The organism is Thaumasiovibrio clandestinus (assembly GCF_047250365.1).
Taxonomy (GTDB): Bacteria; Pseudomonadota; Gammaproteobacteria; order Enterobacterales; family Vibrionaceae; genus Thaumasiovibrio.
In genome coordinates, this window is sequence record NZ_JBLBVL010000016.1 from 1 (window position 1) to 56401 (window position 56401).

Annotated in this window: 61 protein-coding genes (1 of these 61 cut by a window edge); 46 read left to right on the forward strand and 15 right to left on the reverse strand. The window is 47.2% G+C overall.

Annotation, left to right across the window (positions count from 1 at the left end; genetic code table 11):
* The 13 genes from ACKLNH_RS16490 to ACKLNH_RS16550 form a co-directional block, all read left to right on the forward strand.
* A partial coding sequence (locus tag ACKLNH_RS16490) for a hypothetical protein (RefSeq protein WP_413113354.1) occupies positions 1 to 2773 on the forward strand: 2773 nt, incomplete at its 5' end.
* Positions 2774 to 2776: 3 nt separating this feature from the next.
* Entirely contained in the window at positions 2777 to 6202 is a 3426-nt protein-coding gene (locus ACKLNH_RS16495) for a LamG-like jellyroll fold domain-containing protein (RefSeq protein WP_413113355.1), read from the forward strand.
* 145 nt (positions 6203 to 6347) lie between these two features.
* Positions 6348 to 7145: a hypothetical protein gene (locus tag ACKLNH_RS16500; protein ID WP_413113356.1), complete on the forward strand. Its 798-nt coding sequence runs from the start codon at positions 6348 to 6350 to the stop codon at positions 7143 to 7145.
* Positions 7135 to 8781 (forward strand): hypothetical protein, encoded by a 1647-nt coding sequence (locus ACKLNH_RS16505; RefSeq protein ID WP_413113357.1) that lies wholly within the window; start codon positions 7135 to 7137, stop codon positions 8779 to 8781. Before ACKLNH_RS16500 ends, ACKLNH_RS16505 begins: the two co-directional genes overlap by 11 nt.
* A 145-nt stretch (positions 8782 to 8926) precedes the next feature.
* Positions 8927 to 9217 carry a membrane lipoprotein lipid attachment site-containing protein gene (locus ACKLNH_RS16510; RefSeq protein ID WP_413113358.1) on the forward strand — a complete coding sequence of 97 codons (291 nt, stop codon included), beginning with the start codon at positions 8927 to 8929 and terminating at the stop codon, positions 9215 to 9217.
* Between the two features lie 69 nt (positions 9218 to 9286).
* Positions 9287 to 9607, forward strand: a complete 321-nt coding sequence (locus tag ACKLNH_RS16515; RefSeq protein WP_413113359.1) for a hypothetical protein — start codon at positions 9287 to 9289, stop codon at positions 9605 to 9607.
* The gene (locus ACKLNH_RS16520; protein WP_413113360.1) at positions 9604 to 10038 is read left to right on the forward strand and encodes a hypothetical protein; all 435 of its coding nucleotides are present in this window, start codon (positions 9604 to 9606) and stop codon (positions 10036 to 10038) included. Before ACKLNH_RS16515 ends, ACKLNH_RS16520 begins: the two co-directional genes overlap by 4 nt.
* Positions 10031 to 10651, forward strand: coding sequence for a defense against restriction DarA-related protein (locus ACKLNH_RS16525; protein ID WP_413113361.1), 621 nt, complete (start codon positions 10031 to 10033; stop codon positions 10649 to 10651). Before ACKLNH_RS16520 ends, ACKLNH_RS16525 begins: the two co-directional genes overlap by 8 nt.
* A complete protein-coding gene (locus tag ACKLNH_RS16530; protein ID WP_413113362.1) occupies positions 10651 to 14364 on the forward strand; it encodes a defense against restriction DarA-related protein in 3714 nt (1237 codons plus the stop codon). Before ACKLNH_RS16525 ends, ACKLNH_RS16530 begins: the two co-directional genes overlap by 1 nt.
* A complete protein-coding gene (locus tag ACKLNH_RS16535) occupies positions 14364 to 15551 on the forward strand; it encodes a hypothetical protein (RefSeq protein WP_413113363.1) in 1188 nt (395 codons plus the stop codon). The genes ACKLNH_RS16530 and ACKLNH_RS16535 overlap by 1 nt, the downstream gene beginning before the upstream one ends.
* A 55-nt stretch (positions 15552 to 15606) precedes the next feature.
* Entirely contained in the window at positions 15607 to 17709 is a 2103-nt protein-coding gene (locus ACKLNH_RS16540; RefSeq protein WP_413113364.1) for a hypothetical protein, read from the forward strand.
* The gene (locus tag ACKLNH_RS16545; RefSeq protein WP_413113365.1) at positions 17706 to 18017 is read left to right on the forward strand and encodes a hypothetical protein; all 312 of its coding nucleotides are present in this window, start codon (positions 17706 to 17708) and stop codon (positions 18015 to 18017) included. The genes ACKLNH_RS16540 and ACKLNH_RS16545 overlap by 4 nt, the downstream gene beginning before the upstream one ends.
* Before the next feature lie 848 nt (positions 18018 to 18865).
* On the forward strand, positions 18866 to 19888 hold the full coding sequence (locus tag ACKLNH_RS16550) for a RepB family plasmid replication initiator protein (RefSeq protein WP_413113366.1): 1023 nt from the start codon (positions 18866 to 18868) through the stop codon (positions 19886 to 19888).
* Between the two features lie 40 nt (positions 19889 to 19928).
* On the opposite strand, the gene ACKLNH_RS16555 is transcribed toward ACKLNH_RS16550, so the two are convergent.
* Together ACKLNH_RS16555 and ACKLNH_RS16560 are read right to left on the reverse strand one after the other, a co-directional pair.
* On the reverse strand, positions 19929 to 20339 hold the full coding sequence (locus ACKLNH_RS16555) for a hypothetical protein (protein ID WP_413113367.1): 411 nt from the start codon (positions 20337 to 20339) through the stop codon (positions 19929 to 19931).
* A gap of 12 nt (positions 20340 to 20351) precedes the next feature.
* Positions 20352 to 26699, reverse strand: a complete 6348-nt coding sequence (locus ACKLNH_RS16560) for an SNF2-related protein (RefSeq protein ID WP_413113368.1) — start codon at positions 26697 to 26699, stop codon at positions 20352 to 20354.
* A 724-nt stretch (positions 26700 to 27423) separates the two neighbouring features.
* Between ACKLNH_RS16560 and ACKLNH_RS16565 the strand changes: the two genes are divergently transcribed.
* Positions 27424 to 29136 (forward strand): hypothetical protein, encoded by a 1713-nt coding sequence (locus ACKLNH_RS16565; RefSeq protein WP_413113369.1) that lies wholly within the window; start codon positions 27424 to 27426, stop codon positions 29134 to 29136.
* Positions 29129 to 30121, forward strand: coding sequence for a hypothetical protein (locus tag ACKLNH_RS16570; protein WP_413113370.1), 993 nt, complete (start codon positions 29129 to 29131; stop codon positions 30119 to 30121). The genes ACKLNH_RS16565 and ACKLNH_RS16570 overlap by 8 nt, the downstream gene beginning before the upstream one ends.
* 37 nt (positions 30122 to 30158) lie before the next feature.
* Here ACKLNH_RS16570 and ACKLNH_RS16575 read toward each other — a convergent pair whose 3' ends face one another.
* Positions 30159 to 30521, reverse strand: coding sequence for a hypothetical protein (locus tag ACKLNH_RS16575; protein ID WP_413113371.1), 363 nt, complete (start codon positions 30519 to 30521; stop codon positions 30159 to 30161).
* Between the two features lie 559 nt (positions 30522 to 31080).
* Between ACKLNH_RS16575 and ACKLNH_RS16580 the strand changes: the two genes are divergently transcribed.
* Together ACKLNH_RS16580 and ACKLNH_RS16585 are read left to right on the forward strand one after the other, a co-directional pair.
* The gene (locus ACKLNH_RS16580; RefSeq protein ID WP_413113372.1) at positions 31081 to 32205 is read left to right on the forward strand and encodes a hypothetical protein; all 1125 of its coding nucleotides are present in this window, start codon (positions 31081 to 31083) and stop codon (positions 32203 to 32205) included.
* Entirely contained in the window at positions 32165 to 32698 is a 534-nt protein-coding gene (locus tag ACKLNH_RS16585) for a PDDEXK family nuclease (RefSeq protein ID WP_413113373.1), read from the forward strand. The genes ACKLNH_RS16580 and ACKLNH_RS16585 overlap by 41 nt, the downstream gene beginning before the upstream one ends.
* A gap of 267 nt (positions 32699 to 32965) precedes the next feature.
* Here ACKLNH_RS16585 and ACKLNH_RS16590 read toward each other — a convergent pair whose 3' ends face one another.
* On the reverse strand, positions 32966 to 33235 hold the full coding sequence (locus ACKLNH_RS16590; RefSeq protein WP_413113374.1) for a hypothetical protein: 270 nt from the start codon (positions 33233 to 33235) through the stop codon (positions 32966 to 32968).
* 158 nt (positions 33236 to 33393) lie between these two features.
* Here ACKLNH_RS16590 and ACKLNH_RS16595 point away from each other — a divergent pair, with 158 nt between their 5' ends.
* The 21 genes from ACKLNH_RS16595 (at position 33394) to ACKLNH_RS16695 (ending at position 43714) form a co-directional block, all read left to right on the forward strand.
* Positions 33394 to 33828, forward strand: coding sequence for a DnaJ-like cysteine-rich domain-containing protein (locus tag ACKLNH_RS16595; protein WP_413113375.1), 435 nt, complete (start codon positions 33394 to 33396; stop codon positions 33826 to 33828).
* Between the two features lie 9 nt (positions 33829 to 33837).
* Positions 33838 to 34107: a hypothetical protein gene (locus ACKLNH_RS16600; protein ID WP_413113376.1), complete on the forward strand. Its 270-nt coding sequence runs from the start codon at positions 33838 to 33840 to the stop codon at positions 34105 to 34107.
* A gap of 18 nt (positions 34108 to 34125) precedes the next feature.
* The gene (locus ACKLNH_RS16605; RefSeq protein WP_413113377.1) at positions 34126 to 35646 is read left to right on the forward strand and encodes a coiled-coil domain-containing protein; all 1521 of its coding nucleotides are present in this window, start codon (positions 34126 to 34128) and stop codon (positions 35644 to 35646) included.
* Positions 35646 to 36353, forward strand: a complete 708-nt coding sequence (locus ACKLNH_RS16610; RefSeq protein WP_413113378.1) for a VRR-NUC domain-containing protein — start codon at positions 35646 to 35648, stop codon at positions 36351 to 36353. The genes ACKLNH_RS16605 and ACKLNH_RS16610 overlap by 1 nt, the downstream gene beginning before the upstream one ends.
* Before the next feature lie 43 nt (positions 36354 to 36396).
* Positions 36397 to 37662 carry a hypothetical protein gene (locus ACKLNH_RS16615; RefSeq protein WP_413113379.1) on the forward strand — a complete coding sequence of 422 codons (1266 nt, stop codon included), beginning with the start codon at positions 36397 to 36399 and terminating at the stop codon, positions 37660 to 37662.
* Between the two features lie 93 nt (positions 37663 to 37755).
* Entirely contained in the window at positions 37756 to 38070 is a 315-nt protein-coding gene (locus ACKLNH_RS16620; protein ID WP_413113380.1) for an HU family DNA-binding protein, read from the forward strand.
* Entirely contained in the window at positions 38067 to 38300 is a 234-nt protein-coding gene (locus tag ACKLNH_RS16625; protein WP_413113381.1) for an HU family DNA-binding protein, read from the forward strand. Before ACKLNH_RS16620 ends, ACKLNH_RS16625 begins: the two co-directional genes overlap by 4 nt.
* 332 nt (positions 38301 to 38632) lie before the next feature.
* Positions 38633 to 38941 (forward strand): hypothetical protein, encoded by a 309-nt coding sequence (locus ACKLNH_RS16630; protein ID WP_413113382.1) that lies wholly within the window; start codon positions 38633 to 38635, stop codon positions 38939 to 38941.
* Between the two features lie 35 nt (positions 38942 to 38976).
* Positions 38977 to 39183 (forward strand): hypothetical protein, encoded by a 207-nt coding sequence (locus ACKLNH_RS16635; RefSeq protein WP_413113383.1) that lies wholly within the window; start codon positions 38977 to 38979, stop codon positions 39181 to 39183.
* A complete protein-coding gene (locus ACKLNH_RS16640) occupies positions 39164 to 39394 on the forward strand; it encodes a hypothetical protein (protein ID WP_413113384.1) in 231 nt (76 codons plus the stop codon). The genes ACKLNH_RS16635 and ACKLNH_RS16640 overlap by 20 nt, the downstream gene beginning before the upstream one ends.
* Positions 39391 to 39660, forward strand: a complete 270-nt coding sequence (locus ACKLNH_RS16645) for a hypothetical protein (protein WP_413113385.1) — start codon at positions 39391 to 39393, stop codon at positions 39658 to 39660. The genes ACKLNH_RS16640 and ACKLNH_RS16645 overlap by 4 nt, the downstream gene beginning before the upstream one ends.
* On the forward strand, positions 39657 to 39941 hold the full coding sequence (locus tag ACKLNH_RS16650; protein ID WP_413113386.1) for a hypothetical protein: 285 nt from the start codon (positions 39657 to 39659) through the stop codon (positions 39939 to 39941). The genes ACKLNH_RS16645 and ACKLNH_RS16650 overlap by 4 nt, the downstream gene beginning before the upstream one ends.
* Position 39942: 1 nt before the next feature.
* Positions 39943 to 40161 carry a hypothetical protein gene (locus tag ACKLNH_RS16655; protein ID WP_413113387.1) on the forward strand — a complete coding sequence of 73 codons (219 nt, stop codon included), beginning with the start codon at positions 39943 to 39945 and terminating at the stop codon, positions 40159 to 40161.
* Between the two features lie 5 nt (positions 40162 to 40166).
* Entirely contained in the window at positions 40167 to 41072 is a 906-nt protein-coding gene (rdgC, locus tag ACKLNH_RS16660; RefSeq protein ID WP_413113388.1) for a recombination-associated protein RdgC, read from the forward strand.
* Positions 41062 to 41346 carry a hypothetical protein gene (locus ACKLNH_RS16665; RefSeq protein ID WP_413113389.1) on the forward strand — a complete coding sequence of 95 codons (285 nt, stop codon included), beginning with the start codon at positions 41062 to 41064 and terminating at the stop codon, positions 41344 to 41346. Before rdgC ends, ACKLNH_RS16665 begins: the two co-directional genes overlap by 11 nt.
* A gap of 86 nt (positions 41347 to 41432) precedes the next feature.
* Positions 41433 to 41744, forward strand: a complete 312-nt coding sequence (locus ACKLNH_RS16670) for a hypothetical protein (RefSeq protein ID WP_413113390.1) — start codon at positions 41433 to 41435, stop codon at positions 41742 to 41744.
* A 19-nt stretch (positions 41745 to 41763) separates the two neighbouring features.
* Positions 41764 to 42417, forward strand: coding sequence for a YkgJ family cysteine cluster protein (locus ACKLNH_RS16675; protein ID WP_413113391.1), 654 nt, complete (start codon positions 41764 to 41766; stop codon positions 42415 to 42417).
* Entirely contained in the window at positions 42417 to 42587 is a 171-nt protein-coding gene (locus tag ACKLNH_RS16680; RefSeq protein ID WP_413113392.1) for a hypothetical protein, read from the forward strand. Before ACKLNH_RS16675 ends, ACKLNH_RS16680 begins: the two co-directional genes overlap by 1 nt.
* Positions 42577 to 42855, forward strand: a complete 279-nt coding sequence (locus ACKLNH_RS16685) for a hypothetical protein (protein WP_413113393.1) — start codon at positions 42577 to 42579, stop codon at positions 42853 to 42855. The genes ACKLNH_RS16680 and ACKLNH_RS16685 overlap by 11 nt, the downstream gene beginning before the upstream one ends.
* On the forward strand, positions 42852 to 43301 hold the full coding sequence (locus ACKLNH_RS16690; protein WP_413113394.1) for a hypothetical protein: 450 nt from the start codon (positions 42852 to 42854) through the stop codon (positions 43299 to 43301). Before ACKLNH_RS16685 ends, ACKLNH_RS16690 begins: the two co-directional genes overlap by 4 nt.
* Complete coding sequence (locus ACKLNH_RS16695; protein ID WP_413113395.1) at positions 43298 to 43714, forward strand: hypothetical protein; 417 nt, start codon at positions 43298 to 43300, stop codon at positions 43712 to 43714. The genes ACKLNH_RS16690 and ACKLNH_RS16695 overlap by 4 nt, the downstream gene beginning before the upstream one ends.
* Here ACKLNH_RS16695 and ACKLNH_RS16700 read toward each other — a convergent pair.
* Entirely contained in the window at positions 43704 to 44456 is a 753-nt protein-coding gene (locus ACKLNH_RS16700; RefSeq protein WP_413113396.1) for a 3'-5' exonuclease, read from the reverse strand. The two genes, ACKLNH_RS16695 and ACKLNH_RS16700, sit on opposite strands and share 11 nt — an antisense overlap.
* Entirely contained in the window at positions 44453 to 44653 is a 201-nt protein-coding gene (locus ACKLNH_RS16705) for a DUF4236 domain-containing protein (protein ID WP_413113397.1), read from the reverse strand. The genes ACKLNH_RS16700 and ACKLNH_RS16705 overlap by 4 nt, the downstream gene beginning before the upstream one ends.
* A 278-nt stretch (positions 44654 to 44931) precedes the next feature.
* On the opposite strand from ACKLNH_RS16705, the gene ACKLNH_RS16710 reads away from it, so the two are divergent.
* The 4 genes from ACKLNH_RS16710 to ACKLNH_RS16725 all read left to right on the forward strand — a co-directional run bounded on the left by ACKLNH_RS16710 (position 44932) and on the right by ACKLNH_RS16725 (position 46784).
* Positions 44932 to 45336 (forward strand): hypothetical protein, encoded by a 405-nt coding sequence (locus ACKLNH_RS16710; protein ID WP_413113398.1) that lies wholly within the window; start codon positions 44932 to 44934, stop codon positions 45334 to 45336.
* A 61-nt stretch (positions 45337 to 45397) separates the two neighbouring features.
* Positions 45398 to 46003 (forward strand): hypothetical protein, encoded by a 606-nt coding sequence (locus ACKLNH_RS16715; RefSeq protein ID WP_413113399.1) that lies wholly within the window; start codon positions 45398 to 45400, stop codon positions 46001 to 46003.
* A gap of 89 nt (positions 46004 to 46092) precedes the next feature.
* On the forward strand, positions 46093 to 46338 hold the full coding sequence (locus ACKLNH_RS16720; protein ID WP_413113400.1) for a hypothetical protein: 246 nt from the start codon (positions 46093 to 46095) through the stop codon (positions 46336 to 46338).
* On the forward strand, positions 46335 to 46784 hold the full coding sequence (locus ACKLNH_RS16725) for a hypothetical protein (RefSeq protein WP_413113401.1): 450 nt from the start codon (positions 46335 to 46337) through the stop codon (positions 46782 to 46784). Before ACKLNH_RS16720 ends, ACKLNH_RS16725 begins: the two co-directional genes overlap by 4 nt.
* Before the next feature lie 14 nt (positions 46785 to 46798).
* Here the strand turns inward: ACKLNH_RS16725 and ACKLNH_RS16730 are convergent, their stop codons facing one another.
* Positions 46799 to 47314 (reverse strand): hypothetical protein, encoded by a 516-nt coding sequence (locus ACKLNH_RS16730; protein WP_413113402.1) that lies wholly within the window; start codon positions 47312 to 47314, stop codon positions 46799 to 46801.
* Positions 47315 to 47739: 425 nt separating this feature from the next.
* Between ACKLNH_RS16730 and ACKLNH_RS16735 the strand changes: the two genes are divergently transcribed.
* A complete protein-coding gene (locus tag ACKLNH_RS16735) occupies positions 47740 to 48363 on the forward strand; it encodes a hypothetical protein (RefSeq protein ID WP_413113403.1) in 624 nt (207 codons plus the stop codon).
* A gap of 12 nt (positions 48364 to 48375) precedes the next feature.
* Here the strand turns inward: ACKLNH_RS16735 and ACKLNH_RS16740 are convergent, their stop codons facing one another.
* The 8 genes from ACKLNH_RS16740 to parM form a co-directional block, all read right to left on the reverse strand.
* Positions 48376 to 49665, reverse strand: coding sequence for a methyl-accepting chemotaxis protein (locus ACKLNH_RS16740; RefSeq protein WP_413113404.1), 1290 nt, complete (start codon positions 49663 to 49665; stop codon positions 48376 to 48378).
* Between the two features lies 1 nt (position 49666).
* Positions 49667 to 50131: a winged helix-turn-helix domain-containing protein gene (locus ACKLNH_RS16745; protein ID WP_413113405.1), complete on the reverse strand. Its 465-nt coding sequence runs from the start codon at positions 50129 to 50131 to the stop codon at positions 49667 to 49669.
* A 50-nt stretch (positions 50132 to 50181) separates the two neighbouring features.
* Positions 50182 to 50775 carry a DNA methyltransferase gene (locus ACKLNH_RS16750; protein WP_413113406.1) on the reverse strand — a complete coding sequence of 198 codons (594 nt, stop codon included), beginning with the start codon at positions 50773 to 50775 and terminating at the stop codon, positions 50182 to 50184.
* The gene (locus ACKLNH_RS16755; protein ID WP_413113407.1) at positions 50772 to 51284 is read right to left on the reverse strand and encodes a hypothetical protein; all 513 of its coding nucleotides are present in this window, start codon (positions 51282 to 51284) and stop codon (positions 50772 to 50774) included. Before ACKLNH_RS16755 ends, ACKLNH_RS16750 begins: the two co-directional genes overlap by 4 nt.
* 52 nt (positions 51285 to 51336) lie before the next feature.
* Complete coding sequence (locus ACKLNH_RS16760; RefSeq protein WP_413113408.1) at positions 51337 to 51675, reverse strand: hypothetical protein; 339 nt, start codon at positions 51673 to 51675, stop codon at positions 51337 to 51339.
* 3 nt (positions 51676 to 51678) lie between these two features.
* The gene (locus ACKLNH_RS16765) at positions 51679 to 52089 is read right to left on the reverse strand and encodes a hypothetical protein (RefSeq protein ID WP_413113409.1); all 411 of its coding nucleotides are present in this window, start codon (positions 52087 to 52089) and stop codon (positions 51679 to 51681) included.
* A 65-nt stretch (positions 52090 to 52154) separates the two neighbouring features.
* A complete protein-coding gene (locus ACKLNH_RS16770) occupies positions 52155 to 52646 on the reverse strand; it encodes a hypothetical protein (RefSeq protein WP_413113410.1) in 492 nt (163 codons plus the stop codon).
* 3 nt (positions 52647 to 52649) lie between these two features.
* A complete protein-coding gene (parM, locus tag ACKLNH_RS16775) occupies positions 52650 to 53813 on the reverse strand; it encodes a plasmid segregation protein ParM domain-containing protein (protein ID WP_413113411.1) in 1164 nt (387 codons plus the stop codon).
* A 301-nt stretch (positions 53814 to 54114) separates the two neighbouring features.
* Here parM and ACKLNH_RS16780 point away from each other — a divergent pair, with 301 nt between their 5' ends.
* The 3 genes in view from ACKLNH_RS16780 to ACKLNH_RS16790 are tightly spaced (at most 3 nt apart) and all read left to right on the forward strand, a layout consistent with a single transcriptional unit that may run on beyond the window.
* The gene (locus ACKLNH_RS16780) at positions 54115 to 55566 is read left to right on the forward strand and encodes a hypothetical protein (RefSeq protein ID WP_413113412.1); all 1452 of its coding nucleotides are present in this window, start codon (positions 54115 to 54117) and stop codon (positions 55564 to 55566) included.
* Positions 55553 to 55819 (forward strand): hypothetical protein, encoded by a 267-nt coding sequence (locus ACKLNH_RS16785; protein WP_413113413.1) that lies wholly within the window; start codon positions 55553 to 55555, stop codon positions 55817 to 55819. The genes ACKLNH_RS16780 and ACKLNH_RS16785 overlap by 14 nt, the downstream gene beginning before the upstream one ends.
* A gap of 3 nt (positions 55820 to 55822) precedes the next feature.
* Positions 55823 to 56401 carry the 5' end (the start) of a terminase gene (locus ACKLNH_RS16790; RefSeq protein WP_413113414.1) on the forward strand. The gene runs 933 nt beyond the window's last position, so 579 of the gene's 1512 nt are visible here — the first part of the coding sequence; the start codon lies at positions 55823 to 55825; its stop codon lies beyond the right edge, outside the window.

Here is a 56401-nt window from a genome sequence, read left to right on the forward strand (position 1 = left end):
TAAAAGCACCATTTCGGGCGAGCTTATTGTTGCCAACGACAAGGGCGCGACACTGGGCAAAGTGGGGGCAACTCCGCTAACCCTTACTCGTAACTCGCCAATTAATATCAATATCGCATTTGAACAGCAAGGCGGCACAACGCTGTACTTTGGGCGAACAACCCAAGACTTTGCCTTTGGTAGAGATGCCGCCCTGAGTTCCGAGGCAAACCGTTACGCCACTATTTCAGCGGCAGGTTTGTTTACTCATGCTGCCCAGTCAACGCTTTCGAATGCACTAACCCGCTATGACCATGTTAAAGCGCTAACTGACGCCCTAGAGTCCAAAAAGGTTAATCGTGCGGGCGATACAATGACGGGCACGTTGCAATTTAAAGCGTCATCGTCCAATTGCATTGAGGTGGACACGTCGGGCATATCCGGTGGATGGGCCCGAGGGATAGCCTTTACTGCTGACGGCGGTCAACGAATTGCTGGCATGATGGGCTACGGTCGCGATGGTGATCACATAGAAAGGATCTCGCTTGGTTTTGGTGAAAGCCCGTGGAACAATCCTGCGCTTGAAGTCAGAAAGAACGCCATACTAACCAATATTGCACAGTCTGCCTCTGCTAATGCTCTAACGAGAAAGGACTACGTTGATAAGCTCGTTACCGACAATAGCGATGCGCTATCGCTACTTCATCATCACGTCGCCAGTACGGCTGGGTCATTTGATGACGCAGTGAACCGAGTAGCGGGTAAGCTGCATCAAGTCATGGCTTCTGATAGCGGTTCAACCAGTGGCGCAACCCACGGCATTTATATTCCGCACGGGGCGAATGCTAGCTATGGTTCACAAGTGGTCTTCCGTAATGGTTATGGTGGGTTCCGCTCATTAGAAAATAACGCATGGTCTAGCTGGCGCTCATTCATGACGCTAGAAGGTGCGCAGGTGGTCGCTGGCGGGAAAACATTTAGTGTCAATCCAATCAGTACCGCCAACCAATCCACTGCCACTAATGCATTAACACGAAAGGATTACGTTGATACGCAGATCCAGGTATCAATGACCTACACTGACGGCCTAATTAGCGATCTAATCGGTGGGGCGGATGGTGCATACGACACGCTAAAGAAGCTGCAGGAGGCGCTAGAAGATGCAGATAGCGAAATCGCCGCGATTACCAACGAATTAGCAACAAAAGTCGATAAGTCTGGCGATGTGATGACGGGCGCGCTTGAGGTTCGCTCAGCGGGTGGCGCTGCAAAACTGAAATTGAACCGGACTGATAACACAAGTAATGTCAGCATGGCGTTTCAGGGAGTGAGCAATACCACCTATTTCGGCATGGGTTCGGATGGACACCTGTATCATGGCGCAAGCGCTGATCTTAACTCGTTAGGCAGCAAAATCTACTCCACCAGCTTCAAACCAACTAATGCTGATGTTGGGCTAAGCAATGTCATTAACGTCAAGCAAGCGGCTGAATCGCTCACCCTGACGGCGGGTGATGGTCTAACTGGTGGCGGTACATTGGCGGCTAACCGTACATTCGCGGTTGATAGCACAGTTGCTCGCCTAACTGCCGCGCAGACACTAACGAACAAGACAGTGAGCGATCAATTGGTCATCGCCAGAGGTAGCGCGAATACGCAAGGTTTAGCCTTTGGCGGGAAAGGTATTGCTAATGTGTCAGCGCTGATTAGCCTTGGCGGTTATGCAGGTCACGCCACATTTTATGCAGCGTCAGACAAGGCGGATGCTGCTAGTGGTTGGGCTTTCAGATCGTTGACGGGTGGCGCTGGCGGTCATACTCAGTTGTCGATTACCCATAGCGGTAACGTTAGTGCGCGAGGTCAAGTGTCGGCGGGGCAACCAGCGCCAACGGCAGCTAATCACTTAACCCGCAAAGACTACGTTGATGGGCTTGTTACGTCTGTTGGCTCTGATGTTTCAGCTCTTACCACTCGCGTCACAACTAACGAAACAGCAATCACGGCGCTTGATGCCGCTACCGTTAAATTGACTGGTAATCAAAATATCGGCGGTGTGAAGACGCTAACGAATCGCTTAGTCATAAGATCCAGTGAGAGAGTCGGTATTTCACACGCTAGTCAAATCGACAGTGGTGGAACTGCTAATTTCCAGTGGGGAAATGACGCCGACAATGCAGCCAAAGAATACACCTTGCGCTTTGGTGGTAGTGGCTCTCATGCAACCCCTGATTTCGTCATTAGAAGTTCTGGTGATGGTTTGCGCATGCGTCTTAATAATTCGGGCTTGGCAACGTTCGGCAGTCAGGTGAGAACCAATGCGGCAGCACCTAGCGTAGCTAATGACCTTACTCGCAAAGACTACGTTGATGCGCAGATAGCCAGTGCTAGCAAGTTCGAAGACAACGGCTCGTTCATACGTGCCAAGTCCGGCAAGTGGGTACAGGCTGCGAGTACGTCAACAGGCTTCCTTCCGGCAAGTAATGGCAATAGCACGATCGGCAACGCATCATGGCGCTTTAAGGGCATTTACGGCGTTCTGGGCGACTTCTCCGACAAAGTGACAGCGCCAACCCTCGAAGCAACTGAGGTAGTTACTGCGCCTGTAGTTGAGGCGGCGACGGTGACAGCTACCGACGGGGTTGAAATTGGCAATGCCGAGGCAGGTATTCGCTACAGCGAAGAACGTCGCTCACTGCAATTCGTGTTCCCACAGCGCATACTTGCCGCAACACGCCCCCATCCAGTTACCCCGCCAAGCGTGGACACGCCGACCGCACCAGAAGAGGAGATTTAATAGATGAGTTTGATTGCGTGGTATCCGTTACACAAAGACACGAAAGATTGGTCAGGCAACAACAATCATCTTTCCTTTCTAGGCGGCAGTGCCAGCGTGACTCATGATGCCTCTACCCCGCTGGGGCGGGGGTATCGCCGCTCTGTACCCAAGAGTGCAGGATGGCTCCGCGCTGCTAACAAAATTCACATGCCTGCATCGAACGGCATGACGATAGCTTGTTGGGCGAAGGTCAACGAAACGGTCGGGCAGACCGCTAACGGGCTTGTAACCAATCATAATAATCGCACTAATTCGGGCATGGGGATCACGGTGCGCCATGCAAGCAATGATGACTACCGCATTTGCTGTAATACAGGCACTGGCGATAGTCGTACCTTCCATACTTATTTCGGTAAAACGAACATAAAAGGAAGTTGGCATCACCTGATTTTGCGTCAAAAAGGCACGACGTTCGAGCTGCTGGTGGATGGCAAAGTAGAGTTTAGGCATGACGATTACGCACAGTTAAATCTCCCAGATCATCTCGACCTGTTCCACTGGTCAACGGACTATAACAGTTCAGTCTATGATCCCGCCGTCGAGCTGTCAGATGTGCGCGTTTATGATCATTGGATTTCAGATAAAGAGGTCAAGGACATATCGAAGGCGCTACAGGCGCATTACGATTTTAAAGGGCTTAAACCCAAGTTTGAAAACCGCATTCACAATAGCGGCTTTACAGGCGCGGTGCTGCGTACCCCTGAGAACTCTACAATTGGCTGGGACTGGGATTTACACCCGAATACCTACGCGGTGCCGGGCTGGTTGAGCGGGTTTAATGGTGGGGCCGATCTCGACAGAAATCGCCGTCACGCTCATCACACACTGTTTCAAAACGAGATCTGCGTTTGGGGGAATAATCTAGATGGTGGCTGGCAAGGCATGTCACACAATGTTTTTAGCAACTCAGACATTGATTGCGGTGAAGATCCGTACTACACCGAAGATCCCGACGTGCGCCGCAAAGGTCGCCGTTTTGTGCTGTCTGTTGATGTGTACGGCGAGGACATTGGCGAGGGCATCCCGCATTGGCGAGTCGGGCTGTATCGGCCATTAAAAGGCACAGAACTTAGATCCTTTGCTAAGACCGTTGATATTCAGCCGACAAAATCTAAACAGTGGCAGCGTTTGACTGTTGAGTTTGAGATTGATGATCGATGGGACTGGTCGCGGGAATCGGTAGCCACGCTTTATTTTTATTCTCATTACGGCGCGAAGGGCGACAAATACTTTAAAAATGCACAGTTCGAGTTTGGTACGCACGTCGCCAACCCTTACGCCGAAAATGATGAGACAGGGCGATTCACAACAACGGAAGTGATGACATTGCACGACGTGTCAGGATTGGGGCATGACGCCGATCTCGTCACCGTCGAGCGCGATTACACGGACTATCGCTACGGTCATCCCGTGATACGTGAGGCGTTCGATTCACATGTTGTTAATAGCTCAAAAAAGGAATATTCCCCTTGCCCGTCAGGCGCTACCGCACTTGTGATCCCGCACTCAGGCAACAGGGGGCGGTATTCGGAAAACAACTACTGGGATAGAGGCAGCTCATTTAGCTGGCGTTGTCCTGAGTACACGCCACCAGCCGAGAATTTTACTTGGTGCGCATGGATGAACAGGGACTCGCAGATATCACTTGATTCAAAATGGGTCTCTTGCGGTGCGCATTGGGGGGTTATTAATGGCGGATTCTCGCTGGGTACTGGGTGGGATCACAGTCAGGCGGGAGGGACGCTCTACGGTGGGGTCGGTGGTACGCAAATCGCCTCAAACGCCCTCGTAGGGTTGACCGTTGATGACGAATGGCAGCACCTCGCTGTGACTTATCGCGGCGCGACGGGTGAAACGTTGTTCTATGTTAACGGCGTTCTAAAATACACTCATCAAGGCGAGCCGCGTGCTATTGGTGCTGGTAATGGCATATTAAAAATATTGGATTGCGCTAGGGTGGCAGACAATACCACTGCAACGTTCTTAGGCGCGGTAGCAGATATGCGTATTTATGGCACCGTGTTAAGCAAAGATGACATCATTGACATCATGAACGTCAAAGCCGAAGTAACAGAGCAGGGCGAGTTCTTTGCAAAGGATCTCATTGAAGGCTGGGACGACAAAGGCGAGCTGGTCATTGATGTTGTGTCCGTGTCCAATGGCGCAAGTGCAGGGACGTATATCAACGATATAAAGCAGGGTCGTATTAATTCATCTCGGGGGCTTAACTTCTGCATCTTTGATACCGGAATGAATTTGCGTGGCTACGGAAACTTAGATACCTACTCAGGCACAACATCGCAGTATTACGAATGGGGTGGCGAGGTTATTGTAAATCATCCCGATCAAGTCGATGGCGCTAACGGCGCGGCTAATTACATCAAAGATGCAATTGATCGCATGGAAGACGGCTGGCTACTGACTATCGCAATGTGTGACGCTAGCACTGGAATGAACGCAAGCCTGTTTGACGACTATCTTAAACCGATGTTTGGGTGTGAATCAGATCCTCGTGCCGTGGAAACGCGAGGCACATGGTTGCTAGCAGGGTTAAAGAACGGTCGTAAAATGATGGAGTATTCCGAAGGTCGTCGTCGCAATGATGATGGTGCAATAGTGTATTACAGGGCAGAGCTGGCATTTACAGGTGATTTTCATGCGCAGTCCGTGTCTGAGTCTGGGGCGCTTAATGCTGGTAGCTTTAGTGAAGTGGGTAACACTAACGGACTGATTGCGTTTTTTGATCACCAGCGTAGCGACGATTCCCTCGCGTTTAGTGATGCTACATGGAGCAAAGACAGCAACTATGAGCGAAACAGTGAAGGGCTGATTTCTGGTCACGTTATTACGGCCGATGCCGATTTAATGGCTCAATGCGTCGATAACATGACAATGGTGATAGCGTTCACACCGAAAGTCAGCATGGAGGGCGAACCTCGCACGGGTCTTTGTTGTGTGGGTGATTACACGCACGGCCTAAGTCTCAATTTCGGCGTTAACTCGCACACCAACTTCATGCAAGCGTATTACAGATGCACCGACAGTGCCAATAATTACGTATCAGCGTCTTTCCCGATCCCGCCGCTGGGCGAGATGTGTCACATGGTAGTGGTAAAGTCGGGTGAAAACATTAAGTTCTATCTCAATGGGGCCCTAGTGCGTAACGCCAATGATGCAATCGGGTGGATTGCTGGTGGCGCTGGGTTTGCGTCGGGCAGAACATACGCTGGCGAGCTTCGCGATAATCTATTTTCCGTTCAAAAGTTCAAAGTGTTTAACCGCGCCCTGACTGAAAGTGAGATATTTCAGGAGCAGTCATGGATAGAGGGCGTAGCGGAATTTGCAGAAGTAGGCATTTGTCATGCTAGTGAATTTTCAGAACTGTGATTTGTCATCGCCTGTATTCAGGAGCCCCGTCATTCATGTCGGGGAGCATGTCAAGGAATGCTTTATGCCAATAGCTTTTCAGAAGTATAATTAAGTAATTAGCCCTCCCGCACTCTCTCTATCCCCTAAACAAAGAGAGAGTAAAATGGCTGATTTAAGCAGTACAAAAATCTATGGTCGGCTAGATGTTAGCGGGCCGATATCAAGCGCTTTTGAAGCGGAAAACGAAGAGCACACAGTAAATAAGAAACTTTTAGACCTTCAAATCGCAACCCGAGTACCAACAAGCCGAACGATTAACGGCAAGGCCTTAACCGCTAACGTCACATTGGCTGCTGCTGATGTTGGCGCGGCGACTAGCGCCCACAACCACGACACGGTTTACTCAAAAGTGGACCATACGCACGCTTACGTGCCAACAAGCCGAACGATTAACGGCAAGCCCTTAAGTGCTAACGTCACATTGGCTGCTGCTGATGTTGGCGCGGCGACTAGCGCCCACAACCACGATACGGTTTACTCAAAAGTGGACCATACGCACGCTTACGTGCCAACAAGCCGAACGATTAACGGCAAGCCCTTAAGTGCTAACGTCACATTGGCTGCTGCTGATGTTGGCGCGGCTGCAACCTCACACGCTCACTCACAGTACGCGCCGATTAATGGCGACACTATCTACAACGGGAATAAGACATTCGATAACCACGTCAATTTTGGCGAAGACGTTAATGTTAGTTATGAGCTTCGCGCAGGTGGTGATATTACCGCGTTTCACGGCAGAACCGCTGCGCGCAATAAAGTTCAGGCTTACACCAAAAAGAAGGGGCGTGAACGCAACGGAAAGGCTGTGACTTCTTACGATGCTATATCCGCACTGATTGACGTTATCGAAGAACAAAATAAACGACTCGATATTTTGGAGGCTGCTTTACGTGACAAGTAAGCTAGAAAGCCTCAAAGAGATAATGCGCCAAGTCGAAAAGCCTAACAATTTTGACATTCCCGACTCTGGCGAAATAGCTATGTCGGACATAGCTGACGCGCTAGGTCATAGCGGCTCTTTATCAATGGGTGAAGCCGCTGATGCCTTTGGCATGGATAGCGGTCGTGTGTCCATGAGTGATTTTCATGGTGCTTCATTGCGCGACTATAGAATGGTCGTAGGTAAAGAGAGTGGCGGGGAGCTTTACGGCTTCAAGATTGGCGAGTTTGGAAGTATTACTCCCCCTGATTGGGGTGATATAGCCCATGAGCGGATCACGGGTTCGTTTGTCGTTACCTACGGTGACGTAGTATTCAGTGCGACAGAAAGGTTTATGTGGCGTGGCTACTGGAAACTGGCTATTGAGGTAGAAGGTTATAACAATAAGGGTGAGCATCACTACGCTCGCATAAGAATGGATTGGTGGTCAGGCATGATGATTTACGCGCTCAATCCTGACGATGTTGGCGCGGCGCATGATTTGTTTGATTTCATTAAAGACGCCGAAGGCTGCACCCTTTTCTTTGATGTAGTTCCAGTTTTCACACAAAACGTAATTGCAACTGGCACAATCCTGGGGTCTGGTGGCGATGACCGCGTCGAGATTATCAACATTAGAGATGTTACTGGTAATGAATTCTATAACATCCACGACGTGGATAATGACTACAACCAATGGCAGATCGAACACTCAGGCCACATGTTTGGGCATGTGGGGCGCGTGTCGCCGCATATATTTGCAAGTATTGACTTCATGTCTCACCCGCATGACGGAAGGTTTATGGCTGATATATCTAACGTTTACTATCACAAAGAGTTTCCACCCGAGCGGGCAGTTCACAGGGTAGATAACGTACATATTTACTTTCACTCCGAGCCAGCAGGGCCGAGTGGGCCTCCGAGTTGGTCTAGGGGGGTATCTGATTCAGAGATGACCCACGACGAGGTTATGGAGATCATCAGTGGTTTGCAGTCCATTTATGGCGCAGATATGTTTGTCTCAGGCGGCGCAGCGCGAACATTAAGAGAGGGTGGCTCGCTGGCTGGTCTGCAAGACCTCGATATGTATGTTCATGATACGATTGATAACATAAAGCGGCTCGTTGAAAATCGCGGCGGTAAATATATTCGTAGCGGATATGCTGGCGTATCGGATGGCTATTGCAGGTCGAAATTCAATATCAATGGTCTAACTATTGATATTGTTTCACCGTATGTCTTAGGGCTTTACACGATAGATATTGCGCCTTTGTATTCGTCTAACCTCCAAGCCTTGAAGTACCTGACGATATACTGGCAAGATGGTGAGTTTTCTCAATCGCTCGACGAGTACATGGCAGCGAAAGAGGCATTAACGCCAAATACGCCCAAGCCGTTGCCTTCTGGGTTTCCGAGAGCAGATCGAAAGGGTTATGAGTTTTACCTAAAGCGAAAGAACCTCGATTTAGGGTGGCTAGATTGCGGGTTATTTGATGAAGTTCGGCCTCGACACTTTATCATTATAGATGCGCCTGAAATGCCCGCCGCGCATAAATTCAAGCACCACTATGTATTGAAGTCGCAGGTGGAACAGTCAAGGTACCTTCACCTGGTTTAGCCATACATTTAAACTCTTTGTGCTACCGCCTTGCTCTGTTCTAGTCGCAAGGCGGTATTTTGTTGATAGCTAAACAAGATTCAAACCGCTAATATATTGCAACCCCCTCGCACTCTTTCTATAACCAACTTAGAGAGAGTTAAAAATGAAAAAGTCCATTGCTACTATCCTGGCGGCCCTAGTGCTATCAGGTTGTCAGTCCGTACCTGATGATATGAAAGATCGACAAAAAGACGAGCGTCAAAAGCTACGTACTTTTCATGTTGTCGAGCGAAAAGTTCACCATTCCGAAAAGGCCGCGATTGCTGCTGGTGGCGTAACCGCTGCGGCTGCTGCAAACCTTGCCGCTCAAAAAATTGATCTCTATAAGGCGAAACAAGACCTTAACTTTGGTGACACTCCCGACGCATCAGGCGACTACGACGAATTATTTTAATCGTATTCGAAGGCGGGCCAGGCTATGCCAGGTCCGCCGTGCATCTAAATGTCAGCAAAGGAGTCTTACATGACTTTAGATTTTGAGTTGACCATCTTGTTAGCGCTTCTATCCATCATTTCGGGGTTAGGTTCTTATTTCCAGGGAATTAGAGATAAGCGCATTAACAAAGGGATCATTGGCTTTCTTGCTGAAATATCACTATCGATGTGCGTCGGCGTGACCGTCGGCATGATTGGCCATGCATTCGATGCCAATCCCGCATTTACGTGCGCCGGTGTGATGATTCTATCGAATAACAGCCAGGAGACTATGCACACAGCTAAACAAAGCCTGTTTGCATTAGTTGGTCAGCGTTTAGGTTTAAATAACAGGAGTAACAACAAATGATGATGGCCGAACAGATGCCGTACATTGTTTCTAGCGTCGGCGTGCTAGTTCTTGCGCTTGCGGACCGCTTCATTTTGCGCCGTGGTGCAGTCAAGCTAATCAAGGCCGAGCGATCCACTGGCATTAAGGGATATCGCCGTTTTGCGTTGAGCTTTCAAAAGACCAAGCGAACATGTCTTAGTGAAATGAATTATGTCTTGCGTGATAAGCAGGACCCATCAACCGTAATCGCCGGTAAGCCTCGATCGTTAGAGTCTGCAGAGACAGGAATAGTAGTAAGAGAATACCTACTATTCAGTGACAAGCTACCAATGGCTAAAGGGCCGTGGGTGCTTGATGTCAGAGTCGAAACCACAGGAAGCCGCATTAATCCATTCTATAAGATTTTTCCTCTTATCAGTGTAATCAGAGAGGACATTCAAATTGACTAATCGATCTAACTCAAAGAGCCAATACGCCACGGTTGATTTTGATAACGTCACACCTCGCGGCCTATCAAAGCTTACGTCCGCATTGGGGCGAACAGGTCATAAGGTGGCTGATGTCGAAGCATCAAACCGCCGTATTCGTCGTGACAGTCTTTTCGTTAAAAGGGCCATCTTAACTATCGACGGTGGCCAGCGTGCAGAGCTAGTCATTGGCGATCAAGGTGACATCTTCCAAGTCCGCATTAACGGTAAAGCGCATCCCATCCCGGAATCAAAGAACGTTTCAACGTTTGCTCGCAACCTTGGTAAAGCTTTAGACCGAACATTACCGGCTTTCGAGAAAAGCCAGGCTCGCAAGATGAAGAAGCCTAAAGCCACTGCGAGAACCCGACCGGCCTCACGTACATTGAAGGCCAGGGCGCAAGAGGCACAGGACCGGCTAGGTACGTTACGCGACGGCCGCGATCAACTAGCCGCTCAACTGGCAAAGAGTGAAGCCGCATTGACAGAAGTCACTACCGAGTTGAATCAGAAAACAGTGAGGAAAAATGAAATTAACCTCGATAACAAGGAACTGAAACAACAGATTACTAACGCCTTGGAGGCTCAAAAATAATGAAGTTTTCACCTTATGAGCTAATCACGGTCAGTAATGTTATTGATCATGTAGCGGCTGTAAGTAACGATACTTACAGCGACCTTATGCAAGGTCCTGATGCTGATTTGATGTTAGAAGCCGCGACGCTAGAAGCCATTGAATCAACCTATTTCTATGGCTTAGATGTTGCCGAAGACGTTATGACAGAGGCTATTACAACAAGCCGTATGCGCATCGGTCGCACCATGAAAGCATTTATTCGCGTGCTTAACCGTCACCTTCAATCTAACGGCTTAACCGCTGGCCACAATGCCGAAGAAGACGACGAAGAAAGCGGGCAATTAGCTGGTGGCGCTATTGTGTCGCGTCCTCGCAAGTCCGGCGCTATTGCTATCATGACGGCAAAAATACCGCTATCTGATGGCCAGGCTATTTCTGTTATTTTCCATGCACCAAACGGGGATCCATCTCGTATCACTAACGATGACACCTTGTTTGCTTTCCGCTTCCTGCTTAATAGTCGTGATGTCACGCATACCGTAGCACCAAACGGCGGTAGTGATATCTCGCTGCAGCAATCAACACTTGTACTATCGAATATCGCGGCCCGCAATTCACAGAAATTCCAGGATCGACAAGCTGAAAATAAGTCACTTGAAAATGATATCGAGTCAGCGACTAACGAAGCCGATTCGATAGAAAGCGAAATGGCCACACTGGATAGTAAACTGACCTCTGTCAACGAAGAGACAGAGCAAGCCCGCGTTAACCTGGACGCCACGCATAAACGTATTGAGTCACTAGAAGAGACTAATAAAAAATTACGTGATGAGCTTGAAAAGCTGATGGCCGTGAAGCCTCAACAAAATGTTGCGGCTGATATCGCTAGTGCAGAGGCCACGGTTGAAGGTGTCGAGCTTGAGCAGCAATCTTCACTCCCTAGCAATGTACGTAATGCACTGCTTAAAGAAGTGTGGGAAAAGACGCATAGCGATTTCAAGACAACGAATCGTAAGACTGGCCGCATGATTATGACGTTGCACAATGGCGGCAGTACGCTAGTCCCTTTAGATAATCTAACGGATAAAGAAATAGGCGATAAGCTAGGTCGAAAGCCCGATGAGATGGCAGCGATTACCGAAAACTCAGTAATGGCCAAGAAAAAGCTTGTGACACTCACTAATAAGATGAAAAAAGCACGTAAAGCGATGAAGCGTGAATTGCTCGTTGAAACGTATGAGCACGTCTTGTTAGAGCTACCGAAGTATGTCACCGCGACTGAACAAGAACAGAAGGCTATAGAGGGTTACATCAAGGAAGGTAAACGCTTATTCGATCTAAATAAAATACCTGACTTCTTAGATTATCACGACCTCATTTCGGGTATGCCCGTTATTGATTATAACAACCATGCCGCGACACCGACCGCCGCCAAAGATCCAGAGCAAGAGCTACCAGGCGGCGAGAACTCGCCAGAATCAGGCGCTCAAAAGCCGGAAGATGTCTTGAATGCGATCTATGAAAATCTTAGTCGCGGTCAAATCTCGCTAAAAGATGCAAAGCAACACTTAAGCATTGCATATAGCAACATGCCAAAACGCCAGCAACACGCATTGCATAAGCCTTATCAAGCTGTCTCGAAACTCAAGCGTAAAGCCAGTTTCCTAGCAGAATTGCGCATGATGATTGATTTCAATAAGCACTATGACGACACAGCACCACGCGTAAAAGCGGGCGCATGGTCCATTGACTTCAATATCGAGACTTACGATGTTGTGGATGAAATAGGCATGTTTGGCCGCACGCTTCACCAAATCGGTATGGCCCATCCTGAAAAGCTGATTGATCACATTGAAAATCATCATGTGTGGGACGCACTAGAACGCGCCGAAGGCCTGAAAGCGGCTAAAGCACGCTATGCGCCAGGTACGCAAGTTGATGACGAGCAATCAGAGCCGACGGCCGAAGTAGATCCAGACCGCGCAGCACTGGAATTGAAGCTACAGAATGCCCGAGATATGCATGGACCAAATGCCGTTGAAAACCTCTATGGGTTACGAGCACGACCGCCGGGTATTGGCGCCATTCCTGGCGGCCAAACGCTAACACTAACGCATGATGAGGCGATGCTTCACACTGGCGGTAAGTTTGAGGTCTCAAGCGTTCGTCATGGGCTGGTGGCCTATAAAGATGCTTTACCAGAAAGTGAAGTAAGCGGTTATGAACTGGTTGATCTCACTGCGAAAGCCGACACATCTCTAAGTAAAGAAGATCTTGATTACCTTTCATTGCAGTACGCCGACTATATCGCCGCCGAGATTGCTAGCGAGTTTGATAGTGCCGCTATTCCTGCAGAAAAGATTGAAGAACTTACGAAGAAATTTCCACGCGGTATTGATAAGTATTGGCGCATGATGCCCGCTTTTGAGGACCAAAAAGAAGATCCTAAAGCCTTCAAAGAGCTAGAACTTGCCAAGAAAAACCTAAGCAAAGAAGTTTTCGCTAAGAAACTCAATTTCTATAGTGCTGGCCCTGCTACCGATGCGGTACCACAACCAAGCAAAAGAGAGTTGTCAGCAATACGTACCAAATTGAAGTCAATTGATACCGCTGATGAAAATTTGTCAGAGCATACGGATGAAATTGATTCAGATGAGTACCGATATGATCACTATGACGACTACGGAAATGTGCTTTACAAGAGTGAGCGCCGCGTTGCTGCAGATCAGCGAAAAGAAACCAAGTTAAGAGACAAATATCAGGCCGCCATTAAAGGCCTGGAAGAGAAGTTTTCGCAGTGGGTTAGCAATGGTTACTCAGAACAGGCCTGGAATGAGCTAATGGGAGATAGAATTCATGGCGGCTTATCTTATGAAGAGCTAAAAGATGGCTATGACGCCGAGGCCGAAAGGCAAGAAAGCCAAGCTAGAGCAGAGCAGGAAAGAATAGCTAGACAGGCAGAGCGAGATAAAGAGCAAGCTTCACTAGAAGCGGTTGCTGCATCATTAGTGCCTGAAAATGAGCCGGTATATAACATTGCAAAAGAGGTTGTTTCTTTATTGGATCAACTGGACCAGCTAGCTAACACCGGTGACTATGATATTTCGACTCATAACGCAGTCATGGCACTGATGAGCGAGATTGCAAGCAAAGACGATGCTTTGGCCGAGGCCATGACAGAACTCGTTGATCGAACGGGGTCCATGAAAGTAGTGCGTCAGCTTCGCAGTCAAAGCGGCTATAGAAAAGTTCGACTAACCGAGATCGACGAGCAATTCAAAGAGGCCACATTCATTAGTGAAATGCCTACAGAAACAGCTTCACAACTTTCCGCGTTCAAGCAAGCCGGGGTTTATATCAAGCCAATTATCAGTAAACAAAAAGTAAACCTACCGAATGGTGAAACAGAAACGATTAGCGCTAGTGACGTAAAAGACTTTGAGATGGAAGTTTCAGATCTTTACGACGATTTGGAAAATGAATTAGGCCTAACACTCGCAGCTAATGAGCCAGAACCGGCAGTTAATGAACCGGATCCGGCAGTTAATGCGGTATCAGAGCTAAACAGTTTACTTTCTAGCGATGGTATTGACTCAGGCACTTTCATGGATCGATTTGAAGCCGCACTAGATGCAATCGAGGCTGCAGGGCTAGCAGATGAGCACAGCCAGCTTATTGAACAGGTGTCAGACAAAGTAACAGAGATACTGGACCAGGAGGAAGCCGCGTAATGTCACTATCAGTTAGAGAAAAGCTAGCTGTCCAACGTGAATTGCGTAACACAAAGGCGGCCGTTGATTCGGCCGCTTCTGTGCGCGAAAAGTTGGCACTGCAGCGAAAGCGAAAGGAGCTATGGGCGAAGCTGAAAGTTGATTCCCCTAAAGTAGAAACAAAGGGGCCTATTACGCTTACGTACCCGCCAGGAACCAATAACAACACAATATTGAAGCCAGGCGATAACTACGACTTAGGGAATGGCTATAGGCTCACAGTCAATGGTGATTCTTACGGGCATCCTGATATATACAGCGCTAGCGTTTTTCAGGGCGATGAAAACGCCAAGGCCACAATGACAAACACGGTTGCCTTTAACACCAATAACGTTAGTTTCAAGCGCAACAAGCCAACCGAGGACATTAGGCCAATCACGATGGGTCAAATGCTCAATCAAACGAATCAGCACGGCCATAGATTCAATATTGTTAATGCGCCAGAGCCAGAGCCAGAACAGGTTAACGCAGGACCGAAAACGCATAGGTACTCTTCATCTATCGCTGATTCTGTTAAGCCTGGTGACGACATCCTTAACGCCAAAATGTCAGCATGGACCAAGAAGCACAAGGCCCAAGCAGCACTAGACGCGGCCAACTTGCAAGGCCAAGCCGTTGTTGTTGGTAACGACGTTCAAGGCTGGCGAATTGATGTAGTTAAACAACTCGACGCGGGCCGTGTACTTAACGTCATTGAATATGAATCGTCAGAAGACGGCCTAACCGTTTATCGCCACGGCGTTAAGTTGGCTGATTCAGAGCAAATTTACGATTTATTGCCAATCGCTAAGATGTATGACGATAGCGCGAAGGTGAAAGGTGATTACGTTGAAATGGGGTCCTATAGCATTAATGAGATGGCTAGGGAGAAAGGATTCAAACTAGACACGTCCGCATTACCGCTCGACGGCCGCGCTTCGTTTGATGATGGTATTGAAGTATCAACTCAATTGCCAACGCCCGAACCGGTATCACCGGCACCACGCAACGCGAAGTTTGATCGATACCTGGCGGGTGAGTTTAACGGCCAGAACGTCGAAGACTTCAAAGCTACGGTAAGAGAGGTTTACGCCGATGGCATGTCAATCGATCAAGTTAGTACCGGTGTTTTGTCCTGGTTTGAGGTAGAAGGCCGACTAGTAAGTTAATCACGTATTTATGAATAACCATCTCGCACTCCCCCCCTACTAAAGTGAGAAGGTTATGCGACAAGAAGAATTAAAAACAGACTTGAATAAAGCGCGAACCATTGATGACTTTATTCAAATCATCGATAGGTATTCAGCGCCACCAACTGCAGCAGGAAGCAAGAGCGAGTTAGGCCGTACTTCCTACGTAGTCACAGCAAAAGGCGATCAGGTTGAAACCGGCTTTACCGTCGTTGAAGCTAGCGAGTTGATCCCGTCGCACACATTGGATGGTCAAATAAATCCGGCATTCCCTCAAGAACTGCAACCAAGGGACCGCACCAATCGACAATCATCGATTGAGCAGATCCACAACATTGCAAACAATCTGGATCCGGTCCGTTTAGCCGATTCTGGCTTATCAAGCCACGGCGCACCAATAATCGGCAGTGATCGCGTTGTTGAGTCCGGCAATGGCCGTACAATTGCGATCATTAAAGGTTACGCGGAAGGGAAGGGCGAAGCATACAAACAATACCTAGTCGATAACGCGGCTCTGTACGCCTTAGAGCCATCTAAAGTTGAATCCATGCGCTCGCCTGTACTTGTGCGCGTAAGGACCTCAGAGGTCGATAGAGAGAAGTTTGCGCGGGATTCCAACCTAAGCGATCTAAACGAGATGACATCGAGTGAAAAAGCTTGGGTAGATTCAGAGCTGATCTCTACTAACATGATGGATTTGTTCAATCCTGGCGATTCTGGCAACTTGCTATCAAAGGATAATCAGTCATTTATTCACTCGTTCATGACCGAAATAGGTAGAAGCGCGTCGGCTGGACTAATGACCGCCGACGGAAGGCCAACAAAGCAACTGATAGATAGAATGCAAAACGCTATCTTTGCCAAAGCGTATAAGAATGACGATTTAGTTCGATTGGTAAGTGAAGAGGCCGATCCAGAAATACGTAATGTATTGACCGCTCTAAATGGTGCCGCCAGTTCGTTTGTGCAAATGCAGCACGCATCAGGTGAAGTACATAAGCAAGTAACAGATCAGATTGTCGATGTGTTAAACGTACCCAAGATACCGGCAGATGAGATCGCTAAGTACGAAAAAGCACTGAATGCGGCAGGTCGCAATAAGAAGGCAATAAAACAATTTGCTATCGAACTAGGCATAGGCGCGATAACTAAGGATATAGGGCAGCACAACCTAACGGACAATCGCGTTTTGAAGGAAGCCGCGATTTATTACAATCCCGACAGGCCAAACGTGCCAATTGTGGTGACAAAAGCAGACATAGCTAACCTTGGTCTTCATAGGCTTGATGCCATCAAGGCCAGTGTTATAGCCAGGATCGATGCGATTCTTCCAGCCATGAGATTTACTGATGACCAAATAGCTACGTATCACAAGGCAGAAAAAAACAGCGACGTGATTCATTGGGAGTCTGCAAAGGTTAAGCTAGATATTGATGGCAAGCGCTATCAAGTGGAATTGAAATTGAAGTTTGGGAATTGGTACGGCAAGAGAAACTTGGCACTTAAACCCTATATGATGGACACGCCAGAGCAAGAGGATATGATCAATGAAAGGATGAGTGACCACGGAAGGATCGCTGATCTGCTAAATGCAGGTAGCGTCGCCCAGCTTAGTGGTGGACAATCACCCCTCATTGATGATTCAAGAGTAACGCCAGGCAGTGAAAATGTCAATGCTTACTCAATTGATTCTATTGAGGTTAACGAGATCCCATCGTTAAGCGCTAAAGAGCCGGGATTGGCTGATGAGGCACTAGATTCACTAATCAAGGCAACCGAGCTTGTACGCCAGGCAAAAGATAGCGGCCAAAGCATTGAAGAACTAGTGAATCAAAGTGACTTATTCGGTGAAAACAACGTATCAGCAAACGCGCTAGCAATGTTTATTAGTGCTAACAATCGAAGTGCTAAACGTCTAACCTCTGCTTTCAAAGCAATGGCCGATGCAATCAATAACGAGCTGATAAACCAGGCAAGCAGCCAGGGCGGCGGCTTATTCGGTGATGAATTACCGCCTGTTACGCTGGTGGATGTCTTAGGCCAGGTGTCACAACAATTAGAGATTGATTTCGGTGAGTACACGCTGCAGCAATCAATGTTTGAGTCAGTACAGCAATTAAGAGAGTTTTATCAATGATCAATGACAACTCACAGCGAGAAACCGCAACGGCCTTATGCCAGATTAGCCACTACGATTACAAAAAGGGTGGTGGTATGTTTCATGTTGTCGATGATGGCCCGCACAAAGGCGACTTAGTGGTATTTACCGGGATGTTGTTTGCCGGGAAAATGGACCTTAGCGAGATCCGCAGCGGCGACCAATACCTTATTGAGTTCGACTCGCCAAAATTGAAAGGCCATAAGGCGCTAAACATAGTGCCAGCGGTCAAGCCTGGCGAACCGGGCATTAAGAGCCGCATTAACTCTTTCTTCCAAACGAAATAGCACTACGGCAAGTAGGCCAGGTTTATCAATTTAACTGGCCTAGTTTGCGTCAAATCGTCACGCTGGCCACCTGCAAACCTGACCTGTTTGCCATAGTTAGTATCAAATCGTCACGCTGGCCACCTGCAAACCTGACCTATTTGCCATAGTTAGTATCAAATCGTCACGCTGGCCACCTGCAAACCTGACCTATTTACCATAGTTAGTATCAAATCGTCACGCTGGCCACCTGCAAACCTGACCTATTTGCCATAGTTTGTATCAAATCGTCACGCTGGCCACCTGCAAACCTGACCTATTTGCCATAGTTAGTATCAAATCGTCACGCTGGCCACCTGCAAACCTGACCTGTTTGCCATAGTTAGTATCAAATCGTCACGCTGGCCACCTGCAAACCTGACCTGTTTGCCATAGTTTGTATCAAATCGTCACGCTGGCCACCTGCAAACCTGATTTATTCACAGGCCGATCAGCATCTTTAGTCAATTTGTCACGGCCTTTTAGTCAATTTGTCACGACCTCCGATTTTCTTTAGTCAATTTGTCACGGCCCTTTAGTCAATTTGTCACGATGTTTTAGTCAAACCGTCACGGTTGATGCTCTGCAGCCCACAACTGGCGCGGCTTTCGCTAGCCCAATAAGATCTTTAATAAGAAGAGATCTTTAATAAGAGAAAAAGAAAATAATTATTGGGAATAAGCATGTGCAAATGTGGATAACTTGCTACGCAGTTCACCACAGCGCACATAAGATCGGCCTCCGGCCGCAATTTACAAAACCTTTATTGTTTTATATGACATAGTGCTGATAGTATCGTGACAAATAAAACATCCTGTCACGACCTTTAAATGAAAAAGCCAACCAAGAAAAACCCGCTAGTAAAACAGGCTAATGCACTAACCACGGCCGCGTACACTTTGAGCCGTGTAGAGAAGCGATTGGTTTATATGGGGCTAATGAAAATTGTTGAAGGATCAATAAAATCTAATGAGCTAGGTCAGTACCCAGTTGAGATAAAGCACTCTGAATACACAGCGATCTTTGAGGACAGGGCCAATAATGCTAGTCGTGACATAAACAAAGCATCTAAAGATCTTAACCGTCGTGAGGTTTGCTTTTACTTGCCTGATGAGGATGGCGAGGACGGCGAAAAGGCGGAAGATGGTATTTCCTGGACCACAAAGAGAAGCCACCGGCCGCGCCGTGGCACCACAACGATGTTTTTCAACAAAGAGCTAGTCGATATCATTACCGCCGTGGATGATAACTACACTCGGTTCCTTTTAACCGATGCAGGAAACCTAACGAACCCGCACTTCATGCGATTGTTTGAGTCACTATCGCAGTGGTCAAAAAAGAAAACCATTACATTTAGGATCGATTGGATGCTTGAACGTTACGAGCTACCCAAGTCTTATTCTAGAATGTCAGACTTTCGCCGCCGGTTCCTTCATCCAGCAGTAGAAGAGATCAACAAGAAGACTTATCTCGATGTGAAAGCAGAAGAGATTAAGGATCCCTCGACCAAAAAACCTAGCATGATTAAGTTCACTTATAATCAATCTGAATTACCTCTGTTGTCTGATGAGGCCAAAATAAACACGCTGCATGACGATTCGCCAGAACTCGAAGGGTTTGAGGTCGATATATTCCCGGAAACTGAATTTGATATTGAGCGTGCTAGAGAGGTTTATACTGAATTGTTGAGCGGCCTCGCGCTTGATGTTGACGACCTATTATCTTTTAAGGGATTCATACCTCAATTAATGAATGAAGGTTATGAGATCGGTGACGAGTTCTACAAAGTGTTTAAAAGTGCGCTCGATCACGCTCGAAATCCAGGTATTGCGCTCGACATATTTCCAGATTAGTTAAAAAGGCCCTTTCGGGCCTTTGTTTTATCAGTCTTCGCTATTGGCTATTGATTAATAGCTCCATTTCTTCGTCAATCAGCGTGTAATCAACGAGATCACCATCATCTAGTGTAATGCTATGGCTGGACGAGTAAGGGGCCTTAAAAGCCGTTTCACGAGCATATAGGATAGCTGCGACGATAGTGTGTCGTGGATTGGCATAGCCAAACTGCGCCGCACCGGCCAATTCTACGGTATCACCAAATTGATCATGACCTTGCTCAATGAGAATTCGTTTGATTGGCCACCAATAGCCACCATACGCACGGTACATTTTAGGATTCATAGCAAGGACCTTTATGATCCCTTGCAAAGCAGCGTGCGCAAAGTGCGCCTGTTCTGCCGGTGGTACTTCTAGTTGGATCGCTTGATCTAGTTCTTCGGTCGAAGGTTTTATTACATTTTGCATTATCGTTATCCTTTAATTAATCACTGAAAGCACGGCCTCGATGTCCTGACTTGCTTCGATAAACCACCATCCGCCGGGGAATTCGTCAGATGCGTCATTCCCAAACTTTGCTTTAAATGGCTTAAGTTCTTTTCTAGCCTGGTGCAACTTGCCGCCGATACCGTCAGGATCGTGAATGCCTATCATGGTGCCGACTTCTCTCAGTTCGCCTTCACGCTTCACTTTACCGGTCTTGGTTAGCCAGCGGCCAATCGTGACGGGTGCCGTATTTTTGCGGATCACAATGCCGTTATCGTTAGCATGTTCGGTTAGGTCTGATTGGGTAGGGGTACTTGCTTGATCATCTTCAACTTTGACGGCTAAAGCCTCTAATCGCTGGCGCTCTGCTTCTTGCTCGGCTTGTTCGGCCTCTACTCGTAAGCGCTCCGCTTCTGCTTCTGCTGCCATCGCTGCTTCTGCTTCGGCTTTTACTGCAGCAAGCTCTGCTTTGTGCTCTTCAATCCATCGTTTCTTATATGGTTTGATAGCACTTGCAAGCGCGGCATCGATAGCAGATCGGTTGTCGTATTGAAGCTTGAGCTCTTTCATGTGCGGACGTGCTAACGATTTAAACTCATACTCATAATGGAAGCCGCGAGGCCCCAAAATCGTTGATAGCGAATCACGGTCCTTTTGCTTTTGGTCAAGCAACACTTGCTTAGATTCAGCATCATTGAGTACATGGTGAATGGCTTTTGCTACGGCATCATCAATTGCCGTTTGTGGTGCCTGGTCGCCCATACTTTCTAAAACATCGTCATAATTTGGACCAAAGAATTCTATATACAAGTCAGTCGGGCCAGTGAAGTAATTCCCGGCCTCCTTACGACGTTCAGCAATGGCCCAAGTAGCTATACGCTCTTTCAGTGCCTTGTCGTCAGGATCAGGATACACAAGCGTTTCAGCGTCGCTAGAGTATTTCACGACAAAAGAACCGTCTTCGTCGTGGTGAAGGCAAGAGCCGATGCCATGCGTTAGTTGCACGCTTGGCCATCGCTCCTTAGTCATCACGCCGTCACGAATCGCTTGAATCAGTCGCTTGTAGTCCGAGCGCTTATCGTTCCATGTCATGAACTCAACATCACTACTACTTATCGCCGTTTTCTTTGGTTTGTAGTCAATGTGTCTTGTTGTGGTAGTGCCGACTTCTGGCGAACGGTACGAGCTAGAATTGTAAAGCACTTCAACCGTGACCGTATTGTTATGATCATGGGTGTCAGTGATACGGCCGATCACGGTCCAGGTATCGCGGTAATTACGGTTGCCTGACGACTCTTTCCATTCGATTTGTTCACCGACTGAATAGTAAGTGCTGCCGTCTTTGCTCATTACCATTTCTGCGCCACGCTCTAGAATATCCGCCGGTGCGTTACCGTCCGCAATTGCGTTCTTAGTGGCACTGATATAGCCAAGCATTTTACCCGCTAGCTTAATGTCCTTATTCAATGATGAAATGGCGCTACGATGTGAGGCTATGATCTCTTTATTTGCACCGGCTTCTTGAGCGGCCTCTAGCTTGTCAGTCTGATCGTTTAGCTTCTCTGTTAGCTCATCAATGTTGTTATTGCGTCGAGATTGACGAAGGAAGTTAGCAACATCGATACGCGCACGCTTGCGGTTAGCTGCTTCAACCTTTTCTTTTGCTTTGCGTAGATTCTCTTCTCTGATTTGAGCGCGACTTTCTGGATCCTTAGCAATCATCATGTCAGCATCAAAAGAGGTGTCGGCATCCTCATTTTTCATGGTTGCCTGATCACCGTTAATGAGTTCATCTTGCCAGTTCGCCTTAACTTTCAGCGTATCTAGGCGGAATGTATCAAATGATCCTTTTGCCACGTAATAAGTTGCATCAACGCTATCTTGCGGTGAGTTAACGCGGGCCGCCCGGCCGTTTCGCTGGCGTACAGAAGCAGGGGTCCAGGGCAATGTTAAGTGACTTACGTTAGTCGTGTTAATGTGAAGGTCAACACCGACTTCGGCGGTTTTGTTCGCAATGATAACGCGGTATTTACCCGCATTGTAAGCGGCTGCGATAGCTTCCATACCGGCGGCTTGAGCCTCAAAATCCTGGGCGCTATCTAGATCTACAACGGTGTCTTTCTTTGTTTTATTGACCACCGTATCAGCGTTAATGATCGCTATCTCATCGGCCGGGATACCGGCAACGTGAGTAAGTAGTCGCTTGATTTTGTTATGCTGGCTCTTCTCTTCCGTGAAGATGATATGTTTGCCGCCTTTCTGATAGGCCTTTTTTGCATCCTGTAGGCACGCGGCATATTTTGGTGTGACATTGTGGCCAACCGTGGACTCATCGATATCAAACAAATCAAGGCGGCTACTGACTTCATTTTCAAAGAGTTCATTTAGCACTAGAACAAAGGTCTTACCCTCGCTGGTGGTCTTAGCTTCATGAGCGGTATCAAACGATTCTTTCTTCTCGCCAGTTCCCCGCGTTTGAGTAATCACATCAGGTAGGTCTTTAACGAGTGCCAGGACCTTAGATTTATCTTTTAGCTGAAACTTGAACGTGATTTGTCGATAGTAAAGATCGATATCAGTACAAACACGGTCCATATCTCGGATAATGCCGAATACCGTATCTTTGTTTTCATTACCTTCATCGTCTTCATCGACTTCATGGATCTCATCGCTATTTTTCGATATCGCATCAGCCCTTACGCGTAACTCTTCATAAAGCGCTTGCTGCTCATCAGTTAGCGGGACCTCAACCGTCTTATCAATGACTTCCGGTATTTTTACGTGTGCTGATACGTCTTTAGCGTTTTTGAAGATAATGTGACGATGGAAAATCGAGCGTAGGCCGTGCAAGTTCTTAAAGCCGGTAAGGCCTTCTAGCATCTCAATCTTGCCGTTCAGCTTGGTTACGGGTACCGACTCTGTTTCAGCAAAGACGTTAACGAAGTCATCCGGTGTTGCAATGCCGTATTTGGCCCACGCGTCCGCGCCTAACGTCAGCGTCAGCATGTTGAATACATCCATCGGACTATTGACCGTCGGCGTTGCCGTTATCGGGTAGATACCACGGCCGCCAGTTTTAGCGCGGATATGTTCAGCTTTCATTGAGCAATCAACGGCTGTTTGCGCCGTGTTGCCGCTTGGCAAGTACTGTATATTCGAGGCTCTACGGCCAGCCTGGTAGCTGTTCCGGTAGTTGTGCGCCTCATCCATCATCAGCGAGTCAAAGCGCATTGCCTCCCAATAAGGGAACGCGTCAGCTTTAGCAGTCTGATCTTTACTGTATTTGGCTTGAAAGGAGGATTTTTGCTTTGCCTCTTTGTACGTTTTCGCCGTTTTGAATCCCTGATCAGTACCAACAACGGCCTTAAGCGCACCGCTCTTAGAGAGCATTTCACGATCTACCCATTGAGTAACATACTCATCCTTGGTTTCGGGCATCATCGGAATGGCGGCTAACTGCTCTTTAGTCATAATGACCGTTGAGTAGTTAGAGTGGGGGATAGAGTTCATCCGGTCCGCAATTTCTGCAGCGCTTAAGTGTCGGATCTTGTGACGCGTTTTAGGGCGTAAACCTTCATCGTCCCAAGTAGCTTGATTGCCGTCTTTGTCCAGCACTGGCACGGTTTCAATACCGCCGTCTTTGCCGCGAACCGGCTCAATAGGGATAACTAGCTTGTCATCCATCGTGCCGTAAAAGTCCACCGCGTCGTGGTACCATTTTTCTATTACGCTCTTAGGAACAGCAATACATGTTCGGTATGCACGGCCTTGCTGGCGGTTATGCGCGGCCAGGGCCATAGCTGTAAACGTCTTACCTAGACCGGTATCAAATGCACAAATACCTTTGCCGTCTTCTGACAGCTTACGCACGGCCGCGTTTTGGTGAGGCATTGGAACGATATTGCCGGATAGGTCATCGAGGCCTAGCGTTGCATCTGAGTGCTCAAATTCAATATGATCGTTAAACGTATCCTGGTATTCCTGGACAAGTTCATCAAAGTCATCTTGTTGACGTACCCAAACGTTAAACTCTTCCTCTAGGCGGTTAATGCGATTCATATAACCGGCCCGGCCAGCGAGCGCACCGGATAGCTGCATACCGTTTATGTACAATTCCATTTGAGATTCAAACGGGTACTTACTGTTAGAGAGTGATTGGCCGCCTTTGGCATTCGCAAGTCGATATCCACTAAACACACCGTTTAGGCTGTCAGTTTCCGTGTTCTCTACTATCTCGCCATCGCTGTTTTCTTCAATCTCTGAATAGTCAAAGCTCATGCCTTGAGTCTTCAAGAAGTCACGAATAACCTTTCGGTCAAACCACTTTGAGTTAAGGCGAAACTGGATGTCATCAGGGTTAATTTTCGGCTGTTTTTCACGTATGCGGGCTAGTTGAGTAGCGAACTTGTCACGAAGAATAGGATCGGACTGGCTAGCCATTGCGTACTGCAGTTCAGACACCTTTGTTGATACTTCGCCAGAACAATAACGCTCCATTGGTTCAATCATGCCGTCGGGGCGAATAGCAATAGATTCGTCGTTGGCCAGGACCTTAAGATCTAGACTGCTATCACCTGTGTACCATTGCGAAAGTTCATCCGGGTCAACTGGATTCATGCCGCGCTGTGTGAAGAGGTAATTAAGCGTTTCAGCTAAATTCGTTGAGTCGTAAGCCTCGCCTTCGTCGTCTTCAATCGTGCCTGAGAGTAGGGCGGATAGCTGGCCGTCGGCGTTAATGCCGTTGGCAAACTGATTCCAGGTGTTTGAGTGTCGGCCGGTTAGGCCTACTAGCTTGCGAGTGTGAGAAACTGGACCGTATTTTTCAAACTCATCATGGACCAAAGAGGCTAGCTTTTCGCGTGACATTGAAGAGCTACCGGTTTGAAGCTCTGTAATGTACGTACCGATTATTGAGCCACGGAAAACGCGTTCGAAGTGCTTTGGATCCTGCTTTTTGGCCAGTTCATACGAGCGCTTAACGCTGTCATTGAAGATGTAAGGCATATCGTTAGCAATGCGCGATAGCTGATCAGCTTCCAGGGAAAGGGCGTTGATCGGGTCTTCCATAAGAAGCTTTAGCTCATTGATAGAACTAGCGCCGTAGCTATCCGCGTTAATCTTGCCGGAATCGTCCGCAAATCGAACCTTTTGCCACTGGCCATCCTTCATTTCGTGCCAGCGACTATTAATTAGTGCTCGGTCGCCTTCACTGTAGTTAGTGATCACGGTTTCCGATGCATTCAGTAGTTTGTAGTCAATGCGCGACTTTAGTTTTTTGGATAGTTGTTTCTTTATTGCCTGGTTAGTTAGCTGGTGGTTTTTAACAACAAGGCGCTTGAATTGGTCTTTGCCTTCAATGCTCATGTCACCTTGAATAAACTTCTTACCACGGCTTGATTTGAACCACTTGCCCTTGGTCCAGGTATCCCAAATAACCTTGGCTTCTTTAAGCGTGTCATAACTAACGTCATTGATTCTCTGAGCTACTTCTTTACTGTGCTTACGTAGTATCAAGAGGTCGGTAACAGTCTCGGTACCCGAAGCATTGAAAAGGCCAGTAGGGAGGCGGTGAGCACCTAAGAACTCGCATTTATAACTAAGGTCTACGCGCCAATCTTCCCATGAAGTACGATCCACAATACGCGGTGGAACAATTAGCGCAACAAGGCCGCCAGGCTTAACTTTGTCTATCGAGCGAGTAACAAAATAGCGCTCCATGTCGCTGAAACCTGCGTATTCCGGGTCATCGTTGGCAAACGTCCCTCGACTATCGCCAAATGGCACATTACCCACAACGCTATCAAAGGTATTGTCAGGTGTATCAACTGCAAGTTTCTCAAAGTTGGTGGTCCTTACTTCATCTTCCGGGTGCAGGAGTCTGTTTACTGCGGAACTAGTTTCATCAATCTCCGTCGCGGTCATGATTACGCTGTCTGGTTTGGTGCCGTTAAACACGCCAGCACCGGCCGATGGTTCAAGGACGTTGCCATTTTCAAAACCGTTTTCTTTGAGGGCATCCCAAATACCTTCGGCCACAAACTGCGGTGTGTAGTACTCGGATATGGTTTCACCGATACCGCCAAGGCCGGAATAGCGGGCTAGAACCTGGCGATCATCATCCGTTAGCTGTGAGCTATCACCATTTACACGGTCAATAATGACCTTTGCTTCGCGGTTGGCTGCTTCTCGTAGCTTTTTAGCTCGAGCAAGCGAGATTTTTTCTTGAGTGATCCCGAATTCAGGATTGTTTTTGGTGGGGCGGTAGTAGCGATCAAATATCGCCAATACATCATCAATGGACGTACATTTAGCAACGTCCATTCTAAGCTTTTCAATTGTCATTAAAGCTCCGGTTTTGTGGGGAAACCGGGCAGTGCGGGGAAGTAATAGTAAAAGAAAAGCCCGCCTAAAAATAGGCGGGCCTGGCTTTAATCTGTTACACGGAAACGAAAAAAGGCCCGGCAATAGTGAAATTAATCACTAATCGCCGGGCCTACCTCCCGCACTCCCCGATTACAGCCACAAGTCAAATAGTTAAAAAATAAATATTTGATCCCTGTGTACTGAGATCGATTGAATAATCACACTCGTCATATCACCTGACAAGGCAAAACGCGGATAGGCGCCGATAGATGGTGCATTGACGGTTAATAGTCGCTTATACACGACTTGATTAAGGATTGTGCGGGGATTTGCTGCTTATTAACCCTTTGTCGTCGTCAATAGACGGCGTATAGACGCGGAAATATTCAATGGGAAACCCATAGGTCGGCAATAAGGGATAATAAAGAGTCTTTTAACTCCCTTTAGTCGCCTTTAGGTGGTCAATTGACGCCTAAGATAATGCCGCAAGGTCGGTAATAGTCGCCAATCCACCAGCATATGACGGCCATAAGTAGTTATATGACGTCTAAAATTAAGCGCCAATGCCAGCAAAAGCGCTCATAGTCGCCGATAGACGTTTTTAAGCGACCTAAAGCCGACAATAAACACTACAGCTCTATCTTAGTACGATGTAGAATAAAACGCCCCTCGCTCTAAAATTCATTTTTTAGGAGTGTTGTCGATGCCAAAATCGATCACCTCCGGTTTCAATAATGTCATATCCCGTCTATTCCCTTCATACAGTGAAAAGGATGATCGTGACGGGGCTATTGTTTTTGAATCCGGCCCATCTGCTACCGGCGGATACCGCTCAACAGGCCTAACACCTGACACCGATCATGGTGGTGGTTTAGCGCAAGAAGGCAAATCCGATAACGACCGCATTTTTTTGCGTCAGTTGCCAAACGATAGGTTTGCAAAATATCGCGTGTTCAATGAAATGGCGTCTGATAGCACGCTGTCAGCAGCATTAGATATGCACCTGGCACATGCTTTGTCAGTCGATCCGCGTGCCGGTGTTGCGCTAACACTGCAAGCCGTCGATGAAGAGCATCAAGAGTTTGTTGCGACACTCGAAAAAGACGTGATGAGCAAGATAAATAGAAGCATTGTTAGCTGGACCAAGCCGATGCTGATTTATGGCGTTAACTATGTAAGGCCCTATGGTACTCCGGGTGTGGGTATCACTCACTTTGAGGCTTGTTATTACACGTTGCCGCATAACATCAGAGAGTATGAACGCGCCGGGGAAATTGCAGGTTATACCAGTGAAAATCTACGAACGAGAAAAAGCGGTGAGCAAGTACGGCTAGCTGAACCGTGGGCCTTAGTCCCTCTGAAAGTGCCGTTCTGGCAATCGAGCATGGAATCAGAGCCGATCAACTACAGCAACAATGCCTATTCCCTTTATGACGAGGTGTTGGACCGTTCGCCGCTCGAAACCCAAAACTACGGTACGTCATTTTTAGAGTTTGCGTTTGAATCCTGGTGCGATATGCGCGAGGCCTTGCTATCTCTGAAAGCGAGTAGACGTAACGCGTCAATCAGTGACCGGTTTGTGTCTGTGAGTACAGATGGCTTAGATTCCGCCAGGGCTGCAGAGTATATAAACCTTGTCGCTGGCCAGTTAACGCAAGACCAGGAAGCCGCAAGCCGTCGCGCATCTGTTCAGGGCTTTATACCTACTGTCTTAACTCGCATCATTCCGGTCGCGCAAGGCGGGGCAAAGCAGGGCGTTAACATTGATACGCACAGCACCGACCCAAACATTCAGCATCTTGAAGACATCTTATTTCACGCTAAAAGGCTGGCCGCCAGTATCGGAATAGACATTTCAATGCTCGGCTTTTCGGAAATGCTCGGCGGGAATTTGGGGCAAGGCGGTTACTTTAGAACAGCAATTCAAGCTGCTTTGCGTGCGCAGTGGATCCGTATGGCCATCATTGAGTTTGTTGACCGCTCGCTTGATATCCATATCGCCTACAAACACGGAAAGGCCTTTCCCGACGGTGAAAAGCCGTGGCGCGTCAACTTCCATTCTATGAACACCGCTTTAGAAACCGAAGAGCAAGAAGCTAATGAAACCAGGGCTAGCTATGCCTCTATGGTGGTCGGCATCCTAGATATGCTCGAAAACGGCAAGATGGCCCAATCTGAAACCTTCAAAAAGCATCTTTACGAGAACCTACTTAATTTTGACTCTGAATCAGCGGCCGAAATTTCTAAAGAACTCGCCAACGCAGTTAGTGAAGACGATCAGTTCATGGAAAGTGCCGGGTTATCCGGTGTTGGCCAAAGTGACATAAACGCCATCATCTTGAGCGAACTCGACGAACTAAAGCGAATGGCCGATATCGCTAATCAATACACAACTAAGGAAAATGAGCATGGCTAAAGTGCTAAAAACTGTAACGGACCGCTTTTCGCTACTAAATGACGGTCGTAAGCTTGGTTCGAATAAGAGAAACTATCTTATCGAAGCTGTACGTAAAACGATTGAATCACCACAGACGCAAGAATTACTACGACTCGGTGAAGCTTTTGGTTATTTCGGGCATAGTCGCCGCGAACTGGCCGGTAAGCCGAAGATTGCAGAAACCGAAGTGGTTAACATCAAAGGTAAGCCGGTTGTTATCGACAATGTGCCATCCAATCGAACCGTATCTATCTCAGTAGATGACGAAGGCATTGTCACTCATACACAAGAGATCTTAGCAACACCAACGGGTGAGCTACTTATGTCTATGTTGGATTCTGGCGCTGGTGGCTGGTCCTGGGTGACGAGCGGCCGCGATACGAGCATGGCTAGTATTGTTCGTAGCTTCTTTGGTTTTGATTTTGTCAAACAGCCAAACTTCTTAAGCCTGGATCATCCTTCAATGATGATGGAGTCTATTGATGGCGGGCAATCGATGATGCTTGAAAGCCTCCAGGGCGCGGGCTTAGAAGTCGATGAGGCTAAGGCCGTATTAGCTAAGTGGGGTGATACCGATGGTTTTGAAGCTGATGTTATTGCGTCACTGCAAAGTGAGGTGATGATGCTCGAAGGTATGGTCCATGATAGCCATAAGCTGCAGGGCCAAATTGACACACTGATTAATGAAGAGAAGGAACGCAGTAAGCAGCGTGAAACGATGTTGCTTGAAGCGGCCGGTAGTTCTAAATTCTTCATTAACGAGGAACAGGCCAACGCGTTAGCCAATATGAGCACCGAAGATGATTTAAAAACGGTACAGATGATGTTTGAGTCATTCAACCGCACCTCACTCGGTACTTTGCCGCTTGGTCGAGCAAAGGATCCTGAATTTGTTCAGGTAAAGAAGTCGTCCGCATCGACGGAAGGAATGTTTGAGTTTGGCAGTCATAACCGACAATTCTAGCGAAAAAAAGGGATCACATTGATCCCTTTTTTTGTCTCTATTCCACAGATGGGCCTATAGGTCGCAAATAAATTGCGTTTCGCTTTGATCTGTAGAGCCTAAAATCATATCCTTGGATGCTGAAAACTTGTTGGTTATCAACAAGTCTCTTAACTGCTAGATCTGGATTACTACCTGCTTGCTTTGTGAGCGAATGATTCAGTTTGAGCTTTATTGATCGTTTTTGTGATCCAACGCAGTTAAATACGCCTTCTCCTAGAACGATGATCAAGGTTTTGGGTGGGATTGGAAACCCCGCCTTTGGCGCGTTTTTTCTTTTGAAATCATTAGCATATGCAGATGATAAACGATTGAGAGCCGCTAGATCTTCATCAAGCGTATCGGGTATGTAGTCGCTCATTATTCACTCTATTTGAGGTCTGTATGGGTGTATATAGGCGTGTATAGAAAGTTAGCCTCTATATCGACGGCTGATTACTATATATAATATAGTGAGTAACAAGCCAATTAACAAAAAGTTCGTTAATTGACTAGGGGAGAAATCCCCAAAGATTCAAATTAGGGGTGGAATCCTAATCTGATGATTGGACAAACCGAGTGTGGAAACTTGGTTTGATGATGACGGGTTTGGAAGCCCGTTATCAGTGTTCTTAGCTCGACTGCAATCGACTAAGGGCGGCGCTTAAAGCGCGAAGTAGTTAAAGGCACAAATAAGTAAACATACATACATACATACATACATAAGGAGCAAGCTATGTAGCCAAACACACACCGTCCAAACTCACATACAAATTGTGCGATTACACATCGTACAAACACATAAATTATGCGATTGAGCTTCGTATAACTTCTAACGCCTACCATAACTGGTAAGCGTCAGTAATTATACGTGCGGGATCGCTCTGAATCAATTTTTTCACGCAAATGCGTGTAAATATTTACACGAGCCAAATCACACTATGATCACCGAGAGCATCCAGGAACGCCCGAAGTACCTAAGTCCAGCACTAAGATCTCAAGCTGCTAACCTGGCGAAGCGCTACAAAGATGACCGCGCCATTCGTCAAGAGCTTTGCTATGTCACTGCAGCGACCTTCTTTTATAAGCACAGTGAATGTAAAGGCATCTTTGCCACACCTCGCAATGTGGTTAAGCACTACAACATGCACGCGGCTAAGTTCAACGTCCCGAGCCTTTCAACAAGCATTTCTCGTAATCGCACATTAGAGAGCATTCGCAAGAGATGTATCGACAAGGGCCTGTTCACTCGCTCGTATGGTGAGTATTACAAGGAAACCCATCAGCGCATCGTTTACCTTCACCCTGAACTGGATGCGATTGATAAGGTTGCACCAGGTGTAATTAATTGTGCCGCTCATAACGCGAAAGCGCTTTTAGAGCGCACTAAAAGACATGAAATTAAGCAGCAAATACAAGCTAGTGGTAAAGCGCCAAAAAAGCCGGTAAATCCGAGTAACGGTAAGGGTTCGCGTGACTCAGATAAATCGGGACATTACGCACCATTGGAAACCGGATCTCTTACAGAGATTAAAAAGAATAAATATAACCAGGCTACGCTGGAAAAATTTTCATTGAATTTTGATTGGGTTAAGAAAACATTTGCTTCATACGCTAAAGAATTCATTACGCTGTCAAAGCTGTTTGAGAAGAACAAAGATAAGCCTGGCACGATGAATGAGATCCAGGCACTACGAATGATCCGGCTGTTTAGTCTAGTAGGTAGACGTATTCCTAGAGCCCTTCATAACGCGCTAGCACACGTCGCACACGTCGCAAGAGCAGCACAGGCAGACTTAGAGCCGTTAGGTGGTGGAATGACGTCAGCAGTTCATAGAGCGGCGACAGGAGCCTATGAGCGCCACCAGCAAGAGCAGTCGCAAGCTATCGAGGTCGCGGCAGGTGTTCGAGTAAGTACCATCATCAGCGAGATCGCTAACCTCAAGCGCTTAATATCCAACAGTCTAGAGATAAATATGGATACAATGATTCTAGAAAGAACATTAGCGAGAGAGGAAGAGCGACTTGAAGGCTATAGAAACGAGTTTCCTGGGTTATCGTTTTAGATCCCGGGCCGAAGCGCGTTGGGCGGTATTTTTTAACACACTAGGGCTAGACTTCGTGTATGAGCCAGAAGGCTTTAAGTTACCGGTTGGCCGGTACTTACCTGACTTTTTCATACCGTTTCGGTCCCAAGATGGTGTGTATGTCGAGATCAAGGGCGGCAATCCTACGTTTGAAGAGCGGATGAAGTGCCGTAGTTTAGCCAGGAAGACGGGTAAGCCCGTATATTTGCTGTATAGCAATCCTATGAATGTAGTTATCAAAGCAATCGAATTCAGGCCTATTCGTCTGTTTTGGATAACTCTATTCGTCCGCTCATCGGATTGGGCCAAGAAGCGCGGCAAGTTACCTTTTGCTGATCACCAGCGTTTAGTTGATGTGTTTTGCAATGGCCAGAAGCGCCGAACGCGGCAAGGTTTAATTGAAGATGCGATCCTTGCAGTAAGAAGCGCACGGTTTGAGCACGGAGAGAAACCGGCCGGACGGCCTGATTAAGTAGCAGATACAAAAAAGGCCCTAACAGGGCCTTTTGTTTAGTGTTGCCTTTCTAGTTCCCGCAATCTCTTAATGCGCCTTAAGTCGATTAGGTCGGAGGGTAACATGTGAATCATTAACTCTTTCCAATCGCTAGTGGAGTAACACCACGCATAAGCAGCGTCACTGTCTATTGAGTAAAAGAGCATAGTGCGTTGGCTGTAGTGAGTATCAGGTTTTGAGTTGCGACGCTCTATCATGGCGCTATGTTTGTTAAATGCCATTGAATTACTCCGATACCGCCAGTAATGCTTTCTCAGTCAGTTCTACTTTCCCGTCATTAATACAGAAAAGCGAGTGATCCATCATTGCGGTCAGTCGCGCCGCGTCAATGCGAAATCCCTTAGCAATATCTTCAACCGCGTTATTGCCGGTCAAGACCACTTGAATAAGTTGATAGTCAAACATTGAGTTAGAAACTTTGCCGAATTTCGTCGGGTTAAGTGTTGGTTTGATCTCTGTTTTGTTGTTTTCGAGTAGCGTAAATAGCTTAGTCATAATACTGTCTCTAAATAAATTGAAATTACGTCATGGTGTGAGAGCCATTAAATAATATCTAAGCCCGCTTGTAAACTAGGAATTTAATAAAAATATGTGTAATATCTCAAAAATTGATAGTAATCAGACATAGCGGTATAATTACCAGGGAGGCACGCATGACAGAAGAGCTAGCAAAACATAAGCGAAATCAGCTTGAATCACGCATTGAACAACGGAATGAAGCGAATAATTCAATCCTTGATGCGATGGGTTTAGCCCTAGAGGACAGTGACGCAATTTCACTCGTTGATACTGACGATTCAGAGGTTGGGTTAACGGATAGGCCTAAGACATGCAAAGAATGTCGCGGCCGAGGCGTTGTTAAGCCGATGTTTTTCGAATTCGAATGTCCCGCGTGCTACGGAACAGGCTATGACCTTTCCGACCCAATAAGGCTGATCAAGTGGCAAAAACTCTGTATGGAGTGGGCCAAGGATCGCATTGGTAGCCTCAAAAAAACGCTGTATTTGGCTAGCACTACAGTCGATGAGCGTGAGGCTGACTCGATGGAAGCTTTTTATAGCGATAGTAAATACAACAAAAACGATTGAGGGTTTCTCATGGAAGACACATATCAATTATTTCGACGCAAAACCATTCGTATCATTCGAGATATGAACGGCCTGTTAGACCATAGCGGCCCTCTCATTGATGGGTTGGCTATTACGGCTCGTGAAATTGCGTCGGGAGTAAAGGAGCCGCCGAAAGTAGCGGACATTGAAAAGCACTTACAAGAGCTCGTTGCTGACGGCCGAGTAATGCCAATTACAAACGATACGTATCAACTCGCAGATGCGCAATCGCTATGCAAACGACTTATAGCTGACTAGGCTAATACCAGGTATCAAATGCAAAATCTCTCACACTCCCAAAACGCTGATTCAACTCTTTCTGTAACAATACCGTGGGGAAGCGAGGCCTTAAGCAAGGTCGCTAATCCAGATGAACTCGAATTGCTTTCACTGCAGCAACACATCATTGATGATCTGCAGCTAAAGATATCAGGCATGATGAGTCGTGCTACGGCCATTACTGCTATCAGCAATGCAGAGCAAGAATCGCAATCCCTTTCTATTCAGCTTAAAGAAGCCCTTGCATACATTGAACTTCTTTGCAGCAAGCAAGAGCAGGGCCGCAGCGATAGCGCCGCCGCCAATCAAGAGATTGAAGACCTAAAGCAGCAAGTCGAGATAGCGCAATTATCCATTGATGGCTTGAAAGAGCAGTTAAGCAAGCAATCACAACAGTCTCATGATGCAAGAGCCGATCTTGCAACGTCGCAAGTACTGGCTAATGACTTTGAATCTAAGTTTCATGTAGCGATGGATAAGGTAGGCAAACGAAATCGTAAGATATCCGAGCTTGAAGCCGAGCTATATCAGTACAAGAACACGGTCACATCTACTAATAAGGCATTGAGGCAAGCGCAAGAAGAGCTAGCCGGTGTTGAGTCTCGTATCGCTAACGCGGTAAGTGCAGAGCGGGCCAGGATGCAAGAGCGCTTTGATGCAGAGCTACGAGCAGAGAAAGAAAAGGGACAGGCAGCGGGCAACAAGGTTGCCTCTATTGTCGAGCATGAAAGCCGCCAGCGTATTTCATCCCTCGAGCGAGAGCTTGAATTGCAGAAAGACAGTTATGACGATTTGACCGCTACACTACTCAGTTGTGAGTCATATCAAAATGCCTTGAATAGCTATGATCTGACTTTGGCTACTGTACGCAAGAAGTTTGAGGCGAAGCATAAAGAGATAGAGGCGCATACGGCGGATCTCGAAGCGCAGCTAACGCAAGCGAAGAGGGAAAACATTTATTTATCGGCGGTTCTCGACTTCTATTGCACTAACGTGGTGTGGTCGCACGAAGATGGTACCTATGTCTTTGTCCTAATGCACAGCAATAAGGCCCCGTACCGTACCGGATGGGAATCAGAAGCGCACCGCAACTATCCAATTTGTGTTGTGATGAATCCCAACAATACGGCACACAAGATTGCTATCCATGAAGAGTCGAACGCGCTAATGGTCCCGGTTAACGAGGATGAGGTATGCTGCTTTAACCATAAGCACGGCAAAGCGATCCAGGCGGCCATGATGGCCATGCCGACTAAAGAATATAATGATGCAGTTGGGGCGAGCGTTAAGCGTAACAGGCTGATTGCACACAATGCCGAGCACTTAGATATTAATTGGTCCCAAACGCTGAAAACGGGCCGTTTCTTATCGATGGCTGGCGGTGAGCTGCTAAGTGATGAGGACTATAAAGAATTGAGCGTGATGCAAGTCTTGATGGCGAGTTTCCGTGGTGAGTTGGTATCTAAGGGAAAGAAAGCCAAACGCAATGTAGTTAGAAGAAAGAAGGCCCGTAAGTAATGGCCTTTGATGAAGCGTTTTTAGTTGAGCAGCAATTAAAGCGCGAACGATGGAACGCTGCAGGGAAGCGAACAGGCAATGGCGGCCGGTTTTCGACGAAATTTGGTAACACTACGAAGGCGATAAAACCCGCTCATAAAGAATCATTCCCTAGCGCTGGTGGCGTGACTCGTTCAAGAGTTGTTCTTGATCCTGATTTACCATCTTGGCTAGCTAAAATAGTATCGACGGATAAAGAGGTAATGCGCGGCTTAAGTGATAAAAGTTATCGCATTGAATCACCTCACAAACAAGCTATGGTGTGGCTTGCAAAGGATTTGACGCTGCTTAAATCGAACGAAGAGCACTATATCCAGGTAAGGCTTTTCTATACTGTAGAGATAGAACTTCCTGATGTGTACGAGGTTATGTTTTCGATACCTAACGGCGGTCTTCGAAGCAAGAAGACCGCCGGAAAACTAAAGGCGGAAGGTCAAAGGGCCGGGTATCCAGATATTGCCATCGATACGGCGCGTGCGGGTTATTTTGGCTATCGTTTAGAAGTTAAAACCGAGTCGGGGAAGATGAGCGCGACACAAAAAGGCTGGTCAAAAAAGTTGAATAAAAACGGATACCTGTCTGAAACTCGTTATGGTTTTGACGATTGTATGTCCGGTATTCGTGACTATGCATCGAAAGGGCCTACTTGCGCTATAGAAACAGAGTAACGCTGTGTTATTCTTGGTTCAAATTCACAAGCGAATATTTCTAATGCCTAACTATCCAAGTACCGAGTTGGTAAAGCTGCTTGAGCAGGTTTCTATAGAGTCTAAAAGGCTGCTATGGCGATTACTAACACAACAAAAGCAGAAGGTAATGCGAGTCAACCGCATTATAGGCGGCACGCTGCGACGTGTTGGTTTGGTCGGTGAAGATTTGGCGAGGATGGAAGTATTTCCGGCCCGTATTTACAAGTCGCGCACTTGTTCGTCGGAAGACATTGATTACCTTGATTCGATTGGCTTGCTAGAGTTTGCGGGCCAAAACAACTTTGTTGATGGCCTTATCTTCCGGTTAAGGCCTATGACGCTGGAATATCAACGTAAGTTAGTTGGGCTTATCATCGATGATCTGTTCCCTATTCCTACGAAAGTTAGTGTTAATGGCCTGGCGTCCTTGAGAGGCCTTAAGGTTAAGCAGGTTCCCGGTGGCTTTGAATTTAGCGTTGCGCGTCGTCTTAACTCTATTCATGTGCCTGAATCTCGTAAGATAATGAGAGCGTCGATGCTCGATGACCCGGCGCAAAGTGAGCATTGCAAGGTTAATACAGCAGAGCCATTAAGCCTTGTTGTTGATTGGGCCGATCTTAGTCATAAGGTGTGGGACTTTGAGCTTTTCTATCGCGCTATTCCTAGTGAAGTAAGCGCATTTTTTGAGGCTGCAAAGGTAAGGGCTAGCATTCGTCGGCCTTATCGCCTTGCCTGGCAAGAGTTGGCTAGTGGCGTTCAAATTACTAAAGGCCGGGCGAAGGGTGCGAGCAGTAAGGCCATTTCAAGGTTAGGTGAAGAGCGATTAGCTGAATTCACATTGCCCGATCCGCTTTTGGTTCGCTTCCACGATACGCCGTACAGCTATGAGCGCTTGAAAGAGATACCTAAAGCCGTGCTGACAGTACTAGAAGCACAAGGAGCGGTAAGGGAAGTGGACCCGTATTATGACGTTGTAGAGCGTTATGAAATGACAAGTGCCACGTACCGCAATAGGGCTATGCTGCTAGTCGAGATGCTTCGTAGTAATAATATTGTATCTGTGAAGACAGAGCTCGAGTGGATGGCGTCGGAGTTTGGCTTAAAGTGGCATAACCGAGGTGAGTACATTTTTGGTTTTGGGTTTGAGTCGATAGACAGCAAGAGCGCGTTACCGAGCTATCTCGAAAGAATGCACTTTTGCCCGTACACCGGAGCCGAGCTAAGGGCCGTTACGTCAATGACGGGCTGGCAATGGCTTTATGAATTTTACGAGCGTAGAGTTATCTAACGCTTCTTTGCTTGGCGTTATGATGCAGGTTGTTTGAAGTCTGCATTCTTAGTGATAGGATATTCTATATCTGTTTATAGAAATTGAATTGGAATGAAAAAAACACGGAATGTATCAAGACAGGTTATTTCATGCGATCTCGCTTTGTTGCTAGCCAGGGAGAGCGGTAAACCCGCTATGGGCCTGGTAGATACATGCGAGAGCTTTGTATCAGTATTTTTTGATGAGCTTAGATGCTACTTAAAGCACGGTGAATCCGTTGATATTGAAGGGTTTGGAATATTTAGACATCAACGTGTAGCAGAGCGCGACGGTGCCGGGTTCTTGGTTGGTAAGGTGTTACCTGCAGCAACTAAAGTAAGGTTTGAACCGGCTAGCAAGTTCAAGCAAGGGGGCGTCGGCCTATGATCGCTACCGCTCAGTTGGTGGCGAGGTTATCCGGCCGCTTAAATCTTCCTCAAAGTGTTGTTAGAGACAAAATCAACCATCTTGTCATTGCAATTGATTCTAGGCTGGTGGCTGGTGATTCAGTTGTGATCCGTGGGTTTGGGACCTTCTATAAATCCACATACATTCGTAACAGTAAAGCATGTAATCAGCTAGTGTTTAGGCCTTCAAAAGACTTACTTAGTGAGTGATCTCTAGACGCAATTGTTTGCGCCGCTCTATTCCCCCCTCAAAACTGCTAAAAATCGCGTTAACGTTACACATCTTTTATTTACTAAATTACAAAGTTATATAGAATACAGACATCAAAGGGATGTCAAAACTATGATTGTATATAACGCATTAATTTTAGGTGGTAACTACCGCCTTTTGAGTTCAGTTATCAATGGCACGCTAGTTTTGCAAATTAAGCCAGATGGAGCTGACCATTATCGCCCGGTGTACCAAAACGGAGCGGTATTAAGTTTTCATAACGCCCGCACCGCTAACGAGGTGATTCGGGCCTTACTTCCGCAAGTATCCAATGATTTATCAAGACCAAGCACAGCAAGCAAACACCATTAAGATTTTCAATATTTTAGAGCGTCTATTCGCTTGGCATGGAGTGCCATCGAAACAGGTAGAACTCAATATGCTTGCCAGGTTAAACGACAAATACCCAACGAGCAAAACGCCTGCCGCACTGCGCCAGCGTAGACAAGCATATACACGCGTAACGAGAGGTTTGTCTGTCGTTAGTGGGAAAAGGCCGCAACTAGCAGCGTTAACGCGCCGCTTAAAGTGGACCAAAGTTAGAAGTGCGAGGGACCATGCGACGTTATCAGCAGCGTAGCCACTGGTTTTTCCAGTTGAAGAAAAGGAAGATGCATGACCGTTTTAGTTCAGTCCGAAAAAGTAGGTGAGTCTGTTTACCGTTGCGACCATTGCGGCCACAAGTCCCGATGGATTAACTCTGATTGGCACGCATACGGTTCAGTTGAAAAGTTAAAGGCGGGCGAGGCCGAGCACTATTGCACGCGGGAATGCCTCGATACGGCAAAAAAAGGGGTGGATTATGTCGATTTTGACGCCTGACCGTGTGGCCAGAATAGCCGCCTTTACTGTTGGCTTTTGTCAGGTTCCGGTATTGATGTTCATTGCTGCAATGACCGCTTCCTCGTTTTTATTTGATGGGCCGAGGTTTGGTGTTCGCGTGCCGCAAGAATCTATCTTTCTAACGCTGTTTTATATGTGGTGGGGCTATGGCGTGGCGCTTATCCGCGATAGTGGGGCGCTAGCAGTATGAGCGAGCATATCAATGATATCGCGTTGGCCTTCACTGTGGAGCAAGTCAGAGCGGCTAGCGAAAATGCAACACTCGTGATGGCTGATCATCCTGTGAAGTTTCAGGACCAATCGGGCCGTCGTTGGGTTGCCTTTGAGGATCACAGTAGTTTTGCGCCTTACTGCATTGCGCCTGATAACGGGAATGATATCAGTCTATCCGTTGTTAGCTTTGCCTGTAGAAAGCAAGCAGAAGGTTTTATGCACTTATTAAGGAAATCACAATGAATCTAGAAGAATTTAGAGATAAGACAGACAGCGAGCAAAAAGAGATTATTGCGCGAGGTCTACGAGGCACTACTATCGTGCGTATTGGCCGCTTTGCTTTGATCGTGTCTGCAGTGTGTGCAATGTACGGGCTGATGACCTACTTAGAGCTGCAAATCAACGCTAATCGTATTGCGTCGGTCGTGACGGCTATCAAATCGTTAGAGCCAGGCCTTACCGAGATTGAATACAGCAAAGTCTTTGATGCCGCGTTCCCGCCGCTTGAGTGCGGCAATCTCTAGCATGTACACAACTAACCTCACTACTCCCATTGTCGATCCTGACCGCCTATCCGCTGCAATCATGGCCGAACTAACCAAGCAGCAGCGAAGTGTTAACCGTAACTTACTGTTAGTTTCCGATCCTGAATTGATGGACGTGGTTTTTAAAGCCGCTGCAGAACTTCAATTGAAACTCGTAGGCATGACGTGCGTTCGTGAAAAAGTACCCAATAAGGAATAAAAAACATGTGGTTTAAAAGCGCTATTACTTACCGTTTTTCTCGTGCCTTTGCGTTTTCTGTAGAGCAACTAGAAAAGCAGTTAGCCGAGTTTGCCTTTACTCCTGCTAAAGAGCATTCGATGAGTTCATTTGGTTGGGTGCCGCCTTTAGGTCCTGATTGCTGCATTCTTCACGTCGGCCAGGGCAATCTTTTGTTTACGGCCCGTCGTGAAGAGAAAATTTTACCAATGTCTGTTATCCGTAGAGAGCACAAGCAAGAGATAGAGGCCCTTGAGCTATCCGAAGGCCGTCAACTGAAAAAAGCCGAAAAGAACGCGCTCAAAGATAAGGTAATGGCAAGGTTGGTCCCTCGTGCTTTCAGTAAGTACCAGGACACCTCGATATTGTTTTTAACCAAGCAAAACATGCTGGTGGTTGATGCTGCGAGTGCAAAGAGAGCCGAAGAGGTTTTAGCCTTGTTGCGTAAAACCGTGGGTAGCTTGCCGTGTGTGCCGTTAACGCTGAAAGAGGCCCCGGAACTAGTCATGAATCAATGGCTTGTTGGTGGTCTACCTGCAGGTATGGGGTTAAGCGGTAAAGCTTGGCTATCAAGCGCATTGGCCAACGGCGGTCAAGTCCGCTTTGCTAATCAGGACTTAGGATCTGATGAGATAACGGCGTGCTTAAGTGCAGACAAGTTGCCTACAGGCCTTTCGATTGATTGGGAACAACGCGTAGAGTTTGTCCTTCATGCGGACTTTAGATTAACCGGCCTTAAATTTAGCGATGAACTGCGCGAGAAAAACGAAGAAATACCTAAAGAGGACGAGCTTCAACGCAAGGATGCCGACTTTATCTTAATGGCCGGAGAGCTTGAGTTAATGATCCCCGGCCTTGTTGAACTTATGGGAGGCCTAGAAAGTGGCGAATAAACAGCAGTTGATAGACGAACTAAAATCTAGTTGCGGCATAAACATTGGTGTCGATCATGGTGTAAACCTTAATGTGCTTACATTAGAGCAACGACTAGCACTGTATCACGACCTGGTAGGCGATCTTGCGGCAACGCGTGCCGATCTTATTGTTGGAGCGTCGAACGCTAGCGGTCCCGAGCAAGAAAAGTTAGTACGGGCTGCTATGTACGTAGAGGCAACGCTGAAAACTAATGTGCTGGAAGGTACTCACTTAGAAGCCTGGAGCCAGTAAAGATGTTATCCTTAATCAATTATTTATGATTAAGGATAATGAATAGATGTTATTCTTAATCAATTATTTATGATTAAGGATAATGAATGGACGCACCAAAACAACGAATATCAGCAAATCAGCGTGACGCCTTGTTCACGCTGGTAGTGGTTGAGCAAAGAGCGCCGCAACGTCTACCGATGCTAGATAGAGACTTGCTTGCACTAATCAATCGTTCTCGAAACACCGAAGTTGCAACATGCAATTTTCGCCAGGGCTGCATAACGTTAGCGAGAACCGGCTATTTACGCATTGCCAATTACAACAACACATCAAGAATTCTCATTGCTCTGACTGATAAGGGCCGAGAACTTGGTTTACGTGAGATAGCCCGTCGCACCGAGCTATTGAGCCAATAACAGACCCCCGGACAGCACAATGAGAAAAGTAAGACCAGAAGACGAGATCCCACTTGTCGAGTTAGCGCCGCAAGAGGCGATTGCCCGCGTTCAGGGTATGGAATACCACAACCTAAGCAAAGAAACAGTAGAGGCGGCCCGCTTTCTAGATCAGTACATTGCCGATCGAGGCGGTAAGGCGATAGATCCTAATGAACTGATGGGCCTCATTTACGCCACTATCGACATGTACATGAAAGAGCTAAGTATCTACATGATATGTGCGAAGGGATGCGCGGAGTGTTGCCGTATTCCTGTTCCTATTACGCTAGTGGAAGCGAACTATATATTTTCGGTAGGTGGCAAGGCCTTTAACCAGGTAACGCCCGAGACTCAAAACATTCTTGATCCTGATGTGCCGCTAGCGAAGGATGACTATTGCCCGCTATTGGACCAGGACACCGGCTTATGTTCGCAATACGCTAACCGGCCTATGGCGTGTCGCCTTATGGCCACAATGGATACTTACGTAGCGTGCGTTAACGACACCGCGCACCACTTTCACGGCCTAACGAGTAATGAACTTTTCAGTAAGATTAATTCTTGGTTAGAGGCGGTTAGCAGTGCGTTAGGTAAAGACTTGGGGATGGTTGGTCTATCTGATATCCGTACCTGGTTTGATAGCGAGAAATAATGAACCCTTCATCTGAGCCCGACAATGCTATTGCACTACTCGAAGAGTCTGCAGTGGTCCCGAACCCGCAAGCCTTAAAGGCAAAAATGGAAGCATTACCACCGTGTGATGCTGTCACTGCGCTAATGGCTTTGCGTGATGCGATAGCGCGAGTTCAAGATGAGCAATGATGCGGTCCTTGATTCCATTCTCGCAGCTTTTGACAGAGAAGAGACGGAAGGACGGATCGCAATGTTAGTCGTATCAAGAGTTGGTCCGTGTGCTGGTGGCCCTATGCACGTCGTTAGAATGCACGTAACCGGCTTAACGGGTGAAACCCTCTCCGTAGGTGATACCCATTGGATTAACTCGTTAGCGTCGTTTAGGCGTCGTTTACCCGGTGGAATGCGGCGAGTTGAGGATGCAAGCAAGTCAGATGTAGTTGAGGTTTGGATATGATCCCAAAAAAACAGTTAAACCTTGTTGTGTCATTAATGGAGGCCTTACCGCTAGACGGCACTAAGTATGAACTCTATCCAGACGTGACGTATTGCCCGCACGATGAGGTGTACTTTGGTTACTTCGACACAACGATTATCGACAAGATGCAATCCATAGGCGTGATTAAGTTGCTTGGTGTCCATGATGATGAGCAACAGGCCATTCAATTTGTAGAGCGTGATGATTTTCTAGCTAGCTTCGCTGCAGGTGTGGGCGAGGCGAGGAACGGGCATGATTTGCTTTACGCTGATTACTCCAATAACCAGTACGCCTTTAGCGCCGGTTATGAGCATTGGCACAACCGCAATAGTAAAAAGAAAAAGCCGCCAGGATACCGACTTGATAAAGAGTATGTGTGTCATGGTTTTAAATTAGAAGATACTGAAGAAGTGTGGAAGCAATGAGCGAAGTGAACAAAGTACAGCAGATGGATTTATTAGAAGCAAATATTGAAATTTACTTGGGTGACAAAGGCGTGCTTGGATGTGGCATAAACATACATGCTGACGGTTGGCACCATTTTATGACCGACGCTTTAAAGCAGTTCACATCTGTTCTTGTTGAAGAGTCTGATACATGCATCGGATGCGGTGTTGCTACGGTCCTGAATGACTTCAACGCACAAGCTTCAATAGTAAGTGACAACATTGATAATAAGGATGACACTGCGAAAAGCTTAGTTCTCGATACATGCCTAGCACTGGTAGGCGCTAACATCATGCTTTCAGGCACAATGCCGGAGCCTGGCAATATTGTAGTCAAGCTAGATGATATGGCGTGCCGCACGCCAAATCGTGAAGTAAACGTTATTCACTAGTCTTTTTAGGCATGAATAGATGGCCAGCGTTGCCGTATGTATCGCAGCACTGGCCCGCGTACTCGTAATTATCAAGATCCATGACTCTTAACTTGCTTAGAGTCTTACAACCTTCCGGCCTGTTCGCTTGGCCAAAGTAAGGAAATTCAGCCCAATTAGCCGGTATCATTGCCGCTTCAATTCTTTGCCTGGCCCGTTGGCGATACTCTTTTGTTTTGGCCGCTCGCGCCTCTTCTTTCTCGAACTTGGCGATCACTTTATTGAGCGCCAGGGATACTCGTCTAGTTAGTTCGCAGTCGTCGGCCGCATCGTGTAGCTTGAGGTCGTCAAACGTCACGCCGAGCCTTTCCGCCGCTACAAATTGCTTTTGTCGCTTACAGTCGAAGGTTTCAGCGAACCGGCGCATGATACAGCGCGCTTTCCAATGGCAATCATCAAAATCAAGCTGGTGGCATTTCGCAGTTTGCGTTAATAGTCGCATGTCGAACGGTGCGTTGTAGGCCTCAACAACCTTGTTGTGTAGCAGGGACACTATCTTGTCGTGTATTTCTGGATATGTCGGCGCATCCTTTAGCATGTCCGGTGTAATGCCGTGGACCTCTAGCGCTTTGGGGTGGCTTTCTTTGTCGCACTGTACCAGGGTGTTGAGTAGTACATTGCCATCGATATCAATAATGCCAATCTGAATAATTTGGTCGTCGTCATCGATGCCGGTTGATTCCGTGTCTAGATATACAATCATTTATTAGAGGCCTTTTTGATTTGTTTGCGGTAACTCAACCCGGTTCCTGATAGCGATCCTGTAAACCAGACCCCACGACGGCCAAAGTTTAGCTTTAAAAAGCGCCCGCCAATCGTTAGAGATCTTCCAGTCTTACTTAAATTTAGCCGTATTCCCGGTAGGATTTTTATTCGTTTTTGGTATCGGATGCCTTTCATTTTTATATCTCTAAAATTAATTATTTCGTTAAACCTTTGATACTAGAAATGTTACTCACATTTTCAATGTTAATCTACTGTCAGGACTCGGTTTTGCGGTTGATGTTTATGTGTTTTGGGGGTATCTTTGCGCCCCATTTTTGAAGTCATATAGTAATTGCGCATCATCGGGTTTATTCGCGAGAGGTCACGCAAATATGCTCACCTCCTTGTTATGATTAACCATCATCAAATGGAGGGAAACATGGACACATTAACGCACGCGGAAAAAAAGCATATTGATAGGCCTGGCGAGGCGAGGCGTCGGTAGCACGTCGGAAGGGCTGGCTTATGGCTTCATTACTGGCGACTTGAGCGCGTTTACGGGCAGGTATACCGATCTTGATGAGGCTTGGTGTCGACTTGATGGCGGCCAAAAACAGGCCGTGATAGATACACGAAATATTGCTTCTATGACGCAAACCGGCGAAAACGATCCCGAGCCGGTGACGGTAGACAACTTTGTAAGTCACTTTGTTAAGTGGCTATCGCTTAGAGAGCTTCGTCGTTTAGATGATGAGTGGTGCGAGGCTAACCCGGAATTGTGTAATGAGGATGGTTACGCGCCGGAGGAGGTATGGCTAGAACTTAAGGAAAAGGCCCGCGCTGATACATTAAAAGGCTATCAGTGGTCAGGCAGTTAATGATAGTGATAGTGATAGTGATAGGGAAGGGCTGGTGGCCCTTTTCTTTTTAGAGGTAGTAATGAGTAATCAACAATTAGCCTGGCACGGCGTCGGCGTAACAATCTTACGAGGCGACCATTCAGAGGCCCAAGCGAGAATAGATAGTATCGTGACACTTTACGGCGAATCATCGCGTTACGTCGCTTCATGCCCTGATGAGCTATACGTTGGCTTTGTAGATGGCCTAGAGGGCGGCTTTGTTGTTGATTGCTCTATGGGTGGAATGTCTAGCGTTGGCCGTATTATGTTTGCAGCATTTGAACAGGCCCATTGTAGAAAAGGTAATGCAACGCGCCTTATTGCCGCGTTCCCGGCGCTGATTGGGGTAACGCTTGAAGCGGTAGAGCTTAACCCGTTCGACTTAAAAGAACCCTGGCAAAAGCTTGGTTTCACGATTGACGGGATGATTAACTTTGTCCAAGTTCTATCGACGCGACCGATATCCGAGATTTACCCGACATCGGTCCATCATGACTGTAAGGAAGGCTTGCCGTTAGATGTACTGTTTAAGGGCTTTGCCGGTATGGGTAAACCCAATCCACTAGCAGGACTGAGTAGCGACGGCACGAACGGATTAGGCGATCTGATCATGGCCGAAATGAAGCGAAGTGGCCTGTTTGATTAAGGCCTGGCGACTCATACTATAATAAAAATACTTATACTATAAAAAATATACTTGTATCATTGTAGGCATACAGTCAATAGGGAAGCACAATGGACATTACGCTAGAAGAACTGAACGTTATCACTGGTCATCTATCAACTAAGCCGGAAATTGCGGATGCACTACGGTATCACTTGATAGACGGGATGAGCATGTACGGTGCAGAACAGAAGGCCGGAGCCACTAGCAATTCGTTAGCGGCAAAGGTTAGGCGTGTAGAAAAGGAATTGCGATATATACAACGGTTTAACGAGGCTGGGCTTAAACTCGAACAGCAATACAGGATAAACATGTGAAATATTTTACTTACTGGCAATGCCGCTATGTATCTAAAGGCCAAATAAGCCTATCGTTAATTGCAATGATTAAGCAAGCCATAGCATTTTCGGCGGTGCCTGGCAAAGCGACGCCCGCCGCCGTTATTTTTTTGGTCTTCTCTATGGCGATTACGGGTACCGCGTACCTATCCGGCGCTAGAATGATTGCCATGATAAAGAGTATGCGCCGGAAAACCCCGCAAGGTGTAGATATAGTTTGCCACGTTATGAGCGTTGCTACGCTCATGACAGCGCTTTCATGGCTGTACCCAATGGTGAAGACGGCCCAACTAGGCGACCCCGTAATGATTTTTACCGTGCTTAAACTGCTGGTGGTTGCTGCAGCATTGCGAATGGCGGTGAATGGCTTGCATTATAGGGCGAAAGAAAGGATCTATGCAGAGCAAGCTATGGCACGAGGCTAGGGCGTTCACGCCCTTTAGCTCAAAATGAGGCCTTGAGGGCGCTGAAAGTCATTTTCATAGTCGAGCATTTCACGCATTAGTCGATAGCAAACTTCGTCTGCAAAAACGACACTGGGGCCTTTTTTAATTCTTCTCCCGATAACGTTTAAAAATTCTTTTAGTGATAGGTCGCTGTTAAGTTCGCTGTAGGCTTCGGCCATTGCATTAGGCACGCGAACAGGCGACCTCTTCCCGTCTGCATCGATAACACTAAAAATCTCAACATTGCTAGTAGGGCGATAATCAGCCGGAAGCAAGTCGGCTCTCAGAAGATCGTAAAAAACAACATCTCTAGCGTATCCAGAAAGTGATCTATCGCCGCGCTCTTTGCCTTCTCGCGCAGCGTCACCGATGAATGTGCTTGCGCCTCGAATCCCGTACAGTCCGACAATTGCCTGATGTGCATAAATAGGCAAACTGACCTTTGTGGATGAATTTTTATTCAGTCTAACGGAAACCGTTGAAGATGTTTTTCGTTGAATTACAGACATTGGTCGCCTCGGCTTTTACTACGTATGGTGTGCTCGGAATATACTCCCTGTCCCGCTGGAATTGCAACCCCCTAGAAATCAAAAATGATTTATTATTTGTGAGGTAAAACATTGACTTAAGAAGTAAAAAACACTTGACCGTGATATGCCTATGCCACGTAGTTTGCGTGTTTCTCTTACCAAAACAGAAGGTTACGTCGCCGCTGATTTTACGGAGGGGAGAGGCTTTTTCGCTCTTTATGCCTAAAAAAGAGAGCGTAAAATATTTCAATCAGAGATATGCACTAAAGGTCAGAGTGCTGAATGCTTTGATTGTGGTTATTTGCAGTCGCTTAATTAGCGATCAATTACTGGCAGTGCTTGCTGCTATTTTGTCCTCATCGTGGTTGTGTGGTACAATTTGAGTAACGCAAAGGAGCTAATGAATGCCTCGTAATTACAATGACCAAACCAAAATCACCGTAGACTTTGGTTGGTTGGACAATATCCAAGAAAATACCGCTAAGTTTTCAGAGTTGAAGACTGCAGGTTTTGACGCGTCCAGTATTGCGAGTAAAGCAAAAATCATTCTTGCGCCAGGCTACCAGATGGTAAGAAGTGACATTGATGATATGGCCTTTGAATTGGCCTTGTTGTGTGAGTCTACCAAAGAGGTGGTTTACTACATTAAATGTCAGGTGTGGGGTGATGTGTACCTTAACGCTAAACCAATCACGCAAGTCTTACTATGGCGTACAAGTAATGTCGTTCATCGTCGTATTACTTCCGGTCTAGCCGAGGATATCTTTCGGGGCTACCTATTGGATGAATACAATATCGTTGCTTCTGATTCGTGTCAGACGCGTGAAGGGCGTGATTTTTGGGTAAGACAGCTTGGTTATGCGCTTCAATTTGGCGAGTTCGTCTATCGCTTTGACCGTCTAAACTGCGAGTTACTGCAAATTACCGATCATGCAACGGTTCGTGATAACTCATGTGACCTATGGGGCGATGAACAAGAGTATGAAAACATCCTCGCTATGATCAGCAAGGATGAGATCATTCTTTAGGGCCTTGGTCCACTAGCTATCTGTTACCGTAAAGACGGATAGCTTATCTTCCATACCTTGCGCGTCACTCATAAGGCTTTCAGCCAGGTTCGCTACAATCCCCGCATTTTCCAGCACTGCATTACTCTGGTCCCTAACACCGATTAATTGAATCGATACGCTACCGTTGGCGCTCGCTTGCTCTTCTGCAGCACTCGCAATACGAAATGACATATCACTTAATGTCTCTGCACTGGCGGCCACTAGTGCCATGTCCTCGCTAATATGGCCAATACTGCTCAAACTACGCTGTGCTTGCTCTACCGATCGAACACTTACCTTTTCAATCTCTGCGGTATCGTCCACTACTTGTTGAATGATGGCGCCAATTCTTACGGTGGCCTCCTGTGTGCGAATCGCAAGCGTCCGTACTTCATCAGCAACAACGGCAAAGCCGCGACCTTGATCGCCAGCCCTGGCCGCTTCAATGGCCGCGTTAAGGGCTAGCAGGTTCGTTTGCTCTGAGACGTCTTTGATAACACCTATAACCTGGTTGATTTCGGCGGTGCTGGTGCGCAATGAGCTAACTGACCGTGACGCGTTATCAACACATGTAGATAGGTCGTCCATATCCTTCATTGCTGATTCCACGCGCCGTTTGCTGTCAATGACGCGTTGGTGATCGGTGCTTGCCTGTTCTGCTGCTTCTGTAGCGATTTGAGCGACTTCGCTACCCGCGTCAGCTATTTGTGCGATAGATGTTGTAATGCTATCTAACGCCTTGTGCTGGTGGCTTACCTGGCCAGATGTTGAGTTTGCGGCGCTACTAAGCTCTATCACGGCCTTGCTTGTCCCGTCGGCGGCATCTTTTAACCATTTAACGAGCGATTCAATGGCATCGAGGGCCTTATCAAACCGAGATCCAATTTGACCAAATTCATCAGGCCCGTTTGAAAAGCCTACCCGGTGCGATATGTCGTTATGTTCCATCGCCTCTGCTGCTGCGTGTATCTCAAACAGTGCACCACCAATGAACCGGTTCAGGTAATAGATAAGTACGCCCATGACCACGACAAAGATTAGTGAATACATGACGGATCTCCGACGCGACGTTTCAACCTTATCAATCAAGTAGTCCTTAACATGATCCTGTATTTCAGGAATGCCGTTGATGACATCGATGATCTGGCCATCGATGGTAAACCGCACGTAACCGACCAATAGAAAGAAACCAAGTAGCAGGTTGAATAGGACCATAAACTTTGTTTTCGTAGGTAGAGTTACCATTAACTTATCAATAGCTCGCATTTTAACTTGTCTCATATTAGGCCCCGATAGCTTGCGCTTTAAGAAGAACGCCGCCTAAGTCATAGGCGTTAGGTTGTGCCGCTTTCGTTTGTAGTGAATTGATAAACCCGCGCTCTTTAAGTGTCTTTACTGCTCGTTTGAGTGAAGAGAGGCTAAGGCCTGATTTGTTCGATAGCTGATTAAAGGTGACGTGTGCGATATGTTGGTTAACGCAATAGAACGATAGGGTGATAAGTGCCAGCTTCTCGATAGGTGTTATTTGCATGGCCTGGCAATCAAGAGAGATAACCAGGTTGGTAAGGTTGGTCCCGGCGCTCGCTTTGCGTAGTTCAGCGTGCCAGTGTTTGCGCTGCTCTTGTAGATATACCGTGGCTTCGTCGTCCAGGCCTCCAAGTGCTTCATAGTCGTCTAGCTTGGCTAGCATCGTAACAGCAATACCGCCGCTACTTAGCTCTGCCTGTATCAGTGATAGGTTATCCATCTTGTTTCTCTGTTAGTTTTGGTACCCTCAACGATGAAGGTACCAAACAATTAAGCGGCTTTTTTGCTGGTGGCCTTAGCTTTTGGCTTGGCCTTGCGTCTAACCGGTTCGCGCCATACTAAGTGACTAAGGTTGTCGGGTATCGAAGCAACACGGCCGCCACGGTCCCAAATCATCCAGGAGTATTCACAACTGTCACTACCTTTGCCGGTAAAGCTAGGTCTTGGCACTAGGATAGGTGTCTTATCCGGGAACCCGATTTCTTGCCAAAACGGTACACGGTCAAAGGATCCTAGATAGTTCATACGCTGCAGATAGATAAGCGTCCCGTCCGGGGCCAGTTCACTAAATGACTTGCGTAAAAACTCTTTGGTTAAGCTAAATGGCGGATTGGTAATGATCACATCTTGCGTACCAAACTCTGTAGTCAGGTAATCAACACCTTGTCGTAGTTCAGCCCAGGCCTTTTGTCCTTCCGGTAGTGGTACCGACGTATAGATATGGTCCTCACCTGGCGTACCACAACACGGCTCTAAGAACCGGTCATCTTCTCGAAACTGTATGTGTGCTAGTAGGGCATCAATAACGCCTTTAGGGGTAGGGTAAACCTCGTTGGCTCTTACCTGGCCGTTCGTTGAACTCATTGTGTATCCTTAAGTGTTTCTTTGTTCTTGATAACGAAGTACATACCTCGTCGTCTTACCTGCTCGCTGCCAAAGTGCATCGTTAATGCATCTTCATACCTGGCGGCTTTCTCATTGCGCTGATATCCATCCCTGGTTGCACGGCCTACACCGGACTTATCGCCTTCATAAATCTGGATAATCATGTATTGCGTGTTCAGTGTGGCCAGTAGCCTAATAACGGGCTCAATATCTTCGATAACATTCAGTACGTTCAGACAAAGCGTTACATCAAACCAATATTCACTAAGCAAGGCCTCGTTAGTTATTACGCCAGGGGCCTTACTATTCGGGTCGTAGTTTTGAACTGTTGATCCTGGTAGCGTTTCTTTAAGGTATTGCTCTGTTAGTTCTGGCCACTTTTCGCAACCGAAGTTAAGAAGCCTGATTCCGTTACGCGTGATCCCTGTTAGGTCCCTAATAATTTTTGCACCGGCGGGTACCTGTTTATGGCTTGTGTTTAAAGTCATAGCAATGCTGCTCATTGAATGGCTTGTGACTAAATCGGTTAGTAGGTGTTAGTTATTGGAATAAGACTTCTTGAATGCCGTAATCCTGGATCATCATCTTGTCGTCTTTGCCTAAGTGCCAATGGCCTTCAAGGATAAGAGTTCCGCCGTCAGCGTCACCGCCAGCCAGGGTAAGAGCATGAAACGTAGCAGTACCGCATAAGCCGCATCCATCACGACATATCTCGTAACCAAGACCAGTCTGAAAACCGTATCTAGGGCAAGTGGTAGGGCGTTCAGGCAAGAAGTTAGTACCGACATAGGAATTGCCAGACACACCAATGACCGTAGCTTTCACACTGGCCTTAATGCATGGGTAACTATCAGGTGGGGTTGTATCGAATAGGGCCATTGGCTAGCCCTTCTCTGGTGTAGAGGTAATATCGATACCAAGCTCTTTAGCGTAACTAAGCACAAATGCAGCAAGAGCAAGATACTTAGGTTGCTTAGGACTCTTCACAATAGCGTTAGACACTGCTGGTGGCACAAACAAAGACTGTGGAGCAAGGGTTTTACCCTCAACTGTCTTATCTAGTTCGTTAACAATGCTAGGAATGCCATTAGGATGCGCTTCTACGGCTGCTATAAGCGCTTCTTTACGATTCTTTGATGTAAGGTCGCAGATTAGCGTCAGTGCGATGTGTGCGCTTTCTGTGAGAGGAACAGTAAGTCGCGTAAGGCCATTATCAATCATGCGTTGACGAAAACGAGCCTGGCGCAACTTATCCTGTTCCAATTTTGTTTCTTGTTTCGATGTATCAGTCATTAAAAGGTTTCCCTGTTAATGACTTGCTAGCTGTCGTCGGGGAGTGACTGAGTTAGCTTAAGGTTTTAGTCCAGCTTCATCTTTGGCAAAGCAGCTTTAGGAACCGTTACCGCCGCTTTCACTTGCGTTTGCATTCGTGTAAGGTCGGCGGGCTCATCCTTTGCCGGTGCTGGCGCTTGTGCTGCTTCTGCTGGTGGCGCTGTTACCGGCGCTGTTGATGCTGGTGGCTGTTCCGGTGCTGGCATAGGTTCAGTGCGAGTAAACCCTTGCTGTGCGTTGTCATTGCCGCCCATGTTAAAGATATCGGTTAGCTGCCTGGCGATGTACTTAGTACGTTCCAGGCCGCTTAATGCTCGAAACTGTGGGTCATCACCCATACCGATAATTAAATCTAGTAGTAACGCTTCGTCCAGGACCAACCCGGCACGCATCCAACGATGGAGTAAGTATTGCTTTGCGTTGCTCCCTTTGTAAGTGTTAAACAGTCGTGAATCGGCCTCTGAATTTTCACTCATTGGTAGCTTCACGTTGATTATCTTATCGGCATTTTTTTTCATCGATTAGTCTTGCGCCTCCGCTTCTGGTGCAACGGCTTGTGCTTCGCGTTTTAGTACGTCAGGTGCGAATTTCTCTAATAAATCGTCTTCTTGGTAATCCATCAATCGATTGATACCGCGAGCGATAGCGTATTCGGGCTGTTCAGGAATATGTAAACGCTTCATTGATACCCACGCTCTACCGCCTTCTACTTCACCGCGTGCGTGATCACCAATCCAGTTGGCACCGCCGCCGACAACGACCAGGTGGCTAATACCGTCTAGGCCTGTATTCGCTAGGCGATGAATAGCGGTAATTGTGTTTGTCGCTAGGTGCGCACGCGCTGCCGCTGCTTCTTCTCTAACGTCAAAATCATCATTTAGCAACCCGGTGCTGATAGCTTCATCTAATTGGTCATCAGAGAACGCGCTAGCATCAGAAATTCCGATTTTATCCGCGTTTTCGGTTAGCAAGTGGCGGAAATGCGTCACTGTATTTTCGACTGCGACACCTTCAACGGTTAGTAAGTCTGAATCGCCCGTCGTGATTGACTCTGTAGAGACAGTTAGGCGTGCAACGTCGATAGTGAAGCGGCCGATGTCAGCAACGATCACCTCGCTACTGTTAGCTTTCGGGGTGAAGCCTTCACGATAGCCATTCTCATCAAAAGCAACTGAGTAGTAAGCCGGGATAGCTTCCGGGAATATCTGAATACCAATGATATTAGGCATTGCGCGTTCGCCAGAAAGGTTTTCAATTTGGCGCATCAGGTTTTTGGTCTTGTTGGCGATGTTGTCGGTGTTGACTTTATCACCGTTGTAATACATTTCTGTAGGTAGAGTGCTACCCAGGATGATCGGCATACCGGTAAGGTCTTCAATCCCTGCAAGTGTATCGATGTTCAATACTAGGTTTTCAGGGCAAAACTGCCACTTCTTCGATGCTGTGCTTTGGCGGCCCTGGCTTTTCAGTGAAACCGTGAATACCGAGCCGTCAGGTAGCTGCCATGAGTTTGGCGATGTACCGTTGCCACCGTAGCTCTCTTTACCTACTTGGATGATAGAGCGTCGAATACCTTCAATTGTCTTGCTACCGTCTGTGTAGCAAAGCACAGCATTGCCCGAGCCATCATCGATAGCAACTTTCTTTATTTGACTGCGAACAAACGCGCTTAGGTCGAATCCCATTAGCTAAAACTCCGTTTTAATTGTGTATCTATTACGTATGGTGTTTGTCCCGCCTGTTAGCGTGACTCATATAATTTACATCACAATTATCTAAAATGCATCAATTTAATGGTGAATAGACGACTATCCACTACTAATTGACCGCCTTATCACACTCTATTCCCGCGACATAGCAGCGCCCAGCACTGCTTTTGCTGCTTTCATTTGGTGATAATCGTCAATCGAACGCAAAAAAGCGTTTATAGGCGCGTATTGCGCACTTATTGACGATATGGAATCATTCGAGTTCATAGGGGGGAACATGGCACGTATTGATTGGAAGTCGCACGCCGCGCTATTTACGCAGGAGCGCGAAAACAACCCTAGTTTGTCAGTACAGCAGTATTGCGAAGACAAGGGGCTTAATGTCCGAACGGCACGGCGGCACATCAAGGTTGGCGGGACGATTGCCGAGAAAAAAGCAATGCCACCAGTCAAGCAAAAAGCATCAAAAACACCAAAGAAAGGCGCGATTGATTGGCCTGTTCTGTATGAGGGCTTCTTACTAGCAGCCATCAAAGAGCCGGATCTATCACGCAACAAGTATGCAGAAAAGGTGGGTTATCCGGCCCCACAAGTGCGCAGAGCGTTTAAAAAGCTGCATGAAAGTGCGCAGTTTGCGCAATTAGAAAAAGAACTGGATCAAGCTATTGCGCAATTTAAAGCGGATAAAGTGCGCAAGGCCAAGGCTAAGAAGTCAGGCCCCGCAAGGCTTCAAAGCGTTACCGATGCCGACCGGCGAGGGACGCACGCAATTGCGCACACTGATAATGACGCAGATCTACCTAATTCGACGGATCGTGGATCTTCGGATCCTTCACCGGGTACCGCAAACCGACAGCCTAACGGCCAGTTCGGACCAGGTAACACCGCTGGCCGTCAGTTTGGACCAGGTAACACCTTCGGCATGATCCACGGTGGGTATGCAAGCATCCTTAACTTGGATGATGAAGTGATAGAGGCGCTAAGGGATTCAAACCATTTAGATCTCACTACCGATCTTGTTGAGCGTCGAGCGCGTAAGGCCAGCGTTAAGCGTTATATCCGTGAGCGTAAACTCGAAACCATTGAGGCATACGAGAACGGGAACCCTGAAACCAATATGGACGGTGAGCCCATACCGCTAACCGAAGCATTGGCCCGTATTGAATTTGGTATGACTAGCCAGTTATCCGCGTTAGATAGCGCCATAGATAGCGCTACGGCCATTCTAGCCAAGCAAATCAATGACACCACCAAGTTAGCCCATGCCGATCACAAGTTAGGCCTATCTGCTCAAGAGAAGGTGGCCATCCAGGTAGAGGCCTACAAGCGCCGCGTTGATAACGGATGGACTGCAGAAGAAACGGCCCTATGGATTGAGGCTAACGGCGGTGAAGTACCTAAGCACTTAGCAGCACAAGCGGCCAAAGAGCTAGCGGATCAGGTACCAGAAGTTGACGATGACGGCTTAACGGAAGAAGAGCTAGATCAAATGGCTGTTGAGTACTGGACAGACGCGAAGCAGAAAGAACTAGACGCGAAAGTGAAGGCGGTAGGCATGAAAGAGATGATCGCTGATATGGAAGCACGCCAGGAGAACGGATTGCAGCCACAGCAACAAGATGATGATGAACAGTATTTAGAACTAGACGATGAAGACTTTAACGATGGTGAAGTGCTATCGGGCTTTGAAGGCTTCGAAGAGGAAGGGCAAGAACATGACGACGATTAGCTGTATTGATACGGCAACGCTAACAAGTACGTTTGTAACGATGGCTAGCTTTGATCCACCAGCCGAGCCAATGGGAACAATCCGGCTTCAAGGAAAAGATCGATCAATAGAGCTTTGCGTGCAAGATGATATTAGCCCTCTAGAGGCCGTGAGCCTGGTTGTTGTGTTAATGCAAGCCAATGGTGGGCTTTGGTGTGATTGGCCCGCATACATCGATTCACAGGGTTTATCTAGGCATTTCAAGGATGTCTAGCTAATGGCTCGGAAGAAAATAAAAACAGTCTTAGCGGATAAGCGTTATCAGAGGCTAAGAGCCAGGTACAAGGATGATTGGGTAGCGTTTGCCGTTCTATGTGGTAAGCGCCCCACTAAGCAGCAACGCAAGATCATTAAGTCGATTAGTAAAACAGGGGCATGGACAAGCGTATCGAGTGGCCACGGTACCGGTAAGTCGGATATGACATCCATATTGCTTATCGCGTTTATTCTTTTCTTCCCTGAAAGCCAGGTAATTATCGTTGCGAACAAGATAAGCCAGGTTCAAGGGGTCATTTGGAAGTATTTAAAATCTAACTTTAGGACCTTGTGTAAAAACTTCCCCTGGCTTGCTCAATACTTCACTGTTACCGAAACGGCCTTTTATGCGAATGGCTACAAGGGCGAATGGTGCGCGGTCCCTAAAGGTTGTCGTATAGGTAACGAAGAGTCGCTTGCAGGTGCCCACAACAAAAACTTACTGTATGTACTCGATGAAGCTAGCGGTATTTCAGATGCGGCCATAGGCGTTGTAACAGGTGCTTTGAGTGAGGAAAACAACCGTTTACTCATGCTTTCA

What these genes read in the sequence shown, in the direction of transcription:
- ACKLNH_RS16495 (WP_413113355.1), top strand. Translation starts at nt 2,777, where the DNA reads ATGAGTTTGATTGCGTGGTATCCGTTACACAAAGACACGAAAGATTGG.
- ACKLNH_RS16500 (WP_413113356.1), top strand. Translation starts at nt 6,348, where the DNA reads ATGGCTGATTTAAGCAGTACAAAAATCTATGGTCGGCTAGATGTTAGC.
- ACKLNH_RS16510 (WP_413113358.1), top strand. Translation starts at nt 8,927, where the DNA reads ATGAAAAAGTCCATTGCTACTATCCTGGCGGCCCTAGTGCTATCAGGT.
- ACKLNH_RS16515 (WP_413113359.1), top strand. Translation starts at nt 9,287, where the DNA reads ATGACTTTAGATTTTGAGTTGACCATCTTGTTAGCGCTTCTATCCATC.
- ACKLNH_RS16520 (WP_413113360.1), top strand. Translation starts at nt 9,604, where the DNA reads ATGATGATGGCCGAACAGATGCCGTACATTGTTTCTAGCGTCGGCGTG.
- ACKLNH_RS16530 (WP_413113362.1), top strand. Translation starts at nt 10,651, where the DNA reads ATGAAGTTTTCACCTTATGAGCTAATCACGGTCAGTAATGTTATTGAT.
- ACKLNH_RS16535 (WP_413113363.1), top strand. Translation starts at nt 14,364, where the DNA reads ATGTCACTATCAGTTAGAGAAAAGCTAGCTGTCCAACGTGAATTGCGT.
- ACKLNH_RS16540 (WP_413113364.1), top strand. Translation starts at nt 15,607, where the DNA reads ATGCGACAAGAAGAATTAAAAACAGACTTGAATAAAGCGCGAACCATT.
- ACKLNH_RS16545 (WP_413113365.1), top strand. Translation starts at nt 17,706, where the DNA reads ATGATCAATGACAACTCACAGCGAGAAACCGCAACGGCCTTATGCCAG.
- ACKLNH_RS16550 (WP_413113366.1), top strand. Translation starts at nt 18,866, where the DNA reads ATGAAAAAGCCAACCAAGAAAAACCCGCTAGTAAAACAGGCTAATGCA.
- ACKLNH_RS16555 (WP_413113367.1), bottom strand. Translation starts at nt 20,339, where the DNA reads ATGCAAAATGTAATAAAACCTTCGACCGAAGAACTAGATCAAGCGATC.
- ACKLNH_RS16560 (WP_413113368.1), bottom strand. Translation starts at nt 26,699, where the DNA reads ATGACAATTGAAAAGCTTAGAATGGACGTTGCTAAATGTACGTCCATT.
- ACKLNH_RS16565 (WP_413113369.1), top strand. Translation starts at nt 27,424, where the DNA reads ATGCCAAAATCGATCACCTCCGGTTTCAATAATGTCATATCCCGTCTA.
- ACKLNH_RS16570 (WP_413113370.1), top strand. Translation starts at nt 29,129, where the DNA reads ATGGCTAAAGTGCTAAAAACTGTAACGGACCGCTTTTCGCTACTAAAT.
- ACKLNH_RS16575 (WP_413113371.1), bottom strand. Translation starts at nt 30,521, where the DNA reads ATGAGCGACTACATACCCGATACGCTTGATGAAGATCTAGCGGCTCTC.
- ACKLNH_RS16580 (WP_413113372.1), top strand. Translation starts at nt 31,081, where the DNA reads ATGATCACCGAGAGCATCCAGGAACGCCCGAAGTACCTAAGTCCAGCA.
- ACKLNH_RS16590 (WP_413113374.1), bottom strand. Translation starts at nt 33,235, where the DNA reads ATGACTAAGCTATTTACGCTACTCGAAAACAACAAAACAGAGATCAAA.
- ACKLNH_RS16595 (WP_413113375.1), top strand. Translation starts at nt 33,394, where the DNA reads ATGACAGAAGAGCTAGCAAAACATAAGCGAAATCAGCTTGAATCACGC.
- ACKLNH_RS16600 (WP_413113376.1), top strand. Translation starts at nt 33,838, where the DNA reads ATGGAAGACACATATCAATTATTTCGACGCAAAACCATTCGTATCATT.
- ACKLNH_RS16605 (WP_413113377.1), top strand. Translation starts at nt 34,126, where the DNA reads ATGCAAAATCTCTCACACTCCCAAAACGCTGATTCAACTCTTTCTGTA.
- ACKLNH_RS16610 (WP_413113378.1), top strand. Translation starts at nt 35,646, where the DNA reads ATGGCCTTTGATGAAGCGTTTTTAGTTGAGCAGCAATTAAAGCGCGAA.
- ACKLNH_RS16615 (WP_413113379.1), top strand. Translation starts at nt 36,397, where the DNA reads ATGCCTAACTATCCAAGTACCGAGTTGGTAAAGCTGCTTGAGCAGGTT.
- ACKLNH_RS16620 (WP_413113380.1), top strand. Translation starts at nt 37,756, where the DNA reads ATGAAAAAAACACGGAATGTATCAAGACAGGTTATTTCATGCGATCTC.
- ACKLNH_RS16625 (WP_413113381.1), top strand. Translation starts at nt 38,067, where the DNA reads ATGATCGCTACCGCTCAGTTGGTGGCGAGGTTATCCGGCCGCTTAAAT.
- ACKLNH_RS16630 (WP_413113382.1), top strand. Translation starts at nt 38,633, where the DNA reads ATGATTTATCAAGACCAAGCACAGCAAGCAAACACCATTAAGATTTTC.
- ACKLNH_RS16635 (WP_413113383.1), top strand. Translation starts at nt 38,977, where the DNA reads ATGACCGTTTTAGTTCAGTCCGAAAAAGTAGGTGAGTCTGTTTACCGT.
- ACKLNH_RS16640 (WP_413113384.1), top strand. Translation starts at nt 39,164, where the DNA reads ATGTCGATTTTGACGCCTGACCGTGTGGCCAGAATAGCCGCCTTTACT.
- ACKLNH_RS16645 (WP_413113385.1), top strand. Translation starts at nt 39,391, where the DNA reads ATGAGCGAGCATATCAATGATATCGCGTTGGCCTTCACTGTGGAGCAA.
- ACKLNH_RS16650 (WP_413113386.1), top strand. Translation starts at nt 39,657, where the DNA reads ATGAATCTAGAAGAATTTAGAGATAAGACAGACAGCGAGCAAAAAGAG.
- ACKLNH_RS16655 (WP_413113387.1), top strand. Translation starts at nt 39,943, where the DNA reads ATGTACACAACTAACCTCACTACTCCCATTGTCGATCCTGACCGCCTA.
- rdgC (WP_413113388.1), top strand. Translation starts at nt 40,167, where the DNA reads ATGTGGTTTAAAAGCGCTATTACTTACCGTTTTTCTCGTGCCTTTGCG.
- ACKLNH_RS16670 (WP_413113390.1), top strand. Translation starts at nt 41,433, where the DNA reads ATGGACGCACCAAAACAACGAATATCAGCAAATCAGCGTGACGCCTTG.
- ACKLNH_RS16675 (WP_413113391.1), top strand. Translation starts at nt 41,764, where the DNA reads ATGAGAAAAGTAAGACCAGAAGACGAGATCCCACTTGTCGAGTTAGCG.
- ACKLNH_RS16680 (WP_413113392.1), top strand. Translation starts at nt 42,417, where the DNA reads ATGAACCCTTCATCTGAGCCCGACAATGCTATTGCACTACTCGAAGAG.
- ACKLNH_RS16685 (WP_413113393.1), top strand. Translation starts at nt 42,577, where the DNA reads ATGAGCAATGATGCGGTCCTTGATTCCATTCTCGCAGCTTTTGACAGA.
- ACKLNH_RS16690 (WP_413113394.1), top strand. Translation starts at nt 42,852, where the DNA reads ATGATCCCAAAAAAACAGTTAAACCTTGTTGTGTCATTAATGGAGGCC.
- ACKLNH_RS16695 (WP_413113395.1), top strand. Translation starts at nt 43,298, where the DNA reads ATGAGCGAAGTGAACAAAGTACAGCAGATGGATTTATTAGAAGCAAAT.
- ACKLNH_RS16700 (WP_413113396.1), bottom strand. Translation starts at nt 44,456, where the DNA reads ATGATTGTATATCTAGACACGGAATCAACCGGCATCGATGACGACGAC.
- ACKLNH_RS16705 (WP_413113397.1), bottom strand. Translation starts at nt 44,653, where the DNA reads ATGAAAGGCATCCGATACCAAAAACGAATAAAAATCCTACCGGGAATA.
- ACKLNH_RS16715 (WP_413113399.1), top strand. Translation starts at nt 45,398, where the DNA reads ATGAGTAATCAACAATTAGCCTGGCACGGCGTCGGCGTAACAATCTTA.
- ACKLNH_RS16720 (WP_413113400.1), top strand. Translation starts at nt 46,093, where the DNA reads ATGGACATTACGCTAGAAGAACTGAACGTTATCACTGGTCATCTATCA.
- ACKLNH_RS16730 (WP_413113402.1), bottom strand. Translation starts at nt 47,314, where the DNA reads ATGTCTGTAATTCAACGAAAAACATCTTCAACGGTTTCCGTTAGACTG.
- ACKLNH_RS16735 (WP_413113403.1), top strand. Translation starts at nt 47,740, where the DNA reads ATGCCTCGTAATTACAATGACCAAACCAAAATCACCGTAGACTTTGGT.
- ACKLNH_RS16740 (WP_413113404.1), bottom strand. Translation starts at nt 49,665, where the DNA reads ATGAGACAAGTTAAAATGCGAGCTATTGATAAGTTAATGGTAACTCTA.
- ACKLNH_RS16745 (WP_413113405.1), bottom strand. Translation starts at nt 50,131, where the DNA reads ATGGATAACCTATCACTGATACAGGCAGAGCTAAGTAGCGGCGGTATT.
- ACKLNH_RS16750 (WP_413113406.1), bottom strand. Translation starts at nt 50,775, where the DNA reads ATGAGTTCAACGAACGGCCAGGTAAGAGCCAACGAGGTTTACCCTACC.
- ACKLNH_RS16755 (WP_413113407.1), bottom strand. Translation starts at nt 51,284, where the DNA reads ATGACTTTAAACACAAGCCATAAACAGGTACCCGCCGGTGCAAAAATT.
- ACKLNH_RS16760 (WP_413113408.1), bottom strand. Translation starts at nt 51,675, where the DNA reads ATGGCCCTATTCGATACAACCCCACCTGATAGTTACCCATGCATTAAG.
- ACKLNH_RS16765 (WP_413113409.1), bottom strand. Translation starts at nt 52,089, where the DNA reads ATGACTGATACATCGAAACAAGAAACAAAATTGGAACAGGATAAGTTG.
- ACKLNH_RS16770 (WP_413113410.1), bottom strand. Translation starts at nt 52,646, where the DNA reads ATGAAAAAAAATGCCGATAAGATAATCAACGTGAAGCTACCAATGAGT.
- parM (WP_413113411.1), bottom strand. Translation starts at nt 53,813, where the DNA reads ATGGGATTCGACCTAAGCGCGTTTGTTCGCAGTCAAATAAAGAAAGTT.
- ACKLNH_RS16780 (WP_413113412.1), top strand. Translation starts at nt 54,115, where the DNA reads ATGGCACGTATTGATTGGAAGTCGCACGCCGCGCTATTTACGCAGGAG.
- ACKLNH_RS16785 (WP_413113413.1), top strand. Translation starts at nt 55,553, where the DNA reads ATGACGACGATTAGCTGTATTGATACGGCAACGCTAACAAGTACGTTT.